Below are 54,158 nucleotides of genomic sequence, written 5' to 3'. Positions count from 1 at the left end.
AGCGCGACGCCCGCCCGCACGATCCGGTCGAGGCTCAGCCCCTGCCGGGGCCGCGCGCCGCCCTCCCGCCACAGCAGCTCCACCGCATGGTCGGGATCCCCTGCTCTTCCGCGTGCCATCAGTCGCCTCCTTGGTTTATGGTATACACCCTGTGTACGCCATAAACATGACAGGAGGTGGCACGCCCATGATCGAGTTGTTCGTCGCCCCCGACGGGGACGACTCCGCGCAGGGCACGTACGCGCATCCGTTCGCCACCCTCGACCGGGCCCGGCAGGCGGCCCGTACGCTCACCGGCGAGATCGCCATCCGGCTCAGAGCCGGGACGCACCTGCTGGCCGCACCTCTGGAACTCACCGAGGAGGACTCCGACGGCCGCAGCATCGTCTACCAGCCCCACGGATACGGCACCGCCGAACAGGAGGAAGCCGTCATCAGCGGAGGCCGCCCCGTCACCGGCTGGCGGCAGGAGGACGGCGTGTGGGCGGCCGACGTCGGCGACCTGGACACCCGCCAGCTGTACGTGGACGGCCGCCGGGCCGAGCGGGCGGGCATCGAGGGGCTTCCCGGCCGGGTCGCCATGACCGAGACCGGCTACACCACCGACAGCACGGCTCCGCTGACCTGGCACAGCCCGGGCGACGTGGAGTTCGTCCACCGGGGCGTCTACCCGTGGACGGAGGCGCGCTGCGGCGTCGCCGCGGTCGAGGCGGGCGGCGACGGCACCGTCATCACCATGGCGCAGCCCGCGTTCGCCCGCGCCCTCGACCTGTACAACTCCACCTGGGAGGGCCAGACCTCCCGAGGACCCGGCCTGCCGACCCGCATCGAGAACGACGCCGCCTTTCTCACCGAACCGGGCACGTTCGTCCTGGACCGCTCACACCCCGGCCACCACGTCCTGCGCTACCTGCCCCGCCCCGGCGAGCACCCCGACCGCACACGGGTCGTCGCACCGGTCCTGGAGACGCTGCTGCGCGCCACCGGCGTGCGCGGAGCGACGTTCCAGGGGCTGACGTTCGCCGACGCCACCTGGCTCCGACCCAGCGGACCCGAAGGCTTCCTGCACTACCACGGGAACGGTTTCTACACCGGCGGCCCCGTCCAGACGGTCTCCCTGGGCGAGGGCGTCGGCTCGGTGACCGTGCCCGGCGAATCGACCGCGATCCCCGCCTGCGTGGTGCTGGCGGACGCCTCCGACGTGCGGGTCGAGAACTGTCGCTTCACCCGGCTCGGCGCCGCAGGACTCGGCGTCTCCGGCGGCGCGGACATCACGGTGCGCGGGTGCGACTTCGACACGCTCTCCGCCGGAGCCCTCGTGGTCGACGGCAGCCGCTCCGCCCTTGTGGAGGACAACCGGATCCACCAGGTCGGCCTGGAGTTCTCCGGCTCGCCCGGCATCTCGCTGACCGGCACGACCGGATGCACCGTGGCCCACAACCACGTCGCCGACGTCCCCCACTGCGGCATCGTCGCCGGGCCCGGACAGGGCACCCGCATCCTGCACAACCTCACCACAGGCACCATGCAGGTCCTCGCCGACGGCGGAGGCATCTACCTGTCCGGCCCGCAGGGCGACTCCCACGACACCGGCGCGGTCGTCCGCGGCAACGTCATCGAGGACACCCGCACGCCGTACAACTTCGGCCTGTACACCGACTACGGCGCGGCGTGGGTGACGGTCGAGGAGAACGTGGTCGTCCGCGCCGACAACACGGCCGTCCTGCACGTGGCGCCGCCGCTGGACAACGTCGTCTACCGCGGCAACTTCTGGGACGCCGATCCGGTCGGAGCCGACGCGCCTCCCCCCGGCGTCACCTACGAAGGAAACACCACTTTCACCGGCGCGGACGAACCGGCGGCCGTGGCCGCCATCCGAGCCCGCGCCGGCCTCCTCCGCGAAGCCGTCGTCCCGTCCTGATCGGTCGTTCTCCGGCTCCGGGACGGCGGTCCCGGAGCCTTCCGCACGTCAGAGCGCGTACCGGAATCCGGTGTTGCCCGAGGAGCTGTCCGGGGAGTTGGCGGTGCGTGCCGCGACCCGGTAGCGGTTGCAGTAGGACTCATGGCACAGGTAGGAGCCGCCTCGCAGCACGCGGCCGTCTCCCCAGAGGTCTGCGCACCACTCCCAGACGTTCCCGGCCACGTTGTAGAGGCCGTATCCGTTGGGATCGAACGCGGTGACGGGAGCCGTTCCGGTATGCCCGTCCTCGGCCGTATTGCGGGTCGGGAAGCGGCCCTGCCAGATGTTGCACATGTGCCTCCCGTCCGGGGTGAGGTCATCGCCCCACGGGTAGCGCTTCCCGTCCAGGCCGCCGCGGGCGGCGTACTCCCACTCCGTCTCGACGGGCAGGCGGACGCCCGCCCAGCGGCAGAACGCCGTGGCGTCGTTCCAGGAGACGTGGACGACGGGATGGGCGCCGCGTCCGGCCAGGTCCGACCCCGGCCCTTCCGGGTGCCGCCAGTCCGCGCCCTGGACGGCGCACCACCACGGGGTGCGGTCGGCTCTCGGGGAGATCTTCCGGAGCGGTCCGGGCAGGAGACCCGCGAACACGTGCGACCAGCCGAACCGCTCGGCGTCGGTGCGGTAGCCCGTCGCGCCAGCGAACGCGGTGAACTCGTCGTTGGTCGCGGTGGTGGGCGAGATCGCGAAGGACGCGACCGCGACCTCCCGTACGGGTCCTTCGCCGTCCCCCGGGTTCGCGTCGCGGTCCTCGCTGCCCATGCGGAACGTGCCCGACGGGATCGTGACGAGCGAGGAGGCGGCTTCTCCCGCACCCACCGGAACATGTGCGCGGGGTTCGTCCGGTGCGGGAGCGCCCTGGCGGCGCGGTGGGCAGCAGGTCATAGCCCCGCCAGGTCGTCCGCGATGGCGTGGAGCGTCTCGCGGCTGATGAGGCCGGTCGCCAGCTCGGAGATCTCCAGGAGCGAGAACGGCATCGCCTCGGGCAGCATCGGGCTCTGCATGAGCGCGCCCAGATGGCGGCGCAGCACCGCCTCGGCCGCGGGTTCGGCGAGCAGGTCGCGGGTGGGGGTGAGCACACCGAGTCGCGAGGAGGGGAACGCGTCGGCGGTGAGCGGGGGACGTTCCGCCGCCTGCACCTGCTCCCACTGCTTCCGGACGAGCAGATGGTCGCCGGTCACGGGCCCGTTCTGCGGGAGTCCCAGCCGCTCGTACTGCTCGGGCGGGGCTTCCTCACTGCGCAGTAGATCGGTCAGCAGCTTGGCCATGCGCAGTTCGAGGTCGTCGTCGACCAGCGGAGACCGTTGTTCCGGGTCGTTTTCCAGGTCATAGAGGAGGGTCCCGAACGCGTACGGGTCGGTGTAGGAGTAGCCGGGTACGCGGAGCGTCACCACGCCCTTGGTGAAGGAGAACGGCTCGGCGAGGCCGGCCTGGCGCAGCGTCTCCACAGGGAACCGGCCTCGCATGTGCGTCGGCATCAGCGTGTACTCGGCGAGGGGCTGGTTGCCTTGGGCCGCGCACGCCCGCATGTAGACGTACCGGCCGTCGGTGACGCTCACGTGGCCGCCGAAGCAGCCGAACAGCCCCGCGTCACGTATCGGTACGTCTGCCGCCACGGTGTCGCGAAGCGGCACCCCCCTCATGTCGGGAGTGCGTGCGATGCCGAAGAACTCCAGCAGCGTCGGTCCGAAGTCGATCGTCTGGACCAGGCTCCTGCGCCGTTCTCCGCGGACGCGGCTGCGCGGATCCCAGACGAACAGCGGGGTGTGGATGGTCTCCCCCCAGAACGGCGGCGTGTTCTTGCCCCACCAGTCGTGTTCGCCGAGCAGGAGGCCGTGGTCGGTGCAGACGATGAGCAGCGTGTCCTCCCACAGGGACAGGTCGTCCATGAGGTCGAGGACCCGCCCGAGGGACCGGTCGCACATCGACAGCAGCGCCATGTACTGGTTGCGCAGATGGGCGACCTGTTCAGGGGTCTCGCTCACCCGTTTGTAGTCGGGCCAGTCGAAGTGAGGGCCGTCGTAGTCATCGGGATAGAGCTTCTTGTAGTCGTCGTAGCTGAAGAACGGTTCGTGCGGGTCGAACGTCTCGATCTGGAGGAACCAGCTGTCCTCGCGGTGGTTCGTGCGGATGAAGTGCAGGCCGGCGTCGAATGTCTGTGTCTGCGGATGGTCGGCCTCCTCCGTCAGGTAGAGGCGGTTGACCCAGTCCTGTCGGCGCAGCGGATTGGCGGTGTGCGGAACGCTCTCGGGGATGTCGGGGTCGGCGACGTGCCCTTTCCATTCGTCGCCTTCCTGCCCGCGGAAGAGCTCGAAGGTGTTGTAGCGCGGGTGGTAGGTGGCGCCGCCGTCGAGCCAGTAGTGCTGGTGGTCGGTCACCAGGTGCGTGTAGACGCCGTTCTCCTTGAGGATCTCCGGCACCGAATCGTCGAAGGGCTCCAGCGGCCCCCACCCGCGGTGCAGGAAGTTGTGGCGCCCGGTGTGCATCTCACGCCGCGCGGGCATGCACGGCATGCTCCCGCCGTAGCAGGTGTCGAAGGTGGCGGTCCGTTCGGCGAGGCGGGTGAAGTTGGGGGCGTGCACCCCCTGGGCTCCGTACGGCGGCAGGAAGCGCCGGTTGAGGCTGTCGAACATGACCATGATGGCTTTCAACGGACACTCCTGATCCGCATGACGGAGACGGACCCCAGCACCATGATGAGCGCCGCGGCCGCGTACAGGGCCTGGTAGTCGTCGAGGAGGGCGAGGACGGCCCAGCCGATCGCCGCGTAGAGGGGGACGTTCTGCGCGGCGTTGATGATGCCGAGGTCGCGGGCGCGGGTGCGCTGGTCGGGCAGGACGTCGGTGACCAGCGCCTGGTCCACCGACAGGAACGCGCCGAGGCCGACGCCCAGCAGCATCGCGCTCAGGATCGCGGTCGGCCAGCTCGGGACCACCGCCAGCAGCAGGGCGGCGGCGGCCTGGAGCGCGCCGGCGAGTGCCACCAGCTCTCTGCGGCGTCCCAGCCGGTCGGAGAGCCTTCCGCCGAGGAAGCCGGACACCGCGCAGAACACCAGGTAGACCAGGGTGAGGATCAGCAGCGACGTGTCGGGGTCCTTGCGGTGCAGGACGTCGTCGAGGAAGTACAGCAGGTAGGCGGTGCCGATGCCGTTGCCGGCGTTGATCAGGACGCGTGACGCCAGCGCCCAGTAGTAGTCGGGGTGTTTGCGCGGGCGCGGGAACGGCACCTTCTCCCCGGCCTTCACCCGTGCGCCGGGCTGCATGGCGGGGCCGGGGCGGCCGCGTCCGCCCAGCAGGAACGGCGCCGCGGCCACCGCGGCCAGGAACGCGATCACGGCCCAGCTCGCGCCGAGCGAGGTGACCAGCATCGTCACGATCACCATGCCGACGACGACGGCGACGACCTGCGGCACGCCCATCGCCGCCGACGCCGTCCCCCGCCGCCGCGGCGGCACCCGGTCGGCGATCACGGCGCTGAGCGCCACCAGGAACGCGGACGTGCCCATCGAGACCGGCACCATCAGCGCCGCGACGACCCGCCAGTCGTCCTGGGAGCCCACCAGCGCGAACGGGACGCCGGCGACCAGCAGGCCGCCCACCGCCCAGATCCGGCGGCGGCCGAACCGGCTGCGCGTCCGGTCGCACGCCATGCCCGCGAGCGGCACGCAGACCACCGCGACCGCCGCGTTCAGGATCAGCAGGAACGACAGGACGCCGACCTTCTGCTCCGGCTCGATGATCCCGATCAGGTGGGGGGTCATGAACTGCGGCGGCATCATGACCAGCAGCCAGTAGGCGAACCAGGCGAGCGCGTAGCCGAGGAACCAGTCGCGGCCCAGGTCTTCGGACGCGGAACGCGGGGGGACGTGTTCGGGGGTCATGTTCACCTCGGCGTGGGGGGCTGGGTAAGGAATACCACCGTTCCGGCCGAAAGTGAACAAGGCTCATGTTATTCCGGGGTGCGCGATCTCGCCGAAGTAGGCGCGCAGCAGGCGCGCGCCCAGCGCGATCACCGCGGCGTCGCCGTCCTCGTGCGTCTGGAAGGCGAGCCTGAGCACGCCGTCGGTGGAGGTGATGGCCACCAGCAGCACCCGTTCGGGGTCCGGCAGGGGCGGCAGGCCCGCCTCCCGGAGGCCGAGCGCGTACAGCTCCCCCGCCATCGCCGTGTCCGCGCGGCGCACGATGTCGGCGTCGTACGGGCTGCCGTCGCGGGGGTCGGCCACGAAGAAGCCGGGCAGGACGCGGCGCATCGCGAGGATCTCGTCGTAGACCAGGACCGCAGCCTCGCCCCAGTCGCCCACGGCCTCCCCCGCGAGCCGTTCGCGGACCCGGGCGAGCAGCAGCTCCAGGTTCCGCGCGGCCAGCGCCTGGAGCAGGCCGGTCTTGCCGTCGAAGAACTGGTACAGGGTGCCGATGGGGACGCCCGCCCGCTGGGCGACGCCCCGGGTGGTCAGCGCGTCGTGGCCGACCTCGGCGAGGAGCGCGGCGCAGGCGTCGAGCAGCCGCTCGAACCGCTCGACGCTGCGGCGCTGCACCGGCGCCCGCCGTACGCCTCCGGTCATGGACCCGCCCCTCCCTAGAAATATGACACTTGTTCATGTTCTAATGCGATCGCCACTCATGTTAGAACGGGAGTCACCCATGGACGCGCTTCCCCGCTTCCCCGCCGGGTTCCGGTGGGGCACCGCCACCGCCTCGTACCAGATCGAGGGCGCGGTCCGCGCCGACGGGCGGGGCGCCAGCGTCTGGGACTCCTTCTGCGCCGAGCCCGGCCGCGTCAAGAACGGCGACACCGGCGAGACCGCCTGCGACCACTACCACCGCTGGCCCGAGGACGTGGCGCTGATGGCCGGCCTCGGCGCCGACGCCTACCGGTTCTCCGTCGCGTGGCCGCGCGTCCAGCCCGACGGGCGCGGCCCCGCCAACGCCCAGGGCCTGGACTTCTACGACCGCCTCGTCGACGCCCTCCTCGACCGCGGCATCGCCCCCTACCTGACCCTCTACCACTGGGACCTGCCGCAGGCGCTCGAGGACGACGGAGGCTGGACGGCCCGCGACACCGCGCACCGCTTCGCCGACTACACGGCCCTCGTCGCCGACCGGCTCGGCGACCGCGTCGCCGCCTGGATCACGCTGAACGAGCCGTTCGTCCACATGTCGGAGGGCTACAGCCTCGGCACCCACGCGCCCGGCCGGATGCTGCTGCTGGACGCGCTCCCGGCCGCCCACCACCTGCTGCTCGGCCACGGCCTGGCGGTGCCGGTGCTGCGCGAGCGCGTCAGCGGCCAGGTCATGCTCACCAACAACTACAGCCCGGTCTGGCCGGCCGCCGACACCCCCGCCGACCGCGCCGCCGCGGACGCCTTCGACGCCCTCCAGAACCGCCTGTTCACCGACCCCGTCCTCCTGGGCCGCTACCCCGACCTGTCCGCCTACGGGGTGATGGAACTCCCGTTCGTCCAGGACGGTGACCTCGCCCTGATCTCCGCGCCGCTCGACGGCCTCGGCGTCAACTACTACAGCCCGACCCGGATCGCCTCGCCCGCCGGAGCCGCCCAGCACGAGGGCCCGACCGTGCTCGGCGAGGTGGGCGAGCGCATCCAGGAGGCGGGCCTGCCCTTCCAGGACACCCCGATCGAGGGCTACCCGGTGACCGCGTTCGGCTGGCCCGTCGTGCCCGACGCCCTGCACGAGCTCCTCACCGGCCTGCGCGCCGCCTACGGGACCGCGCTCCCCCCGATCACCATCACCGAGAACGGCTGCTCCTCCCACGACGAGCCCGGCAGCCCCGACGACGACCGCGTCACCTACCTGGACGGCCACCTCCGCGCCCTGCACCGCGCCATCACCGACGGCGTCGACGTGCGCGGCTACTTCGTCTGGTCCCTGCTGGACAACTTCGAGTGGGCCGAGGGCTACAGCCAGCGCTTCGGCCTCGTCCACGTCGACTTCGAGACCCAGAAGCGCACCCCGAAGGCGTCCTACCACTGGCTCCGCGCCCAGTTGGAGGCCCAGCACCGCCCGGACGACCAATGATCACGCAGTGATATATCAGGAGTATGGGAACATCGAACGGATCACAGGCCGTCACGGATCAGGACCGCGTCTTCCTCCGCCGCTGCGTCGACCTCGCACGTGAGGCGCTGGAGGACGGCGACGAGCCGTTCGGCTCCCTCCTGGTGGACGCGCGGGGCGCCGTCCGCTTCGAAGACCGCAACCGCGTCAAGGGCGGCGACAACACCCGCCACCCCGAGTTCGAGATAGCCCGCTGGGCGGCGGCCCACCTCACCCCCGAGGAACGGCGCACCAGCGTCGTCTACACCTCGGGCGAACACTGCCCGATGTGCAGCGCCGCCCACGCCTGGGTCGGTCTCGGCCGCATCGTCTACGCCTCCAGCAGCGAACAGCTCACCGCGTGGCTGAAGGCCTGGGGCGTCGAAGCGGGGCCCGTGGCCCCGCTTCCCATCACCACCGTCGCTCCGCACCTCCCGGTCGCGGGACCCGACTTCTCCTTCGAGGCCGAGATCCGCTCCCTGCAAGCCGCGCTGCGGGGCGTCGAGGAACCGGGCGGATCCCGGTCGTAGGGCGGCATCAGCCGATCGGTTGATGGCAGGAGGAGCGCTTCGGGCGATGTGGGCGGGTATCGCCTGAAGCGATCCTCGAAGCATGTCGATCATCGAAGTCAGCGGCCTGCGCAAGGCCTACGGCGGCCGTCCCGTGGTGGACGGCGTCGCGTTCGCCGTCGAGGAAGGGGAGATCTTCGGGATCCTCGGCCCCAACGGCGCCGGCAAGACCACGACCGTCGAATGCGTGGAAGGGCTGCGCGAACCCGACGCGGGCACCGTCCGCGTCGCCGGGATCGACCCGCGCGCCGACCGCGACGGCCTCACCCGGATCCTCGGCGTCCAGCTCCAGGAGAGCGAACTCCAGGAGAAGCTGACCGTGCGGGAGGCCCTGGAGCTCTACAGCGCCTTCTACCCGAACCCGGCCGAATGGCGCGGGCTCGCCGAACGCCTCGGCCTCACCGGCAAGCTCGCCACCCGCTTCGGGAGGCTGTCCGGCGGCCAGAAACAGCGCCTCTTCATCGCCCTCGCCCTCATCGGCCGGCCCAGGGTCGTCGTCCTGGACGAGCTGACGACCGGCCTCGACCCGCGCGCCCGCCGCGACACCTGGAAGCTGATCGAGGAGATCCGCGACTCCGGCGTCACCGTCCTCCTCGTCACGCACTTCATGGAGGAGGCCCAGCGGCTCTGCGACCGGATCGCGGTGTTCAAGCAGGGCCGCGTCGCCGCCCTCGACACCCCCACCGGGTTGATCCGCCGCAGCTCCGGCGGCACCGTCATCTCGTTCACCCCGTCCAGGCCTCTCGGCGACGGCGACCTGGCCGCTCTGCCCGAGGCCTCGTCCCTCGAGCGGCGGGACGGCCGCCTCACCATCCACGGCACCGAAACGACCGTCAACGCGGTCATCTCCCTGCTCGCCCGGCACCGGACCACGGCCCACCAACTGAGAGTCGCCGACTCCACGCTGGACGACGCCTTCCTCGAACTCACCGAAGACCTGGAGAACTGACGTGTCCGCGTCCACCGCCGTCCTCAGAGCAGAACTCCGGCTTTTCCTCCGCGAGCCGTTCAGCTTGTTCTGGATCGTCGCCTTCCCCACCGTCCTGCTGACGATCCTGGGCCTGGTCCCGCCGTTCCGGGAACCCGACCCCGAGCTCGGCGGGCTCCGGGTCATCGACCTGTACGTCCCGGTCAACGTGCTGGTCGCCATGCTCATGGCCGGGGTCCAGACCCTGCCGCCCGTCCTGTCGGGCTACCGCGAGCGCGGCATCCTGCGCCGCATGTCCACCACGCCCGTACGGCCCCTCTCGCTGCTGACCGCGCAAATCGCCCTGCATTTCGCGGCGGTTCTGGGCTCGGCGCTGCTGGTCGTGGCCGCCGGCCGGATCGTCTTCGACGTGGCGCTGCCCGGCCACCTTCCCGGCTACCTGGTGGCGCTCCTCCTCGGCGCTCTCAGCGCGCTCGCGATGGGCGCCGTGGTCACCGCGGTCTCTCCCACCATCAAGGCCACCATGGTGGTCGGTTCGGTCGTCTTCTTCCCGATGATGTTCTTCACGGGCGTCTGGATCCCCGTCCAGACCATGCCCGACCTGATGCGGACCATCGTCGAGTACTCCCCGTTCGGCGCCGCGTCCCAGGCCCTCCACCAGGCCGCCGGGGGCGCCTGGCCCGATGTGGTGCATCTCGGGGTCATCGCCGCCTGGGCCGCCGTCCTGATCGCCGCCGCCGTGCGCTGGTTCCGGTGGGAATAGGAGAAAATACCTCGATGGTGACTCTCCAAGAGCAGTGGGAGCGGTTCCACCGCTGGGGACCGTTCGGCCTGCTGCTCCTGGCCGCCTTGATGGCCCTTCTCATCCGGGAAGAGGTCATGTCGCCCGCGGAGGAGCGGACGGCAGTGCCGTTCTTCCTCGCCGCGCTGCTCCTCCAGATCCTGCACGCCTTCGGGAAGGTCCCCGGCCCCGTCTACTTCTGGATCCGCACCGCCGTCGCGTTCGTCCTCACCTGGCTGAACCCGTTCTTCTGCATCTACGTCGCCCTCGGGTACTTCGATTTCCAGTACTACCTGCCCGGCCGCTGGGCCCTGGCCGGATCGTTCGTCACGGTGTTCACCATGGCCGGCGCCCAGTCGGGCGGCCTCCCGCCGGAGGACTTCACCGGGGTGGCCGCGTTCATCGGTCTTTTCGTCCTGAACGCTGGACTCGTCTTCATCTTCACCGGCCTCGCCGAGAGGGAGCTCGAGCAGTCACGCGTCCAGGCGGAGACCATCGCCGAACTCGAGCGGACCAACGCCCGCCTGGAACAGGTCCTCGCCGAGAACGCCGGCCTCCAGGCCCAGCTCCTGGTCCAGGCCCGCGAGGCCGGCGTCAACGACGAACGCCGCCGCCTGGCCGCCGAGATCCACGACACCATCGCCCAGGGCCTGGTGGGCGTCATCGCCCAACTCCAGGCCACCGAGGAGAACGAACACGTCCGCCGCGCCACCGACCTCGCCCGCGAGAGCCTCCGCGAGGCCCGCCGTTCCGTGCAGGACCTCGCGCCCACCCACCTGGAGCACGACACGCTCCCCGACGCGCTGCAGAAGATCGCCGGCGGCCGTGCCCGCCTCACCATCACCGGGACGGCCGAACCCCTGCACGACGAGATCGAGGCGGCCCTCCTGCGCATCGCCCAGGAGGCGCTCGCCAACGCCGCCAGGCACGCCCACGCGGACCGCATCGGCGTGACCCTCTCCTACATGGACGACGAGGTGACACTCGACGTCCGCGACGACGGCCGCGGTTTCACCCGCCCTTCCCGCGGCTTCGGCCTGACCGCCATGCGCGAGCGCGCCGAACGCGTCGCCGGAACCCTGGAGGTCGAGTCGGAACCGGGCCGTGGCACGGCCGTCTCCGCCCGCGTACCGTTGATCCGCCATGACTGACATCACCCTGCTGGTCGTCGACGACCACCCCGTCGTCCGGAACGGGCTGCGCAGCATGTTCGCCGCGGCCCCCGGATTCGCGGTTTTGGCCGAGGCCGCCGACGGACGGGAGGCCGTCGCCCTCGCGGAGGAGCTCCGCCCCGACGTCGTCCTCATGGACCTGCGGATGCCCGGAGGGGGCGGCGTCGAGGCCATCACCGAGATCACCCGCCGGGGCCTGCCCTGCAAGGTCCTCGTCCTGACCACCTACGACACCGACACCGACACGATCCCCGCGATCGAGGCGGGCGCCACCGGCTACCTCCTCAAGGACGCGCCCCGCGAAGACCTCTTCAACGCCGTCCGCGCCGCCGCCGAAAGCCGCACCGTCCTGTCGCCGGACATCGCCGCCCGCCTGGTCACCCGCGTTCGCGAGCCCCGCAGCGGGACCTTGAGCGCCCGCGAACGGGAGGTCCTGCGCCTGGTCTCCCGCGGTACCGCCAACCGGGAGATCGCCGCTGAGCTCTTCATCAGCGAGGCCACGGTCAAGACCCACCTCACCCACATCTACGCGAAGCTGGGCGTCAAGGACCGCGCCGCGGCGGTCGCGACGGCCTATGACAGGCACCTTCTGCCCTGACGCGGCTCACGGTTCGCCGTCGACGCGGGCGAGGAAGAACTTCCGGACGTCCTCGGCGAACAGCTCCGGCACCTCCATCGCGGCGAAGTGGCCGCCGCGGTCGAACTCCGACCAGTGCCTGATGTCGTGCAGCCGCTCGGCCAGGGGGCGCACCGACTGGGTGATGTCGTGTGCGAAGACCGCGACGCCGAGCGGCACCGGGCACCGTCCGGTCCCGCGCGAAGCGTCGTGGTGCAGCCGCGCCGAGGAGGCCGCGGTGGCGGTCAGCCAGTACAGCGAGATGTCGGTGAGCATGCGGTCGTCGCTGATCTGCGAGCCGGGGTCGGTCCAGTGCGCGAAGCGCTCGGCGATCCAGACCAGCTGGCCGACGGGCGAGTCGGTCAGCGCGTAGCCGATGGTCTGCGGGGTGAGGGCCTGCAGCGCCTGGTACGGCGGACGGTCGCCCATCAGCCGCCTGACCTTGTCCAGCCGCGCCTCGTCCGTCGCGGAGAGTTCGAGGCCGGCGTCAGGGTCCGGGCGGGTCGGCAGGTAGTTGACGTGCACTCCGACGACGTGCTCGGGCGCCACGGTGCCGAGCGCGATGGAGATGCCCGAGCCGAAGTCGCCGCCCTGGGCGCCGTAGCGCTCGTACCCGAGGCGGCGCATGAGCTCGGCCCAGGCCCGCGCGATGCGGACGGTGTCCCAGCCGCGCTCGTGGGTCGGCCCGGAGAAGCCGTAGCCCGGGATCGACGGGATCACCAGGTGGAAGTCGCGCGACAGCGGCTCGATCACGTCGAGGAACTCCAGGAACGAGCCGGGCCAGCCGTGGGTGAGGACCAGCGCGAGCGCGTCCGGGTTCGCGGACCGGACGTGGACGAAGTGGATGTTCTGGCCCTCGATCTCGGTGGTGAAGTGCGGGAGCCCGTTGAGCTCGGCCTCGTGCGCGCGCCAGTCGTAGCCGGTGCGCCAGTACTCGGCCAGCTCCCTGAGCCGCGCCAGCGGGAAGCCGTAGTCCCATCCGGCGTCGGCGACCTCGTTGGGCCAGCGGGTGCGGGAGAGCCGGTCGTTCAGGTCGTCGAGGTCGGCCTGGGGGATGTCGATGCGGAACGGCACGATCATGGTCTCAGCTCCCGGAAATCCATAGGGATACCAAATATTTGGACGACAAACGTTTGCCTTCCAAACGATAACACGATCATTGGTGTCCCAAACGATTCGCTAGACTCCTCCCGTGGAGAACCCGTCCGAGAACAGACCCGCCGCCTGGCGGCGCCTGCCCAGCTGGCTGCTCACCCAGACCGCCGGCCACGCGCACCGCCTGGTGACCGAGGGGTTCTCGGCCGCCGGCGGCCGCGGCTACCACTACCGCCTGCTGGCGGTGCTGGCGGAGTCCGGCCCGGCCAGCCAGGCGGCACTGGGCCGCCGCAGCGGCATCCACGTCAGCGACATGGTCGCCACGGTCAACGAGCTCGCCGAACACGGACTGGTCGAGCGCGCCCCGGACCCCGCCGACCGGCGGCGCAACATCATCTCGCTGACCGCCGAGGGCGGGCGGCAGCTGCGCCGGCTGGAGAAGCGGCTGGCCGAAAGCCAGGACGAGCTGCTGGCGCCGCTGTCGCCCGAGGAGCGCCGGCGGCTGGTCGAGCTGCTGACCAGGCTGCTGGACCACCACGACCGGCAGGCCGGCTCCCCCGGGGAACCGCCGGGCTGACGGCCCGTCACCGGGTACGGGCGAAGCCCTGCCGGCCCGCGCGGACGATCACTCGGTGATCTTGTCCAGGAAGGCGTTCAGGTTGGCGTGCAGGCGGGCGACCTTCTCCTCCAGGGTGAGGGTCTCCTCCACGAGCCTGCCGCCCGCCGAGACCTTCCTGCCCCGCAGGTACAGCGAGCAGGCCAGGTCGCCGCACAGGTACTGGCCGACGGTGTTGCCCTGGCGGCCCGCCTCGCCGGTGCGGCGCGCGGTCATCAGCGCCACGCTGCCGCCGGTGCGGGTCGTCAGGCACAACGAGCACATGCTGCGCGCGGTGAAGCCGCGGCCGCCGCCGGAGGTCACCCGCAGCGCGACGCCGGCCCACCGGTCGCCGCGCTCGGTGACCAGGTAGGCGCGGCCGGGCGCGCCCTGGTCCTGCCAGCCGAGGAAGTCCAGTTCCGCCCAGGGCTGCTCGGCGAGGTCGCGGGGCAGGCCGAGCCGCTTGGCCTCCCCCTTCGAGCAGTTGATGAAGGAGGTGCGGATCTCACTCTCGGTGATCGCTCTCATGTGCGGCGAGGCTAGTTGAGCTAAACTCATTATGCAAATTGCTAAACCGTTTAGGTTCAGAGGAGGACGCCCCCATGGCACGTGCGGGAGTGACCGTCGAACGCCTGGTCCAGGCGGCGGCGGACCTCGCCGACGAGATCGGCTTCGACAACGTGACGGTCACGGCGCTGGCGCGCCGCTTCGGCGTCAAGGAGGGCAGCCTGTACTCCCACATCAAGAACATGCGGGAGCTGCGGGTGAAGGTGGCGCTGCTCGCGCTGGCCGAACTCGCCGACGCCGCCGGCGCCGCGCTCGCCGGACGTTCGGGCAAGGACGCCCTGGTGGCCTTCGCCGACGCCTACCGCGACTACGCCAGGAAGCACCCGGGCCGCTACGCCGCCACCCGCTTCCCCCTCGACCCGGAGACCGCGGCGGCCAGCGCGGGGGTGCGGCACGTGGAGATGACCCGGGCGATCCTGCACGGCTACCGCGTCCCCGAGTCCGACCAGGTCGACGCGATCCGCTTCCTGGGCAGCACCTTCCACGGTTTCGTGAGCCTGGAGACGGCGGGATCCTTCGGCCACTCCCGGGACGTCCGCCACGAGGACGCCTCCTGGTCCCGGATCCTCGACGCCCTCCACACCGCCCTCTCCCACTGGCCCCGGGAGTGATGTCCTTGTTCGTTCGGAGGGCGGGCGTTAGCGTTGCGGCGAGCCTCAAGGAAGGGGACCCGGTGGCCTCCTCGATCAGCCATCCGCTGTTCGCCCGCTACTACGCCCGCTACAGCCTCTCCCTGGAGCGGGGCATCGCCCGCCACCGCCGGACGCTGCTGGCCGGCCTGTCCGGAACGGTGGTCGAGATCGGCGCGGGCAACGGCCTGAACTTCGCCCACTATCCGCACACCGTCACCCAGGTGCTCGCCGTCGAGCCCGAGCCCTTCCTCCGGGAGATCGCCGAACGCAACGCCGCGAGCGCTCCCGTCCCCGTCAAGGTCGTCGACGGCCTGGCCGAGCGGCTTCCGGCCGCGGACGGCGAATGCGACGCCGCCGTCGCCTCCCTGGTGCTGTGCACCGTCCCGGACGTCGCGGCCGCCCTGGCCGAGATCATCCGCGTGCTCAAACCCGGCGGGAGCCTCCGCTTCCTGGAGCACGTCCGCTCCCCTCACCCGGCCCGCGCCCGCGTCCAGCGGTTCCTGGACGCCACGATCTGGCCGCGGCTGGCCGGGGGCTGCCACTGCGGGCGCGACACCGCCGCCGCGATCCGCGCCGCCGGCTTCACCGTCGAGGAGATGGCCGAGCTGACCGCCATGCCCTTCCCCGGATCCCCCCAGATCCTCGGCGCCGCCACCACTCCCGTGAAAAGTCCGTGACGGCTAGGGTCGTCCCATGAAACTGCGGTTCGGCCGCCCCGACATCTCCCGCTACGCCGACCGCTTCGACGTGCCCAAGGCCGGCGGCGGGCTCTCGGTCACCTTCCTGGGCGTCACCACCCTCCTCGTCCAGGACGGGACGTCGGCCGTCATGACCGACGGGTTCTTCTCCCGCCCCTCCCTCCCGTCGGTGGGGCTGCGGCGCCTCTCCCCGCACCCCGGACGCATCGACGCCGCCCTGACCCGCGCCGGAGTGAGCGCGCTCGACGCGCTCATCCCCGTGCACACCCACTTCGACCACGCCATGGACTCCGCTGTGGTCGCCGCCCGCACCGGCGCCCGGCTGATCGGAGGCCCGTCGGCGGTCAACATCGGACGCGGAGGCGGCCTCCCCGACGACCGGATCCACCAGGTCTCCTCCGGCGCCCAGGCCGCGGTCGGCTCCTTCACCCTCACTCCGGTGGCCTCGCACCACTGCCCGCCCGACCGGTATCCCGGAGACATCGAAGCCCCCCTCATCCCTCCGGCGAAAGCCGCCGCCTACCGCTGCGGCGAGTCCTGGTCCCTCCTCCTGGAGCACACCGGCGGCCGCACCGCGCTGATCCAGGGAAGCGCCGGGTTCGTCCCGGGCGCCCTGGCCGGCCGCTCGGCCGAGGTCGCCTACCTCGGCGTCGGCCAGCTGGGCGTCCAGGACGAGGACTACATCCGCGCCTACTGGCAGGAGACCGTCGAAACGGTGGGCGCGCGCCGCGTCGTCCTCATCCACTGGGACGACTTCTTCCGCCCGCTGGACAGGCCCCTGCGCGCCCTGCCCTACCTCGGCGACGACCTCGACGCCACCATGGCGGTCCTCGGTCCGCTGGCCGCCCGCCAGGGCATCCCCCTGCACTTCCCCACGCTGTGGAGGCGCGAAGACCCCTGGTCCGGCCTGCCCGGCGCGTCATGATCGCGGTCAGGCGGCCTTGAGGGTGCCGCCGTCGATGACGAAGTCGGCGCCGTGGACGTTGGCCGCGCGGTCGGAGAGCAGGAAGGCCACCAGGTCGGCGACCTCGCCGGTTTCGGAGAAGCGTCCCGAGACGACTCCGAGCCGCCCGGGGAGCGCGGCGAGCAGGTCGGCCTGGGGGACGCCGGCCGCGGCCGCGACCTTGCCGCCGTAACCGCCGGGTGCGGTCCAGAGCGGACTGGCCACCAGTCCGGGCGACACGGTGTTCACCCGGACGCCCCGCGGGCCGACCTCCTCGCTCAGCCGCTTGCCGAACACGGTCAGTGCAGCCTTGGCCTCGGCGTATCCGACCGGCGACCCGGTGGGGACGCGGGAGTTGACCGAGGAGATGTTCACGATCGCGCCCGAGCGCCGCAGGATGCCCGGCAGTGCCTCGGTGGTCGTCCACACCGCGCTGAACAGGTTGAGGTCGAAGGTGCTCCGCCACTGCGCCGGGTCCGCGTCGAGGACGCCGCCGACCGACACCGCGTCCGCGTCGCCTCCGCCGACGTTGTTGACCAGGAAGTCGAGGTCGCCGACCGCCTCGACCGCCTGCCGCACGGCGGTGACGGCGCCGTCGTGCGTCGACAGGTCGACCGCCACCGTGGCGAAGGCGACCTTCTCCAGCTCGGGGGTGATGGTCCGGGAGGCGCCCACCACGCGGACCCCCTCCGCCGCCAGGGCCTGCGCGACGGCCAGTCCGATGCCGCGGCCGGCTCCCGTGACCAGGGCCGTCCTGCCGTTGATGCCGAGTTCCATGATGTGCCTCTCGAATTCTTGTACTACAGGTCAAAAATCAGGGCGTGCGAAGCCCCGCGCCGCCGGGACCGCAAGGGTCAGAGCCCGGCCAGCGCGGAGTCGATGACTCCGTGGAGCATGGTCCGGTCGAAGGTCCTGGCCATGACGCGCAGGCCCATGAGGGTGTTCGCGATGAGCCGCGCCTGCGCCAGGGCGTCCACGCCGGCGGCGACGTCGCCGTCGAGCTGCCCCCTGGCGATCCGGTCGCGGAGCAGTTCGATCGTCTGCTCCGCGACCCGGCGGACCGCCCGTGTCGCCTCCTCGTCCCGCCCGCCGAGTTCCAGCGCGGTGTTGGCGGCCAGGCAGCCGCGCGGCACCGGCCCCTCCAGGTCCCTGTCGACGAGCATGACCAGGTACGCGCGGATGCGCTCCTTGGCGGTGCCCGGCCGGTCGAGGACCTCCGCGGTCAGCTCCGCCCCGGCGCGGCAGTACATCTGCAGCGCCCGGTCGAACAGCTCCCGCTTGGAGCCGAACGCGTGATACAGGCTCCCCTTGCCCACCCCGGTGGCCTCGGCGAGGTCGGCGGGCGAGGTGGCGCCGTAACCCTTGGTCCAGAACGTCTGCATCGCCTGTTCGACCGCGCGTTCCGGTTCGAACCCCTTCGGCCTTCCCATGCCGATCAGTCTGCCGATTTTTGACCCGTAGGTCAAATACGTACTTCGAAGACTCCGCGAGGACGCCCGGGACCCGCCTAGACGGTTTCCGGCAGGGGCGTCCAGCGCGCCGTTCCCGCCGCCCCGTCGGGGATGCCCCAGCTGCGGACGCGGCGGGGCCGGATGCGGATGACCTCGCCGCTGAGGAAGTCGCCCTCGGCGCGCGGCACCCCCGTGACGGCCTCGGCGATCCCCCGGATCTCGATGCCGCGGACGGTCCAGGGCTGGAAAGAGGCGATGTCGTCCACGACGAAGGAGACCTGGGGGTTGTGCCGGATGTTGGCGAACTTCCGGCTCTCCCCCATGCGCCACCCTCCGATGTCGATGTACCCGCCCTCCGCGTTCACCTCGAAGCTGACCGGATTGTTCTGAAGGGTCCCGTCGTGAGCGAGGGTGGCCAGCCGTCCGAGGGGCTGAGCCGCGAGGTAGGCGAGTTCTTCCGCTGTGAAGATCATGCCGCTCATCGTGCAACTTGAAGTGCGCTTCAGGTCAAGAGCCGCCGGTCAGGCGTCCCGCCGTTCCGCCAGGAGGAGGGACGGGGCCAGCGCGAGGGCGGCGTAGGCGGCCAGGACCAGAGAGGCGAGGAGCATTCCCGGCCGCGGATCCGGCTGGAGGGTCGTCAGCGACTCGGCGAGGCCGATGAAGGTGTACTGGACGGCCTCCTCCTGGAGGGGGGCGGGGAAGACGGCGGGCAGGGCGCTCATCACCACGAACGTCACCGTCATGAACACCGTGATCGCCGCTCCCGTTCCGCGGACCACCGCGCCGATCGCGAAACCGAACACCGCGATGAAGACCGTGTAGGCGACGCAGCCGAGCAGCGCCTTCCAGGCGCCGCCGTCGCCCAAGCCGATTCCGAGCCCGTCCGGGTAGAGGGACTGGGTCAGGAAGAACGTCCCGAACGTGAGCATTGAGGCGACCGCGGTGACCGTCGCGGCCAGTATCGCCAGTTTCGCCATCAGGAGCCGTCGCCGCTGGGGAACGGCCAGGAGGGAGCTGTGGATCTGGCCGGTCGAGTACTCCGACGTCACCGCCAGCACGCCCAGGACCCCGAACGCGAACTGCGCCAGGAGCACGGCGGCCAGCGGCTCGAGCGGGTCGAAGCCGTCCTCGGCCAGCCAGGCCCTGGGCTGCGCCGCCGCCTCGGCCGCGTCGACCGACGACGCCGTCAGGGCTCCGAACACCGGCACGAGCACCGCCGCCGCCCCCAGGCACCACCACGTCGACCGCACCGTCCGGAGCTTGAGCCACTCCGACCGCAGGATGTGTCGGATATCCGTCATGACCGTCCTTCCAGAGCGTGGTATTCGACCGCTTCGCCGGTGAGGTCCAGGTAGGCGGCCTCCAGGGAGGAGCGGCGTTCGGCGAGACGGACGATCGGGATGCCCGCGTCGAGGAGGAGTTCTCCGGCACGGGTCGCGTCGATGCCCCTGACGAGCAGGTCGCCGCCGTCGGCGGTGACGTCCCCGCCGGCCTGTGCGAGCAGCCCGACCGCCGTGCCCGTCCTGGCCTCGGGGACCCGGAGCTCGATGGACGCCGTCGCCGTCAGCTCGCCGATGGGCGCGTCGGCCAGGAGCCTGCCGCGGCCGATCACGATCAGGTGGTCGGCGGTGTTCTGCATCTCGGCCATCAGGTGGGACGAGACGAAGACCGTCCTGCCCTCGGCCGCCAGGTCCCGCATCAGGGTGCGGACCCACTGGACGCCCTGGGCGTCCAGGCCGTTGACCGGCTCGTCGAACAGCAGGACGCCGGGGTCGCCGAGCAGGGCCGCGGCGATGCCGAGCCGCTGGCGCATGCCCAGGCTGAACCCGCGGATCCGGCGTCCGGCCACCGCGGCCAGCCCGGCCAACTCCAGGCAGGCGTCCACCCGGTGGTCCCCGATGCCGTTGGCGGCCGCGACCACCCGCAGATGGTTCCTGGCCGTCCGCCCGGAATGCACCCTTGAGGCGTCCAGCAGCGCCCCGACCCGGGTGAGCGGCCGGTCGAGCTCGCGCAGCGGCCGCCCGCCGATCAGGACACGGCCCTCGTGCGCCCGGTCGAGCCCGAGGATGAGCCGCATCGTGGTGGACTTGCCCGCGCCGTTCGGCCCGAGGAACCCGGTGACGCGGCCCGGACGGACCGCGAAGGTGAGCCCGTCGACGGCCGCGGCCCCGCCGTAGCGTTTGACCAGACCGGTGACTTCGATCATCTTGTACCTCCCGGGCTCCACGATCACCGGTCGGGCGGGCGCGCCGCTTCCGCCCACGGTGCCGATCATGCTTCGGACCGTGGGGGGAGGCCGCGGGACGGACCCTGTCGATACGGTCGTGCCGTGAACGCGTTGCGCCCGTGGCACTGGACCGCTCTGGACGCCGTCGCCATCCTGCTGCTGGCCGGTCTCGCCGCGGACGGCGGCGACGAGCCCGTCCTGTTCCTGCCGCTGCTCCTGGTCACGGCCCCGGTGCTGCTGCGCCGCAGGTACCCGGTGCCCGTCCTGGTCTGGACGACCGCCATCACCTACCTGTTCGTCCTGGAGCTGGACGCCACCGTGCAGCCCGCCGCCTGGATGCTCGCCTCCTACTCGGCGGCCGTCCGGTCCAGGCGCGCGGCCGTGCTCACCGCGACCGGCACCTGGCTGCTGGCCCAGGCGATCGTCCTCACCCAGGACGGCATGACCCCGCTCCAGCTCGTCGTGGTCCCGCTGATCGTCGCGCTGCCGCCGTGCGTGCTGGCCGACGCCGTCCGCCAGCGCCGCGACTGGACCGCCGCCTTCGCCGACCAGCAGCGCCGCCGCGCCGACGCCGAGGCCGAGGCCCGGATCGCCGCGGAACGCCTGACGATCGCCCGCGAACTGCACGACGTCGTCGCCCACGGGGTGACCTTGATGACCGTCCAGGCCGGCATCGCGCGCCTGCGCTCGGCCCCCGACGACCCGCTCCACGAGGTCGTCGGGACGATCGAGCAGACCGGCCGCTCCTCCCTCGCGGAGATGCGCCGCCTGATGAGCCTGCTCCGCGGCGACGACGCCGACGGCCTCGCCCCCCAGCCCGGACTGGCCGACCTGGGCGACCTGGTCGCGGCGGCGTCCGCGGCGGGCCTGCGCACCGAACTGGCGATCCACGGCGCCCCGCGTCCGCTGGCCGCCGGCGCCGATGTGGCCGCCTACCGGATCGTCCAGGAGGCCCTGACCAACGCGGTGAAGCACGCCGTCACCCGAACGGCGACCATCGAGGTCACCCACGAGGCCGACGGCGTCCGCCTGCAGGTGCGCAACCCCGGCCCGGTCACCGCGTGCGGAGAGGGGCAGGGCATCCCCGGCATGAAGGAACGGGCCCGCCTCTACGGCGGCACGGTGCGCGCCGAACCCGCGTCCCCCGACGGCTGGCGGGTGGAAGCACGACTCCCCTACAGCCCCGCACCCGACGAGGTATCCCGATGATCCGCATCATGCTCGCCGACGACCAGGCACTCCTGCGCGCCTCCCTTTCGGCCCTCCTGAACACGGAACCGGGCATGCGGGTCGTGGGAACCGCGGAGAACGGCGCCGAGGCGGTGGAGCGGGCCGCGTCCCTCCGCCCCGACGTGGTGCTGATGGACGTGCGCATGCCCGGAACGAACGGCATAGACGCCACCCGGAAGATCACCGAAGATCCGGCGGTCCGCGTCATCATCCTGACCTCGTTCGACCTGGACGAGTACGTCTTCGCCGGTCTGCGCGCGGGCGCCGGCGGCTTCCTCCTGAAGGACTCGCCCCCGGAGGACCTCCTGACGGCGATCCGCGTGGTCGCGGCCGGCGAGGCGCTGCTGACCCCGGCGGCGACCCGCCGCCTGATCGAGCGCTTCACCGCCACGCCCCCGGTCCCCGCCGACCGCCTCTCCCCGTCCCGCAAGGTCCTCGCCGCCCTCACCGACCGGGAACGGGACGTCCTGGCCCGGGTGGCGCGGGGCATGTCCAACGCCGAGATCGCCGCCGACCTGGTCCTGGCCACCAGCACGATCAAGACCCACCTGACCAACCTGCTCGCCAAGACCGAGGCCAGGGACCGGGCCCAGCTGGTCATCTTCGCCTACGAATCCGGCCTGGCCGCCGCGTCCTAGCACCGCGCGGGCGGCAGAAGAAAGGCCGAAAAAAGAAAGGCAAGGAGATCACGCACTCCTCGCCACTCTCAACTTATAGCGCACCCCGGGGCTTGCGGCAAGACCCCTGTCATGCCGCAGAATCATCGGCCGTGACCGAAGACCAGGGGGGAACCATGTTCGATGTGATCGTCGTCGGCGGCGGACCGGTGGGGCTGATGCTGGCGAGCGAGCTGCGGCTGCACGACGTGCGCGTGCTCGTACTGGAGAAGCTGACGGAGCCGACCGGCCAGTCCCGCGGGCAGGGCCTGCACACGCGCAGCGTCGAGATGATGGACCAGCGCGGCCTGCTCGGCCGGTTCCTGGCCGTCAGTGAGAAGTTCCAGGTGGGCGGCCTTTTCGGCGGCGTCGTGAAGCCCTGGCCGGACCGGCTGGACACCGCGCACCCGTACGGGCTCGCCACCCCGCAGCCGGTCACCGAGCGGCTGCTCGACGAGCGCGCCCGCGAACTCGGCGCCGAGATCCGGCGCGGCCGCGAAGTGGCGGGGCTGAGCCAGGACGAGGACGGGGTGACCGTCGAGCTGGCCGACGGCGCGCATCTGCGCTCGCGCTACCTCGTCGGATGCGACGGCGGCCGCAGCACGGTGCGCGGGCTGCTCGGCGTCGGCTTCCCCGGCGAGCCCGCCACGGTCGAGACGCTGCTGGGCGAGATGGAGGTGGCCGAGGACCCGGCGGCGATCGCCGCCGTCGTGGAGGAGGTCCGCAAGACCCAGCTGCGGTTCGGCGCCTCCCCCACCGGGGACGGGGTGTACCGCATCGTCGTGCCCGCCGGGGAGGTGGCCGAGGACCGTACGGCTCCCACGACCCTCGAAGAGTTCCAGCGGCAACTGCGTGCCACCGCGGGCACCGACTTCGGCGTGCACTCGCCGCGCTGGCTCTCCCGGTTCGGCGACGCCACCCGGCTGGCCGAACGCTACCGGGTCGGCCGGGTGCTGCTGGCCGGCGACGCGGCGCACGTCCACCCGCCGACCGGCGGCCAGGGTCTCAACCTCGGCGTCCAGGACGCGTTCAACCTCGGCTGGAAGCTCGCCGCCCAGGTGAACGGCTGGGCGCCGGAGGGGCTGCTGGACAGCTACCACGCCGAACGCCGCCCGGTGGCCGCCGCCGTGCTGGACAACACCCGCGCGCAGATCACCCTGCTGGGCACCGAACCGGGCCCGACCGCGCTGCGGGAGCTGTTCTCCAAGCTGATGGACTTCGAGGAGGTGAACCGGTACGTGACCGGTTTGATCACCGCGGTCGGGGTCCGCTACGACCTCGGCGAGGGCCACGAGCTGCTCGGCCGACGGCTGCGGGACATGCCGCTGAAGCAGGGCCGCCTCTACGAGCTGATGCACCGCGGCCGCGGCCTGCTGCTCGACCGGACCGGCAGGCTCTCGATCGAGGGCTGGGCGGACCGGGTCGACCACGTCGTCGACCACGGCGAGGAGCTGGACGTGCCCGCGGTGCTGCTGCGGCCGGACGGCCACGTGGCATGGGCCGGCGAGGACCGCCAGGACCTGCTCGGCCCGCTGACCCGGTGGTTCGGCGCCCCCCTCGACTGAGGAACGGCCCGCCCACCTCGCCGGACCTGCGGCGGCTCCTGCGCGGAGCGGGGGTTTCGGGCCGGACATCGGGGAAACGTGCCGGAACGCAGGCCGAGCGTGCCGTCTCCCTCGTGGTCGATCGCCTGACCGGTGCCACACCTGATTCCGGAGGAGCCGCCATGCGCGTCGACGTGCACGCCCACTACTACCCGGCCGACTACCTGGACACGTTGCGAGACCACGGGGCCGACGCCACCGACACCGCGCGGATGCCCTGCGCCGGCTCGACCGGTGACGACATCGACGCCCGGCTCCGCATGATGGACGAGGCGGGGGTGGACATGCAGATCCTGTCCGCCGCCCCTCAGCTTCCCTTCTTCGAGAACCGCGAGCACGCCGTCGGTGCGGCCCGCATGGCCAACGACATGTACGCCGAGATCGTCCGAGCCCGCCCTGACCGGTTCGCCGCCCTCGCCGCCCCTCCGCTGCCGCACGGGGAGGCGGCCGCGGCCGAGGTCGCCCGCGCCATGGACGAACTGGGCTTCCTCGGCGCCGCCGTCTCCACCGTCGTACTGGACCGAACCCTCGGCGACCCCGCCTTCGAACCCTTCTGGACCGAGCTGAACCGACGCGGAGCAGCGGTGTTCATCCACGCGGCCGGCAAGGACCTGGACTCACCGCTGATCTCCGAACACGGCCTCACCTGGATCGTCGGCGCCCCGTTCGAAGACGCCGTGGGCGTCCTGCACCTCCTGCGCGCCGGGGTCACCGCCCGGCATCCTGACATCCGCTTCATCGTCGCGCACCTGGGCGGCCCCCTTCCCTTCCTGCTGCAACGCATCGACGACAACTACGAACACTGGAACGAGGCGTTCCCGGACCGTCCCAGCACCCTGCTGCGCCGCATGTGGTTCGACACCGCCAACTTCCACGCCCCCTCACTGCGCTGCGCCGTCGACGGCTTCGGCGCCGACAGGATCATGCTGGGCAGCGACTTCCCCTTCTTCCGCGACGACCTGTACACCCGCGCGGTCCGCTACGTCGAACAGGCCGGTCTCCCACCGGAGCAGACCCGCCTCATCCTCGAGGACAACGCCACGCGGCTGTTCGACCTGCCCTGAGGCCGCCGCTCCCCAACCGCCGTGCGGCGGTTTCTGAGCCGTCCCGAAGGCCTCAGAGGTGACCGGGGAGGTCGGTGAGGCGTTCGATGCGAAGGACCGTCTCGTCCGCCGCCGGGGAAGGGCCTCCGGTGACGAAGTCGATGCCGCGGTCCAGCCAGATGCCGGTGAGCCCGGCGAGGGCGGCGGCGTTCACGTCGCTTTCCAGCATGTCGCCCACGTTGACCGCCCGGACGGGGTCCGTTCGCATCCATCGGCAGGCGTCGGCGTAGGCGACGGGCTTGGCCGCGCCGAGCTCGGCAGGGGTCAGGACGGCTTCGAAGTAGTCCAGGAGGCCGAAGCGGGCGAGCTTGGCACGCTGCTGTCCGGGATCACCGTTGGTCAGGACGGCGAGACGCGGGCCTCGGGGAAGCCGTTTCAGTGCCTCCAGGCAGGGCCGGACATCGGGATAGCACCGCCAGGAATCCTCGAACACGGGGAGGTAGCGCTCGGCGATCCAGGCGTCCAGAAGGTCGGGACGCTCCGGTACCGGCTCGCCGAGCGCGGGCAGGAAGGAACGCGCCCTGCGCCGGTGGTGTTCGGCGAAGGAGCACTGACCGGCCAGGTACTCCCGCATGTGGCGCGCTTCCAGCGCCCACCACAGCGCCACCAGCTCCTCCGAGGAAATCGTCGCGTCCGGCGCTGCCCGGACGATCCGCCCGATTGCCTCCCAGACCGCACCTCGATGATCGACCAGGGTGCCGTCCAGATCGAAGAAGACCACATCCGCCACAGGCCGATGGTCTCGTGGCACATACCGCTGCCGCCAGTGGGTTTTCTGGCCCGCCGGCTCGGCGGCCTGCGCCCCGACGGCTTTCAGGTGGCGTCCTGCTGTTTCAGCCATTTTGAGATCACTTGGTTGGTGTCTTCGGGCTTTTCCTGCTGGATCCAGTGGCCGCAGTCCAGGCCGACCACTTCCACGTTGGGCACGAACTCTGTCAGGTTCTCGGACCTCGAGACCGCGTCCCGGTCACCGTAGATCATGAGGGTGGGCTGTTGGATGACCGGGTTCACGTCCGCCAGCAGGCGCCAGTTGCGGTCGAGGTTCCTGTACCAGTTGATGGTGCCCGTGAATCCCGATGATGCGAAGGCGGAGACGAAGACGGCCAGTTCGCTGTCGCTCATGACGGGCTCGCCGAGTGGTGTTTCCGCTCTGGCGAGATCGATCAGCGCCATGCCCGGCTGAGGCTCCGCGGGGGGCCCGTTCTTCCGGTACATGTTGCGAAGGAACTGGAAGGTGTTCTCTTCGAATACGGCGTCAGCGACGCCTGGCCGTCGATTGAAGTGGACGAAATAGAAGTCGCCGCCGAGCGCGTCTTCCATGGACTCGATCCAGGGCTTTTCTCCGCGCTCCTGGTACGGCAGGCTCAAGTTGATCACCTTGTTCACGCGGTTCGGATGCAGCAGGGCCAGTCCCCAGACGACGAACGCGCCCCAGTCGTGGCCGACGAAGGCGGCGTCTTCGTATCCGTAGTGGTCGAGGAGCGCGACGAGGTCACCCGACAGGTGCTCGATGTCGTAGTCCGTCACTTCGGCCGGGCGGGACGAGTTGCCGTAACCCCGCTGGTTCGGTGCGATGACGTGGTAGCCCGCTGCGGCGAGGGCGGGCATCTGATGGCGCCAGGAGAAGGCGTGCTCCGGCCAGCCGTGGCAGAGCACGATGGGCTTTCCCGCGTTCTCCCGGCCCGCTTCGAAGACTTCGAGTTCCACACCGTTGACCGGAACGAGGGTGGGCTTGGGAAAATCGGTGGGATTGAAGATTGAGGTCATGTCGCCATCCTGACGCCTGAAACCGGTCATCTCATGACCGGTTTCGTGTGAGAGTTTGTCGGCGTGCGAACCGATCGGCTGGTGGCCGTCCTCCTCTTGCTGCAGCGGCGCGAGCAGGTGACGGCGGCAGAGGTCGCCCGAGAGTTGGAGGTCTCCGAGCGCACCGCCCGCCGCGACCTCGACGCCCTGGCCATGGCCGGGGTGCCCGTGTACTCCGTGCAGGGCCGAGGCGGCGGCTGGCGCCTGGTGGGCGGCGCCCGCACCGACCTGTCCGGGTTGACCGCGAGTGAGGCCCGCGCCCTGTTCCTGGTCGCAGGCCCCGCCTCGGCTGCGGCGCCGGCCGTGAAAACGGCTCTGCGCAAGCTCGTCCATGCCCTGCCGGAGCCCTTCCGGGCGCAGGCCGAGGCGGCGGCGTCGTCGTTGGTCCTGGACCCGCGGCGATGGGGGTCGAGCCGGGTCGAGCGCCGACCGCCTCGCTTCCTCGACGAACTCCAAGACGCGGTGATCCGCGGCGTCCAGGTGCGGCTCGGCTACGTCGACAGCAAAGGCGCCGAAACCGAGAGAACCGTTCACCCGCTGGGCATCGTCGCCAAAGGTCCGTCGTGGTACCTCATCTCCAACACCGAGGAGGGCCGGCGGACCTTCCGGATCGACCGCGTGTCGTCCGCCGAACCGACCGACGATCCCGTGCACCGGCCCGAGGACTTCGACCTCGCCGAGAGCTGGCGCGAGATCGCCGACGAGGTCGACCGCAGGCGAATGCCGCTGGAGGTCCAGGCGGTATGCACGCCCCACGGGATAGGCCTGCTCCGGATGGGGTTCGGCGCTCGGCTCGAGGTGGGAGGCCCCACGACCGACGGCCGCGTCGAGGTCGTGATCCGCGGCTACGACGAGTACACGCTCGCCGGCGAGCTCGCCGGGTTGGTCGAATGGCTCGAGGTGACCGGCCCCCCGGGCGTGCGAGACCACCTGGCCTCGATCGGCGACGCGCTCGTCGAACGCTATCGCTGAGACCGTCCCATGGCGCCGAAGCGCACATCGTGGAGGTGCCCCCGCGTCAGGGCCGGACGGCGCTCACCAGCCATACGGAGCCGCGGATGCGGACTCCGTCCGGCTTCTCGTAAGCCGCGAGCGCGGACCGGAGCTCCTGGCGGGTGCGGGTGATGGCGGGCTGGTCCACGTCCTGGAGGTTGAAGCGGACCGGTCCCTGGCCGAGGATGAAATCCGCGGCGTCGGCGGCGTCGCGGCCGTAGTCCATCAGCGCCTCGACCGGCCGCACGGCCACCTCCGCCAGGCCCGCCTCGCCGAGCACCCGGTGGATCCGGTCGGGGTCCGACAGCGACCCCATGCCCTGGGCCGCGGGTGAGGGACGACGCATCAGCGGTGCCAGTGCCGCGGTGGCCCGGGCGTACTCGCTGTCCGGGCGGCCCGCCTGCGGGACGATGAAAACCATCCGGCCGCCGGGCCGCAGCGCGCGGGCGATGTTGGCGAACGCGGCCGGGGCGTCGGAGAAGAACATGACGCCGCCACGGCTGACGACGATGTCGAAGCCGCTCTCCTGGAAGGGATGGACCTCGGCGTCGGCCTGGTCGAACCGCACGTTGGCGATGCCCTGCTCGGCCGCGTCGGCGCGGGCTCGGGTCACCATGGGTGCGGAGATGTCGACGCCGACCGCCCGCGCGCGTGCCGCCAGGCGAGCGGCCAGCAGGGTGAGCTGCCCGGTGCCGCATCCGATGTCCAGGACGTCGTCGGTGTCGCCGATCGCGGTGAGCTCCAGGAGCGGCTGGTGGAAACCGTCCATCATCGCGTCGTATCGGGGGGCGTTGTCGGCCCAGGCCGCCCCCTCCCACCCGTTCCACGCCTCGGCCTGCTGGATGTTGACGACTGTGTGCATCAGATCTCCTTCGTCGGGTGGTGTGGCTGAGCCACGAACGGGACGGCAGGTGCGGACTCGGACCGGACGAAATCCGCCGTGTGGGACATCGGCCGGTTCATGCTTCTCCAGCGGTGCGACGCAGCGTGAACCAGAAGGTGGGCACCGGGTTCGTGCCGGGTGTGGTGTCGACCAGCTCCCAACCGGTGAACCTGGCGCGCAGTTCGTCGGCGGTGACGCCGGAGATCGGGTCGTCGAACGCCTCGGGGCCGTACCCGAACATCAGCAGCCGTGCGCCGGGAGCGGCGCGGCGGGTGAGTCCGGCGGCGTAGGCGTCGCGGCGGTGCGGCGGAATGCCGCAGTAGCAGCTCAGGTCGAAGAACAGGTCGTAGGGACCGGGTGCGTCCAGGTCATCGAGCCGGGTGGCGTCCCCGTGCAGCAGCCGTACGGCCGCCCCCGCCGCGTCGGCCTTCTCTCGGGCCTGCCCGATCGCCCGGTCGATCAGATCGACGGCCACGACCTCCCAGCCCTGCCGGGCCAGGTAGATCGCGTTGGTCCCGGTGCCGCAGCCGAGTTCCAGGGCGCGTCCGGGCGGCGGCGCGTCGTGCCCCTCCACCAGGGCGACCAGCTCCGGCGGTGTCACGCCGGTGTCCCACGGCGGCTTGCCGGCCCGGTAGTAGTCCTCCAGCTCGCGGTGGACCGCCACCTCCTGGTCCCGTTCGGCGCTGGTCCGGTCCGCACCCGTGGCCTGGGCGGTGTTCGGCTGATCCATGGCCCCTCCAAGTTTCTAGAGTTGAACTCTAGTGTTCGACTCTAGAGATATACTCGCATCATGGACACCGTCAAGCGGCAGGACAAACGGGCCGAACGCTCACGCCGCACTCGCGAGAAGGTCATCCAGGCGGCGCGGGAGCTGTTCATCGCGCAGGGCTACGGGGCGACGAGCCTGCAGGAGGTCGCCGCTCGGGCGGGCGTGGCCGTGCAGACCGTCTACTTCGTCTTCGGCAACAAGCGCACGCTGTTCAAGGACGTCGTCGACACGTCCATCGCCGGTGACGCCGAGCCGGTGGCCACCATGGACCGCGCGTGGTTCCGTGCCGCCTGCGCCGCGCCCACCGCGGCCGACCAGCTGCGCGCGCACGTCCGAGGCACCTGCGAGATCCTGGGCCGCATCGCCCCGATCATGCCGCTGATCGCGGCCGCCGCGGCCACCGACCCGCAGATCGCCGCGCAATGGCCTGATGGCCCCGACCCGCGGTACACCGTGCAGCACGCCGCGGCCCAAGCGCTGGCCGGCAAGCCCGACGCCCGTCCCGGCGTCTCCGTCGCGATGGCCGCCGACCTGCTGTTCGCCCTGCTCAGCCCGCAGCTGTACCTGCTCTTCGTCCAGGACCGCGGCTGGTCGCCGGACGCCTGGGAGGAATGGGCGTGCTCCACTCTGACCGCCCAGCTGTGCACCGGTTCCGCGGCCGCGGAGACGCCCCGCACGCCGGACTGAGCCCCACTCGCCCCGTCCAGCAACTCCCCCTTCACCAACGCCTGACCGAGGCGTGGCTCGTTGAGCTCCCTACTCCTCCAGACGGTTCAGCGCCTGCATGGCCTCGCGCTCGATGCGTGACAGGTCGGCGAGGATCGCGCCGGCCTGGACCAGGCACCGCGCGTCGGCCGATTCACCCGCCTTCTTGATCAGCGCGGCCGTTTCCGTCCACAGGTGCGCCGCTTCGGCGTACAGCGCGTGGCCGGTGCGCAGGTGGTCGCTGTCGATGAGTTCCATGCCTTCGGCGAGGAAGTCGCGGTAGAGGTTGCGGAACAGGGCACCGCCGGTGCCGGCCTGCTCCATCAGGAGGGCGGCCTGGGGCAGGTCCCGCTGCGGGTCGTCGGCGCGCTGGAGCCAGGTGCGCACCAGTTTGCCCGCTTTCTCGATGCCCCGGTGGCCCAGGTTGGCGATGGGCGGATGGAGGAAGGCGGCGGCGCAGGCGGTGATGGCCGGGACGATCCGGGTCCGCGGAGAAGGCGCGGGCTCGGGGACCGTGAGGGTGAAGGACCGGTGCCTGGCGGTCATCGGGCCGCGCGCGGCCCTGGCCCGGGCGAGACCGGTCAGGCCGGTGGACACCGCTCCGCCCTGCTGCTCGGTGTCCACCAGGTAGGCGGCATGCTCGTCGTAGCCGTACATGGCCACGATGTGGCCGCCGAAGTTCACCTTCGACGTGAAGTAGTCCAGGTGGTAGCTGTCGAGCTGCAGCCCGACCGGATGTCCGGCGTCGATGGGGGCCGCCACGTTCTCCCACGCCCTGCGGGGCGAGGCCGTCTCCCGGGTCAGCAGTTCCAGCCCGAGCGCGGAGGCCAGGTTTCTGGTGAGTTCGAAGGGTTTGACCCGTCCGGCGAGGAAGGGGAAGTCCATGCTCTTGCCGTCCCAGTAGAGGAAGGACAGACCGGAGCCCAGCCCGAAGAGCATGGGCTCGGACAGGTCGAGCCCTTCGTGCCGCAGCAGCACTCCCAGCGCCGTGGTCTCGCAGTGCCGCCCGCCGCGGGCGTCGACGCCCTCCACCGTGGTCATGCCGCGTTCTCCTCCATAGGGGCGATCAACCTGATCGCCGACTCCCCTGCACGACCGCCATGGTGGACCCTCCCACGGTGGGAGAGTCCAAGCCGTCCGTTCCGGACGGCTCCTCACCAGGTGACGAGGAGCTTCTTCGCGCGGCGCACGAAGCGTTCGGTGTCCCAGGGGACCTGGTCCGGGGGGTCGGTCAGGCGGAGGCCGGGAAGCCTCGTCGTGAGCGTGGACAGGGCGACCTGGAGCTCCATGCGGGCCAGGGCCGCGCCGACGCACCGGTGCAGGCCGTGCCCGAAGGCGATGTGCGGGTTGTTCCTTCGGCCGATGTCGAGGGTCTCGCCGTCGGGGAACGTCTCCGTGTCCCGGTTGGCTGCGGCCAGCTCGACCAGGACCTGCTCTCCCCGGCGCAGGAGGACCCCGCCCACCTCGACCTCCTCCAGCACGAAACGCGTCATCGACCCCTGCGTGATCAGCGGCACGTACCGCAGCAGCTCCTCCACCGCCGTGGGGACCAGGCCGGGGTCGGCGACCAGCCGCGCGTAGTCGCCGCTGCGCAGCAGCAGGAAGACGAAGTTGGGGATCTGCGAGGCGGTGGTCTCGTGTCCGGCGCTGAGCAGGGCGCGCAGCAGGTTGTTCACCTCGTCGTCGGTGAGGCGGTCGCCTTCGATCCGCTCGCGCACCAGGGCTCCGGTGAGGTCGCCGGTCGGCTCGTGCACGCGGCGGGCGGCCAGGTCCGCCAGATAGGCGTTCATCTCCGTGATGCTGGTCTGCATCTCCTCCATGGTCAGCCCGCTGGTGCTGAGCAGGGCGTCCAGCCAGGCGACGAAGCGCGCCCTGTCGGTCGCGGGGACGCCGAGCAGGTCGCAGATGACCTCGATCGGCAGGTCGAGTCCGAATCCCTGCACCAGGTCCGCGGGGGGACCCGCCTCGATCATGGCGTCGATGAGCCGGTCAGCGATCCGCTGCGTTCCCGCGCGCAGCTGCTCCACGCGGCGCGGGGTGAAGGTGCGGTACACGAAGCGGCGCAGCCGGGTGTGGTCGGGCGGATCCACGGTGAGGAGGGTCTGGCTGGCGGGATCCATGGGCGTCACTCCCGCGACGCGGCCGGCCGGGATGCCGGCGCGTTCGGGGTCGCGTCCGAAGGCGGGACTGCTCAGGACGAACCGGGCGTCATCGTAGGAGGTGACGAGCCAGGCGGGGTCGCCGTGGCCGAGCTGGACGCGTATGGGCACGCGGCCGGCCCGCGCCTCGCCCAGCAGAGGAGACAGGTGAAGAGGGTGGTCGGCGGTGAAGGGGAAGGCCGGAAGCGTGCTCATGGCGGCTCCGATCGTGGTCTCCGAGACGGCGGGGAAATCTTCCATGCCGATGAAACGCCGCGGAGTCCGCACCGCAATATCCCCTGAGTACCAGGATGACCTAGCCGATATGTCAGCTTTGTATTGACTTCGAATGGTGACGTAGTGATCGCGGGCGGTTCCGCGCCGTCCGGAAGGAACGGCGCGGAACCGCCCGCGGAAGGGTCAGCCGAACTGGCCGGGCCGGTAGTCGCCGGCGGGCTGGCGGACGATGACGTTCATCCGGTTGAACGCGTTGATGACGGCGATCAGGCCCACCAGGGCGGCGAGCTGCTCCTCGTCATAGTGTTCGGCGGCGTTCGCCCAGGCCTCGTCGGTCACTCCGCCCGCCGCGTCGGCGATGCGGGTGCCCTGTTCGGCCAGCTCCAGCGCGGCGCGCTCGGCGTCCGTGAAGACGGTGGCCTCCCGCCACGCGGCGACCAGGTGGAGACGCAGGGGCGTCTCACCGGCGGCCAGGGCGTCCTTGGTGTGCATGTCGGTGCAGAAACCGCATCCGTTGATCTGGCTCGCACGGATCTTGACCAGCTCCTGCGTCGCCTCCGGCAGTCCCGAGCCGGAGACCGCCCGATCCGCCGAGATCAGGGCCTTCAGCACCTTGCCGGAGGCCGGGCTGCCGAAGAGGTTCAAACGGGCGTCCATGGAGTACTCCTCTGCTGTTGTTCTCAGATCGCATGGATAGGACCGAACAGCCCGCCCGGATGTGACACACACGCCAGAGCCGCAGGTCAGACGGGACGGTTGCCGGGCCTGACGAGGAGCCAGAGGAGGTAGGGCGCACCGACGACACCGGTGACGACGCCGGCGGGAAGGACGACGCCTGGAACGGCGAACTGGGCGATGAGGTCGGAGGCGAGCAGGAGGGCGGCGCCGATGAGGGCCGAGGGGAGCAGGGCGAGGGAGCCCGTCCCGGTGACGCGGCGGGCGATCGGGGCGCTGACCAGGGCGATGAACGGCAGGGGGCCGACGACGGCGACGGCGGCGGCCGCCAAGGCCGCGGCGAGGCCGATGAGGACCGTGCGGGTGCGGTCGACCTTCACGCCGAGGGCGGCAGCGGGGTCGTCGCCGAGTTCGAGCACCGCCAGGCGGCGCCCGTAGGAGAGCGCGGCGGGCAGCAGCACGGCGGCGCAGACCGCGAGGGTCAGCGCGGTGTCCCATCCGGCCCGGCCGAGGCTGCCGTTGATCCAGACCAGGGCGTCCTGGGCGTCGCGGATGTCGCTGCGGGTGAAGACGTAGGACACGACGCAGGTGCATAGGGCGGAGATGCCGATGCCGACGATGACGAGCTGGTGTGCGGCACGCCGCCAGGACAGCAGGTAGAGGGCCGCGGTCGCGGCGAGGGTGCCGACGAGCACGACGCCGGTGAGGGTGAGGCCGCTGAACCCGAAGACGATGAGGCCGACGACGCCCGCCGCGCTCGCGCTGTTGGTGACGCCGATGATGTCCGGGCTGGCCAGCGGGTTGCGCAGGACCGACTGGAGGAGGGCTCCCGACAGGCCCAGGCACGCCCCGGCCAGGAGCGCGGTGATCATGCGCGGCATGCGCAGTTCCAGGATGACGAACCGGGTCATCGCGTCCGCGCGGCCGGTCACCGCGGAGAAGACCTCCGACGGGCTGACCGACGCCTTGCCGATCGCCAGCCCGAGGACCGCGAGGACGGCGATCACCAGCACGAGGACCGCGGTGACACCCGCCTCGCGCAGCCGTGCCCGCTGGAGAAGGCGGCCCATCGGGGTGGAGGATGCGGTCATCGGCGTCCCTTCCCGCGCATCCGGATCAGGACCACGAGCAGAGGCGCGCCGACCGCGGCGACCACGACGCCGACCTGGAGCTCTCCCGGGCGGACGACGACCCGGCCGAGCACGTCGCAGCCGATGAGCAGCACCGGCCCGGCGAGGGCCGCGTACGGGACGCTCCAGCGGTGGTCGGGTCCGGCGATCCGCGCCGCGAGATGCGCGACGATGAGGCCCGCGAACGAGATCGGCCCGGCCGCCGCGGTGGCCGAGCCGCACAGCAGCACCACCGACAGCGCGGCGAGCGCCCGGACGAACCCGACTTTCTGGCCGAGGCTGCGGGCCACCTCCTCCCCCATGGCCAGGCCGTTGAGCCCGCGGCTCACCGCGAACGCGAGCACGAGCCCGGCGGTGATGCCGGGCAGCGTCTGCCAGAAGACGGTGAAGTCGCGGGCGGTGAGCGCGCCGACCTGCCAGAAGCGCATCTGGTCGAGAGCGGCCTGGTCGGTGAGGAGGATCGCGGTGACCACCGAGGTGAGCGCCGCGGTGACCGCGGCGCCCGCCAGCACCAGCGTGACCGGGGTGGCGCCGCCGCGCCCGGCGGCGCCGGCCACCGCGTACACGGCGACGGTCACCAGAGCGGCGCCGGCGAAGGCGAACCAGAGGTAGGCGTTGCCCTGGACGCCGAAGACGCTCAGGGCGACGACGACGGAGAGGGACGCGCCCGCGTTCACTCCCAGAAGGCCCGGATCGGCCAGCGGATTGCGGGTCAGGCCCTGCATGACGACTCCGGCGACGGCGAGGCCGATGCCCACCGTGACGCCGACGAGCGTGCGGGGCAGCCGCTTCTCGACGACGACCAGGTGGTGGGGGTTCGCCGGGTCGTAATGCGTGAGCGCCTGCCACACCGTGCCGAACGGCAGCGCGTTCGCGCCGACGGCGAGGCTGAGCACGCACACCGCGACGAGAGCGGCGGCCAGCGCGAGCAGGCCGACGGCCAGAGGGCCGATCCGGCGGCGCCGAAGCACCGTGTCGGAGGTGGCTCCCTGGGCCGCCGGTTCCGGCGTGCCCCGGGTGACGGGGAGGACTGGCACGAGGAGTTCTTCCGGTGGGGCGTATCGGCTGACTAAGAGGCGGCCTTCTCAGCGGCCTTGGCGAGCTGCGGGACGTACTGGTCGAGCATCCACGGGATGGACAGCACGGTCGGCGCACTGGTGGCCATGACGAAGGACTCGCCGACGATGGGCGCGAAACGCCCCTCCTTGATGGCGGGCATGGCGGCGATGACCGGGTCGGCGACGAACTTGTCGACGGCCTTCTGGTCGGCGAAGTACATCACCAGCACGTCGGTCTCGATCTTCTCGACGTTCTCGTAGCTCAGCTGGTAGAAGAAGTCGCCCTCCTCCGGCTTCGCGTCGAGCGCGGCGACGCTCGGGCTCAGGGTCATGCCGAGGTCGACGAGCATGCCCACGCGGGGGTCGTTGTCGCGGTAGACGTTGAGCAGGTCGGCCTCGTTGGCCGCGGCGTAGAAGAAGTTCCTGCCCTTCACGACCGGGTGCTCGTCGGCGAGCGCCTTCACCGCGGAGGTGGTCTGCTCCAGCAGCTCGGCGGCCTGATCGCTCTTGCCGAGGGCCTTGCCGATGGTCTCGATCTGGTCCTGCCAGGGCATCGACCAGGGCTTGTCCGGGTAGGCGACGACCGGGGCGATCTTGCTGAGCTTGTCGAAGTCCTCCTGGACGATGCCCGAGTAGGGGGCCAGGATGACGTCGGGCTCGGCCTCGACGATCTCCTCGAACGGGACGTCGGTGCCCTCGGTCAGCAGGGCCGGGGCCGTCCCGCCCAGCTCCTTGATCTTGTCGGCGACCCACGGGAGGACGCCGTCGGCGTTGCCGCCGTAGGTGTACCTGGGCATCGCGACCGGCACCACGCCCAGGGCGAGGGCGGCGTCCTGGCTGGACCATCCCCAGGTGACGACCCGCTCGGGCGCCTCGGTGATGACGGCGTCGCCGAGCTTGCTGGAGACGGTGACCGGGAACGCGTCGGAGGATCCCGCGGAGGGGCCCGCCCCGGTCTCCGGCTCGGCCGAGGAGCATCCGGTGAGCGCGAGGGCGGCCGCCGCTGTCAGAGCGGCCAGCGCGGCCCTGGGACGAGACCGTACGACGGCGAACATGGCGGTACTCCAAAACATCGGGGTTGTTAGGCGAGGCTTACCTTACATTGATTTGTACGGAGTGTTCCGCCCAGCCCCGTTCGTCACCGACACCGTTCGTACCGTCCGGTCGCGACGGCAGGCTTCAGGGCGGATCCGATGTCGCCGCCATCCTCTTTGCGGCAGTTCCAGCTGGGGCGCTGCGCCTTCTCCAGCTGCACGCCGCCCTGGTCGCGGACGGCGTTCGCCGACCCGCTGCCCGAGCAGTCAGCCTCCACAGCGCCGTTCGCCTGAGCGGCGGCTCGCCGTAACTGAACCCATCAGGGCCCGACCACCGTCCGCTGACCGGGAGGTTCCATCGCCGCGAATTGAAACCTGTTCTAGTTTGGCGGGCATGGATGTGACATACGAGGGGACCAGGCGGGAAATCGCCACCGACAAGGGTGTGCTGCGCTACCACGAGGCGGGCCAGGGGCCGCCGCTCCTGCTGCTACACGGCTCGGGCATCGGAGTCAGCGGCTGGCGGAACTACCGGGAGAACCTAGGAGTCTTCGCCGAGCACTTCCACTGCTACATCCTCGAATTCCCCGGCTTCGGAGTGAGCGACCCCGTCGGCGGGCACCCCGTGGCGACGGCCGCGTCGTCGGTGATCCGCTTCATGGACGCCCTCGGCATCGAATCGGCCGCGATGATCGGCAACTCGATGGGCGGTGTCGTCGGCGTCAACGTGGCCATCAGGCATCCCGATCGGGTGAGCGGGCTCGTCACCATCGGCGGCGTGGGACCGAACATCTTCAGCCAGCATCCGAGCGAGGGCACACGCCTGCTGCAGGAGTTCGCGGACGGTCCCAGCCGCGACAAGCTGGTCCGCTGGCTGGAGTGCATGGTCTACGACCGCGACCTGGTCACCGAGGAGCGGATCGAGGAACGCTGGCAGGCGGCCAACGACCCCGAGTCGCGCAAGACCCTGGCCGCCATGTACGGCTCCGCGGCGTTCGCGGCCCAGCAGCAGGCCATGGCCGCTTCCGGTGCGCCGCCGTACTGGTCGATGCTGGACAAGGTGCGGTGCCCGACCCTGCTGACGTGGGGCCGCGACGACCGGCAGTGCCCGCCGGACATGCCGCTGCTCCCGATGCGGCTGATCCCCCAGGCCGAGCTGCACATCTTCCCCAACTGCGGCCACTGGGTGATGATCGAGGCCAAGCAGGCGTTCGAGCGGGTCACGCTCGACTTCCTGCTCCGATGAACTGACGACCCGGCATCATGCAGATACCGGTGCAGGGCGGCCCTCCGCTCCCGAAGGCGGCCCCAGCCCGAAGCGGACGGGTGCGTGATCTTGATTGCAGGTCGGGGACGTCACGGAGAGGTGAATGCGGCTGGAGGGATGCAACAGTCGGTGGCAGGGCGAGAGCCGCGAGGGCTTCCGGCAGCAGGCGATCGGCACCTCCGCCTGCGCTGCGGTCTGTGCCGGACGGCCTGGCGGGACACCGGTCCCTGGCCGGCCGGACGCCGCGCTCCTACCGTCGGCCGCATGGACAGAGCGCTGCTGAACGTCGTGGACGTCGAGGCCACCTGCTGGCCGGACAGGATCGCGCCGCCGGACGAGGTGGCCGAGATCATCGAGATTGGCGTCTGCGTGGTGGACCTCGCCTCCGGCACGCGAGTGGCCCGTGACCGCCTCCTGGTCCGCCCTTCCCGTTCCCGGGTGTCGCCGTTCTGCACCGCGCTGACCGGCCTCACCGAAGACGAGGTAGCCGGTGCCCCCACGTTCGAGCAGGCATGCGACCGGCTCCGGCAGGTCCACGGCTCGGACTCCACGCCTTGGGCGAGCTGGGGCACCTTCGACCTCGAACTCTTCACGGCCCAGTGCGCCCGCGACGGTGTCGCCTACCCGTTCTCGGACGACCATACCGACGCCAAAGCCGTGTTCGCCGCCGCCTACGGCCTCGCCCACCGCCCGTCGAGAACCGAGGCCCTTCACCTCGCCGGCCTTCCCGGTGAGGGCACAGAGCACAGGGGCGCCGACGACGCCTGGAACGGCGCGGCCCTGGTCCTCCACTTGACCGCGCTCGGCCGCTGGCCCGACTGAGCCGCAGCCCACAAGGTCAGGACCGAGGTGTCGGGGTGCGGGGAGTGCGCCTTGATGATGACGGTGCAGGCAGCGGCCAGCGATGCACCGGGCCCATGAGCAGATCACCGAGGTCTGTCGGGACGCCCCGCACGGTTGCACGGGTCTGTTCTTCGACGCACCGCACTGCTTCGACGTCCCCATGCGGGAGGCGGCGTTCGCCTGGCTCACCGGAATTCCGATGCGAGCCGGGCGGGACGGGTGAGGATGTTCAGGAGCCGACCGTTCCGGCGTTGATCGTGCGGCCCCAGGTGATCTCGATGACGATGGAGAATCCGTCGGGGACGACGCCTTCGAGGCGGGTGAGCAGGTCGGCGGCGGGTGGCGGCTCGGTGGGGGTGCGGATGGAGACGTGGAAGGACGTCGACTCCGTGCGGACGCCGGTGACGGTGGCGCCCGGCCGACCCGCCAGCCACTCGGTCGCGACGTGTTCGACCCGGTTCTGCCAGGTGGCCAGGAGGTAGTTGGCCGCCGTGCTCAGGACCAAGGGGATCGAGACGAGCAGGCCGAGCCCGCCGAGCGCGAGTACGGTCCAGGAGCGCGGGGCCCCGGCGGCCGGGACGGCGGTGGCGTAGCCGAGGGCGGTGAAGACGAACGTCCCGGCCAGCACGAGGGAGAGCATGTTGGACAGGAAGAGCACCAGCGCGCCGAGCGCGAGCACGAACGCGCCGTCGCCGAGGCAGACGCCCGCCACGACCAGCGGGGGCACGAGCGAGATCGCGATCGCCACTCCAGGCAGGACCGCGGCCACGTCGCGGCGGGCCAGCGCGACGGCTCCCGCCAGACCGGTCGCCAGCGCCGCGAGCAGGTCGGCCAGGCCCGGCGACGTCCTCCCGGAGATCTGGCCGTTGGACAGCAGGTCGTAGGAGCGGGGAACGGCCAGGGACGCCAGCAGGCCGACGGCGACGACCACGGCCACGCCACCGAGGACGAACCGTCCCGCACCCGTGCCGGAGCGTTGCACCAGCCCCAGCGCCATTCCCATGATCGGCGTCGACAGCGGTGCGATGATCATGGCTCCGATGATTGTGGCGGTCGAGTCGGCCAGTACACCGGCGGCGGCGATCACCGCCGACAGGACGAGCATCGTCCAGAACGCCGAATACCGGGACGCGCGGTCGCCCGAGCGCAGATCGAGATCGCCGGTGAGCTCCTCCGGCGTCCGCCGCTGCGCAGCGGGGATGAGCAGGCCGCGTGCCTCCGCCAGCAGCATGGTGTGCCTCTGACCTCTCTCCGGGCCGCTCAGAGGTAGGCCTGGAAATTCCAGACGGTCCGGTCTTCCAGCGGCGGCAGAATGTGCACGGTGTCTCCTGGAAATGCGTGGGGTCCTTTGTCTACCCCCTCGCTGCCCCTGTCGGCCTCTGGCCCAACCTCCGGGGAGGGCAAAGAAGACATGGCGTGTCATCTTCGGAGGCCGATTGCGAGTGGACGGCCTACACCCAGCGCACGCCGCGAGCGCGGGTCGGCCGATGACCGTGGGGGGCGGTCGATCAGAACGGACATGCCTGATCGTCGTCCCGGCTCCACACGCTGATGGCCGCACGAGGGTGAGCGCGCGAGCCTGCAGTTCGGCCAGGCCGTCGAGGCCGCCGGGCGGCGCTGCCCGGCGGCCTCGTCGTCCGGGGCGGATCAACGGGTGAGCAGGTTGTTCCGTAGCTCCGTGCGGGTCCGGACGTCCACGCCGAGCCCCACTCGCAGGTAGCGGTCGAGCGACCCGTAGGAACGCCGTACCTGATCGAGCGCGGCGTCGAGATAACTCGGGCGGACCTCCTGGACGGGGATCAGCAGATCGGGGTTCTGCATGTACCCGCCGGCCTTCAGGCCCGCCCTCACCTTGGCGTCGGCGGCCGCCCGGTACTGGTTGGACAGCAGGAAGTCGCTCCGGGCCGTGCTGCCCGGGACGCCCAGCGAACGCAGCAGCAGGTAACCGAGCCAGCCCGTCCGGTCCTTGCCGCTCGTGCAGTGGAAGACCATGGGCGTGCCGGACCGGTCGGCCGTCTCTCGCAGCGTGCGGCCGAACGCCTCCCGCGACCGGGGGTCGGTGACGAAGCTGCGGTACAGCTTCCGCATGATCTCCTCACCGCGCCCGCCGCCGAAGACGGCCTCCTGCCGGGCCGGGTCCTTGGAGCCGATGGCCGCGGTCACGATGGCGAACATCCCGGTGTCGTCGACCGGACGGGGGGTGACCGCGAGTCCGGCGGGCAGCCGGTCCGGGCCGTCCTGGGCGACCTCCGCGGGGGTGCGGAGATCGACGACCCGCTTGACGCCCAGTCCGTCCAGCGTCTGGAGGCCGGCGTCGGTGACGTGGTTGAGGGCTTCTGCCCGGTACACCCGGCCGGTTTTCACGTGAAGGCCGAAGGACGTCCGGTAGCCGCCGAAGTCACGGAAGTTGACCGTGCCCTCGACGTCGATCCGGCCGACCGGACGGTCCGCCCTGTCCGGGTGCCCGTACCCGTGGTGAGCGTGGTGGTTCGGTGCCGACGCGGCGGGGGGCGCGCTGCGCGGCGCGGCGTGCGCCTCCGGGGCGACGAGCAGGGCGACGGCCGTGGCCAGCGCGGCGGCGCTGATGGGGGGACGGGATCGCATGGGCGGCTCCAAGAAGCTGGGATGGGGCCCACAGCGTAAGAAGCAGCACATCCCGGACAGAGGCTCTTCCCTATGAGCGGGAGACTATTTCGGATGTGACCGGTAACGGCTCCACGTCGGGTTCTCCGTCACCCATGGCCCATGGATCGGTTGCGGTGTCGGCGCAGGAGGAGGCGGGGAGACGGACCGTTGTCGGTAGGGGTGCATATGGTGCCGTCAACGACACGTCCTGCCGGTTCCGCCGGTTTCGTCAAGGAGTACTGATCATGATTCCCGCGACGGCACCGGAGACTCTCCCCAGCGGGTGGGACGACGCGCTGAGCAGTGCCTTCGAGATACTGCTCAGCGGAAAGCCGGCCGGCGACCCGACTGCTCGATACGGGGTGTACCACGCCTCGGAAACTTTCGACGAGTTCCTGTTCCCCAATCTGTGGGCGACCCCCGACACTCTGGCAGACCGGAAGCCGAGGCCGCTGCCGGATGCGGAGGAGTACCCTTTCTCGCCTTTCGCCTGGCGGTTCGACCTGAGCAAGTCGTTGTTCTGTTTCGACCCCGAACTCCTGGCCGGAAGGGGTCCGTGGGGCGACGGCGGGCACAAGGGCCCCCGACCGTTCGATGACGCCTTCGTTGCTGGTCTGCGGGCCGTTTCCTCGTTGGGTGAAGACGGTGAAGCACTGGTGTACGGGGCGGAGTTGGGACCGCTGCTGGGCCGTCACGGGATCGACCTGACGAACAAGAGGTCCAAGAAGCTGAACGGGTGGCTGGCGGTGCTGCTGCGCGTGGCCACGGATGGAACTCTCACTGATGCGATGCGGGCCGCGACGTTCACCGAGCGCGGGCCCGACCACCTGGTCTCGGTACGCGAGGTCCCGCGGCCCCGCTCCGCCGACGAGCGCTGGGAGGAGAAGCTGAGCACGGTCACATATCCCGGTCTTCGCGACCATCTCCGCATGCTGTGCCGCACGCAGGACGATGCGCGGAGCGAGGGCGGCTTCTACTGCGGAACCGACTACTGGCCGTCGACCGATGTTCTGGAAGCGGTCGGTTGCTCGCTCGTCGCGGGCTGGGAGTTCGGCGAGTCCCAGGCCGGTACCGCCGTCGTGCCCCTCCCGGACGAGCCGGGAGCGCACTGAGCACGCCGCTCCGGGAGCCGAGAACCGGGAGAGCCCGGCCGCCTCGTCCCCGGCGCGGGTCAGGATGCGGGTGGTCGAGGTGGTGGGAGGGTGCGGCCGTGCATGGCTTCGCGCAGGGTGTCGGGTCCGCGGCGGTCGTAGCCGGTGGTGGTGGCGGGGTTGGCGTGGCCGGCCAGGCGTTGGACGGTGGACACGTCGCCGGTGGCGGCGAGGCGGTCGCTGATGAAGGCGTGGCGGCAGTCGTGGGGGTTGAGGTTGGTGTAGCCGGGGCGTGCGGCCAGGTCGGTGCGGGCGATGAGCTTGTCGAGGATCTTCTCGATGGTGTCGGGTTTGAGGTGGGCCAGGTCGGCGGCCTGCACGGTGCCGGCGCGCACCGAGGGGGCTTGGCGGGCGGAGAAGAACAGCGGGCCGCGCTTGTGGCCGGTGTAGGAGAGCCAGGCGTCGAGGTGGTGGCGGACGTCGGGGCCCAGCGGCAGGGTGCGGATGCGGCCGCGTTTGCCGTACACGGTGACCTGTTGCCCGTCGTAGTCGGTGCGCTGCAGGGCGGTGGCCTCGGCGCGGCGTAGTCCGGCTCCGTACAGCAGGGCCAGGATGGCGGCGTCCCGCAGGGCGAAGGCCTCCTTGGGGTCGGCGGCCGCGGCGCCGAGCAGGAGGGCGATCTCCTCGTCGGGCACGTCCCGCCCGGCTCGGGCGTCGGAGGGGTCGACGTCGCGGATGGCGCTGGCGCGCTCCTGCTCCTCCTTGGTCATCAGCCCCAGGAGCATGGCGGTGCGCAGGACGCCGCGCAGTGCGGCCAGGTGCTTGTTGATGGTGGCCGGCGCCCACCGCTGGTCCTTCAGGGTCTGGGCCAGGAGCAGGGTGTGCTCGTAGCGCAGCTGGTGCCAGGGGAAGAACCGTCCGTACTCCTCCCCCAGGGCGGTCAGCTGCCGGCGGGGCAGGCCGCGGGCGGCGGCGTGCAGCTCGACGATGCGGTTGAGGGCGCGGCGGATGGTGTCGGCCGAGGGCCCTTCCCGCAGCGAGGTCAGGTAGGCCAGGTAGGGGTTGCGCAGGTCGGTGAGCGTCACCGCGCCGTGCACGTCCAGTTCGGCGGAGGCCGCCGGGACCGCGGTGGAGGGCTCTCTCCGGACGGGCCTTCCGACGACTACGGGCATCACCTCACCCGGGGTGCTCATGCGATCACCTTCCATGCCATCGGTTGCCTACCGGACGGCCCATCGCCATCGGTCGCCGTGCCGTCACCGCGTACGCGCACCCCGGTCTCCTTTTCGCTCGAGCGGCGCCCCTCCCACGAACAGCCCTCCGCCAAAGGGCTCCTGAGGGAGGCCGACCGGATCGATCATAGCGCCCCCAAGATCAATGTAGGAGAACTCCACTTCTCCGCCACACATTCTTAGCCTCACTATTTCGTCTCTGTTTTGTGTTTCGTTTCGTTCCGTCTCAAGAAGACGAAACAATGCTACGCTGCCGATCTCAACACCGTCCTCAGGCGACCGCGCCGGGGACGCCGCGGAGGCGGTCCTCCCTCAGGGGCCGTCGCCGGAGCATCGGACGGTGTGACGAAAGGGCCGCATCCCGTTGCGGCCCGTGATGTTGCAGGAGGAGATGCGCGTGGACGACCAGGCTCCGCAGTCCGAGGCCCCCGCCGAGGAGATCGGGCAGGAGGCACCGCATGGGAGGTGCCTGCACTGCCACAGCCCGTTGCCGACGCCGAAGGCGACCGGGCGCCGCCCGCGGTACTGCCCTGACCCGGCCAAGGGCTGTCGGCGCAAGCACCACCGGGCGCGCCAGGCCTCCGGGCGCTCCGCCTACCAGGCCGTCCTGGCTCCCGTGCGGGAAGGGCAGGAGGAGCTGGCGCCGCTGCTGGCGGCCGCGCTGCCCGCCTTGAGCTCATTGGCCGAGCGGATCGCCGACCTGGACGCCGCCACCGCCGAACGCGTCGCCGACCTGGAGGAGATGCTCGAGGGCGCCCAAGCCGCCGCCGACACCGCCGAATCCCGCGCCGAGACCGCCGAGCGCGCCGCCGCCCAGGCCCGCCGCGAGGCCGAGGCCCGCATCAAGCAGGCCGACAAGGACATCGCCCAGGCCCGCGCGGCCCAGCAGCACGCCGAGGAGTCCAGGAAAGCCGCGTGGGAAGAGGCCGGCCGCCACCAGCACGCCGCCGGAGCCGCCGAAGCCCGCGCCACCGCCGCCGAGACCGCCCGCGACCTGGCCGCCCGGCTCTTCGAGCAGCAGAGCGCGGCCGCCGCCGCCCAGATCACCGACCTGACCCGCGCCCGGGAAGAGGCCCTGGACAACCTCAACCAGGCCATCACCGGCGAACGCCAGGCCCGCACCGCTCTGACCGAAGCCGCCCACGCCCACCGGCAGCTCGCCGACGAACTCGCCGCGGCCCGCCGTGACCTGGACACCGCACACCACGACCTGCAAGAAGCCCGCGGCCTCACCGAGACCGCGATGCGCGAACGCGACGACGCCCTTCGCCAGAGCGAGGAGTCCCTCCGCGAGAGCCAGGCCGCCCGCGATGCCGCCCGGGCCGCCGAGACCGCATGCCAGGAAGCCCTCCACGCCCACGCGGGCATCGCCGGAGCCCTGGAGGCGATGCGCGAACAGCTCACCGCCGCCCACCAGCGCGCCGAACACGCCATCGGCCGAGCAGCGGCGTTCTCCCCCGACGCCCTGCCCGCCATCACCGACATCAACGGCACCCCCGGCGTTTCCCTCGGCGACGCCCAAGCCGTCCTCATCGAGAACGGGCAGGTCCTCCCAGTGCGTTTGCCCGACAGGGTCCCCCTGACCGCCGACCAGGCCATCCGCATCGGCCGGGCGCTCCTGGCCGCCGCCACCCATACCCGCAGCGATCCGCCTACTCCCCACTGACCGCCAGGACCCGCAACCGGCTACCGGAGCTTGTCCCCGGATCGAGCAGCCAGGCTCGCGCACAGGAGAGCAACGAACCGGCGTCCGAACTCTCGCGCGTCGTCGTCGGTGGCCATCGGGACGTCGACCTTGCGGACGTCCCTGGGGAAGGACGGCTTGAGGACCTCGTGATGCGTCCACGCGTCGGCCGGCTTGGCGGCTGCCGAAGAGGCGGGCGAGATGGCGAGCGAGCAGAATGCCCGTACGCAGGCGAGCACAAGGCCGCCGGGTCTTCTCATGTTCCTTGCCCCTGGGCGCATGTGCCGTCGCGCCCCCCGAGCGGCGGAATTCCGCTGAGTGTCGAGGCCCAGTCGGTGAGGGTGGTGGCCGGATCACTCGAGACCGAGTGGGCCACGATCAACGCGGTGGCGACCAGGCTCGGCATCGGCACCACGAAGACACTGCGTACCTGGATCCGCCAGGTCCAGGAGGGCACCGGTCGGCGGCCCGGAGAATTCTGCGAAGAAGTCCGGGAGGCGGTGTCGGATCTGGGTGGTGCTGTTCGTAGCAAGGGTGAGGCCGCCCGCAAGGGGCAGCGCGAAGGAAGGGAACCACGATCATGAAGCTGACGACCATGACTCAGGTCACCGTCGATGGGGTGATGCAGGGGAACGGTGCGGCGACGGATGACCGCGGGAACGGATTCGAGCGCGGCGGATGGGCCCGGGGGAAGGGCGACGACGAGACCAGGACGTTCATCACGCAGACCTACCAGCGCGCGGAGGCGTTCCTGTTCGGTCGGCGCACCTACGAGCTGTTCGCCGGCTCCTGGGGATCGATCGGCCAGATGCGCGCGCATCCCATCGGCGTGGCCTTGAACGAGGCACCCAAGTACGTTGCCTCGACCACGCTCACCGCGCCGCGTTGGGCGGACACGACCGTTCTCCGCGGCGACCTCGCGGCGGCCATCAGCGAGCTGAAGGCCAAGCCCGGGGGCGAGCTGCAGGTGCACGGCAGCGGTGTCCTGACCCGGTGGCTGCTGGAGAACGACCTGGTCGACGAGATGACTCTGATCGTGATCCCGGTGATCGTCGGCCAGGGCGCGAGACTGTTCCCGGAGAACGGTCCGGATCTCGCGCTCGACCTGGTCGAGTCCCGAGTGGACTCGAAGGGCGTGGCGGTCCAGGTCTACCGGCCGGCCGGGCGCCCGCGGTATACAGCGGCCTGAAGTCCCCGACCGGGAAGCACACCGTCCTGAACACCAGAGGAGATGATCTTCAAATGCAATATCTGGTTTCCGTGATCGATGACAAGAGCAATCCCGGCAGCACGGACAGGCAGCCCGCCATCAGCGCGTTCAACGAACGACTGATCGCCGGGGGCTACTGGGTTTTCGCGGGCGGACTCGCGGACACCGACGCGGCCACGGTCATCGACAACCGGGGCGAGCAGACGGTCTTCAGCGACGGGCCTTTCGTGGAGTCGAAGGAGTATCTCGCCGGCATCTGGGTGTGGGAGGCCCCCGATCTGGATGTGGCGCTCGAGCTCGCGGCCGAGGCGTCGAAGGTCTGCGATCGGAAGATCGAGGTACGGCCGTTCCTGTGAGCGACGTCGAGGAGGCGATCACCCGGGCCCACCACGACGAGTGGGCGCGGGTGGTGGCCGCCCTGACCAGGAGCTTCGGCGACCTCGACATCGCGGAGGAGGCGGCTGCCGAGGCGTTCGCGACCGCCGTGGAGCGGTGGCGGGCCGACGGCGTACCGCCCAATCCCGGCGCGTGGCTGACCACGACCGCCAACCGCAAGGCCATCGACCGGATCCGGCGTGAGAACAAGCGCGACGACAAGCACAGGGAGGCTCATATGACGTACGACGACTCGTCTGAGTCCGTCGGCGCCATCGATGACGACAGACTCCGGCTGATCTTCACCTGCTGCCACCCGGCACTGGCGATGGAAGCGCGCGTGGCGTTGACGCTGCGCATGGTCGGCGGTCTGACCGTGCCCGAGATCGCCCGTGCCTTCCTGGTGCAGAGGACCACCATGGAGCGGCGCATCACCCGCGCGAAGGCCAAGATCAATGCCGCTCGCATCCCCTATCGGATGCCGTCCGCCGATGATCTTCCGGCTCGTGTCTCCGGCGTCCTGGCCGTCCTTTTCCTCGTCTTCAACGAGGGCTACCTGGCCAGCGGCCCCGACACCGATCCCGTACGCCACGACCTGACCACCGAGGCGATCCGGCTCACCGGCCTGATCCGCGCGCTCCTGCCGCAGGACGGAGAAGTGACCGGGCTGCTGGCGCTGATGCTGCTCATCGAGGCCCGCCGCCCCGCCCGGGTCTCGGCCGGCGGCGAACTGGTCCCCCTGGCCGAGCAGGACCGCAGCGCCTGGGACGCGGAACTGATCGCGGAAGGCCATCGGCTGGTGCGCGAGCGCCTGGCCGCTGCCGCTGCCGGGGCGGCTCCGGGCCGCTACCAGATTCTCGCCGCGATCAACGCGGTGCACACCTCCGCCCGCACCGCCCGCGACACCGACTGGTCGCAGGTCCTCGCCCTCTACGACCGGCTCGTCCGCCTCGACCCCTCGCCGATCATCGCCCTCAACCGGGCCATCGCCGTGGCCGAGACCGACGGGCCGGAGACGGCCCTGGCCATCGTCGACCGCCTCGCCGAGGTGTTGGCCGGCTATCACGCCTACCACGCCACCCGCGCCGACCTGCTGCGCCGGCTGGGGCGAAGCCGGCAGTCACGCGCGGCCTACGACCGGGCCATCGAGCTGGCCGGCAACACCGGCGAGACCGCTTACCTCACCCGCCGCCGCGCCCAACTGCAGTAGCGCCCGCGCCTGAAGAGCGCACTTGATACAGCGGGGAAAGGCGACGCGGAACGCTGCACCATTGACATGCTGAACTGCCCCGGCCTGGGTGAAGCCCGGCCTACCTGGCGACTGGTGTGTGGAGTGAACGGTAGCGGTCGGCCCTCGGATTGGCGACGAGGACGGGGATCGTTGCGTGCTTGACGAGATATGCGGGGACGTTGCCCAGCAGGCGAGCCGACATGCCGCGCCCGTGTCGGCCGACCACCAGCAGATCCACGTCTTCGGCCTCGGCGAAACGCAGCAGTGCCTCACCGGGAGGGCCGAAGAGCACCTGGTAGCTCACCGAACCGGCACCGGCGGTTTCGGCCACCGCTGCGGCAAGGCGCCGGGCGGCGTTCTCGACGGCCTCCCCCGTGGGGTCATCGGCATCGTCGTAGGTGACGGCTTCGGCGATCACCAGTTCGCCGCACCGGGGTCCCAGGAGCGCCACCGTATCTCGTATCGCCTGGCACGACTGCGATGATCCATCAAAACCGGTCAGCACCCGCAACCCTTGCGGCTCCGCCACCGAACGCTCTCCAAGCCTGTCGGTCGCCTGCCTTTTGAACGTCGCGACGCCGGGAGAACGTTCGACACGGTCGAGCGCGATGGGCACGTACCACGGGCCGAGCACGACGGCGACCACGGTCCATCCCAGCGAATGCCCGCGCCGGGCCAACCAGAGGCCGGTCACCAGACCCGTGATGATCCACGCAGCGGCGAAGGCCAGGATTACAGCGGTCATCTGGTCCATGACCTCAACTCTGCGATCCCGTTCATCAGCGGAGATAGAGTCCCATGGTCCTGCCGCTGGCCCATAGGGCCTCTCCAGCGGCGCCGCTGTTTCTTCCCCCCATCGCGTCCTCCGAGCCGCCGAGTGCCAAAAAGGCGGAATTTGGATGGAAATTTCTGTCAAGTTCATGCCGGGAATCTGCCGCGCGGCCTCCCGCCGCAGATGGTCGCCCGATCTCCCTTGGGGCTGCTTTAGCCGTCCCGTGGCGAGGCAGCGGGTATCCACCGTTCACCGAGATCGCCGGGAAACGGGAAGAGGACCAGATGGGTGGTGAGACGGCCGGAGCGCCACCGCCGGCGACCCCTCGGGGAAGCCGGGATCATGGCCGCGACCGGTGCCCGCGCCATGCTGCTCGGCAGGGATGCGGGAGGCCCGGTTGACCGGCGGGAGGGTACCGCCCTGGGTCGCCGGGGGGCTGCGCGGCGTCACGCGTGCGGAGCTGCCGCGCGAGGTCATGGCCGGGGTCACGCTGGCGGCCCTGGCCATCCCGTTGAACATCGGATACGCGCAGATCGCCGGGCTGCCGCCGGTGGCGGGCCTGTACGCGGCGATCCTGCCGATCGCGCTGTTCGCGTTGCTGTGCTCCTCCCGGCAGCTCGTGGCGAGCCCCGACGCGCCGATCGCGGCGCTGATCGGGTCGCTGCTGGTGGCGATCGTCGCCGAGCCGGGCAGCCCGCGCTATGTGGAGCTCGCCTACGCCCAGGCGCTGGTGTGCGCGGTGGTCTTCCTGCTGTTCGCCGTGCTCAGGCTGGGGTTCCTCGCCGACTTCCTGTCCGAGCCGGTGCTCGTGGGGTTCATCGCGGGGCTGGCGATCGAGATCCTCACCAGCCAGGTGGAGAAGATCCTCGGCATCCGGGTCACCGCGGAGGCGTTCTTCTCGGAGCTGTGGGAGATCGTCACGAAGATCCCGGACGCCCGGATCTGGAGTGTCGCCGTCGGGGTCGCGACCATGGTGATGATCGTGGTGCTGCGCCGGACGGCGCCCGCGCTGCCCGGCCCGCTGATCGCGCTGGTGCTCGTGACGGCGGTGGTCGCCGCGGCCTCCCTGGACGAGCGCGGAGCGGCGATCCTGGGGCCGGTGCCCTCCGGGCTGCCCGTGCCGCACTGGCCGGAGGTCTCGCTGGGCCAGTGGGCGGCGCTGGTGCCGGGAGCGATCGCCATCTGCGCGGTGACCCTGGCCGACGGGCTGCTCACCGCCCGCCGCTACGCCGAGCAGCACGGCTACCGGCTGGACGCCGACCAGGAGCTGCGCGCCTTCGGGATCGCCAACATCGGAGGCGGCCTCACCCAGTCGATCACGCTCGGGTCGAGCGCCTCGCGCACCGCGGCGATGGACGCCACCGGGTCCCGCAGCCAGATCCCCAGCCTCGTCTGCGCGGCGGTCGTGGCGGTCCTGCTCGCGTTCTTCTCCGGACTGCTGAAGTACCTGCCGAACGCGGCGCTGGCCGGGATCGTCGCCGTCGCCGTCGTCAAACTCATCGACGTCCACGCGCTGCGGCGGCTGTGGCGGCTGCGGCGATCGGAGTTCTGGATCGCCGCGGTGTGCATGCTCGGGGTGCCGGTGCTCGGGTCGCTGAGCGCGGTGGTCATCGCCTTCCTGCTGTCGGCGGTGGAGGTGGTACGACGCGCCTCCCGTCCCGGAACGGCGACGCTCCAGCCCGGCCCTCACGGCCGGTTCGTCCGAGGACAGGCCCAGGAGGCGGCCCCCGGCCTGGTGGTCTACCGGTTCGAGGCGGAGCTGTTCTTCGCCAACTGCAACACGTTCGCCACCCGCGTCGAGGAGCTGGCGACCGACCGCGTGCGGTGGCTCGTCCTGGACGCCGAGGCCGTCACCGACATCGACACCACCGGCGCACAAACACTCGCCGAGACCACCGGCAAGCTCGCCGACCGGGGGATCACCTTCGCGATCACCCGCGCCACCCGGCCCTTGCGAGACCTGCTCGACCACTACGGCCTCGGCGGACTGAGGCACTTCGACTCCAACGAGGCCGCCTTGAGCGCCTACCTGGCGGCCGAGGCCCACCGGTGATCGAGGCGTTCGCCGACATGCCGCCCTATGTGGTGGGCCTTCTCGTTCACGCAGGCGGCCAACGAAGCGGTGCTGAACGAGCTGGACTTCGACGACGAGCGGGACTTCGCCGACGTGGCTCGCGGCCTCATTGCGCCGCTGCCCGACAACGGCGTCATCCGCAACTCCGCCGGCCAGATCGTGTGGGATCTGCCCGCTTTCTCCCTGGTGCGGGGCGACGCTCCCGCAACGGCGAACCCCTCGCTGTGGCGCCAGTCCAAGCTGATGAAGCACGCCGGGCTCTTCCAGGTGACCGACCGCCTCTTCCAGGTCCGCAACCACGACCTGGCCAACGTGACGATCGTCGAAGGCGACGACGCGCTCGTGGTGATCGACACCGGCACCAATACCGACTGCGCCCGCGCCGCGATGGACCTGTACTTCCAGCACCGGCCTCGCAAACCGGTCACCGCAGTGATCTACACCCACACCCACATCGACCACTACGGCGGCGTCCTGGGCATCGTGTCGCCCGAGGACGTCGCCGCCGGCAAGGTCTCGATCATCGCACCGGGCGACGACTTCGACCGGCTGGCCCTGGGCGAGAACGTGATCTGCGGCAACGTCATGGCCCGCCGCTCCACCCACCCCTTCGGAGAGCTCCTGGCCGACTGCGCCACCGGCATGATCGGCGACGGGATCGGCCTCGCCACCGCCTCGCACGTCACGATCGGCTACCTCCCGCCGACCGACATCGTCCACCGCACCGGCGAGCAGCGCACCCTGGCCGGGCTGACGTTCGTGTTCCAGATGGCGCCCGACACCGAGGCGCCGGAGGAGTTCCACATCTTCATCCCCGAACTCAAGGCACTGACCTGCGCGGAGAACGCCAACCACACCCTGCACAACATCCAGACGCTGCGCGGCGCCCGCACCCGCGATGCAGCCGGCTTCGCCCGCTACCTCGACGAGGCGATCGAACTGTTCGGCACCGCCGCCGAGGTCTACTACGGTCCGCACACCTGGCCTGTCTGGGGGAACGCCGACGTCGTGGCGTTCCTGGAATCCCAGCGCGACACCTACAAGTACCTGCACGACCAGACGCTCCGTCTGGCCAACCACGGCCTCACCCCCGTCGAGATCGCCGAGCAGCTGCGCCTGCCCGACTCCCTGGGCCGGGCTTGGTGGAACCGCGGCTACCACGGCACCGTCAATCACAACGTCAAGGCCGTCTACGCCAAGGAACTCGGCTGGTACGACGGCAACCCCGCCCACCTGCACCCTCTGCCCCCCGCCGAGTCCGCCTGCCGCTACGTCGAACTCGCCGGCGGCGCCGACAAGCTCCTCGCCCATGGCCGCAAGGCGATGGAGGCTGGTGACTACCGGTGGGTCGCCGAGCTCGCAGGGCACGCGGTCTTCGCCGACCCGGCCGACCAGAAGGCCCGCGACCTGCAGGCCGACGCGTTCGAGCAGCTTGGCTACCAGGCCGAAGGCCCCCAATGGCGCAACATCTACCTGTCGGCGGCACGCGAACTCCGCTACGGCGTCGACCGCTCCGCCGGAGAGCAGACCGCGTCCACAGAAACGATCAAGGCCATGCCGCTCGAGGTGTTCCTGGACTACCTCGCCGTCCGCCTCAACGGCCCTGACGCCATCGGCCACGACCTGGCCATCAACCTCACCCTCACCGACCTGCCCGACCCCTACAGCATCACGATCGGCAACGGCGTCCTGCACGCCCGCAAACGCCATACCAAGAACGCCGACCTCGAACTCACCCTCACCCGCCCTCAGCTCATAGCCGGAGTACTGAGCCCCGGCACCCTCGACACCGCCATCAACGACGCGTCCATCACCGCCCACGGCGACATCGGCGCCCTGCACACCCTCATCGGCCTCCTGGACACCTTCGACCCGTACTTCGAGCTCCTCAGCTCCAACGCCGCCGCGACCTCCCACGGCTCGCCAAGGTCCTGAGTGCGGGAACCGGCACGGGACCGGCCCCCGACTCTCGAAGGTGTCTCAGCACAGGTCCGCGAGAGGGTCCGGGGCTCCCGGCGGGATCTGCTCGACGACCTCCCAGCGTTCGGCGATCAGGCCGTCCTGGAGCCGGAAGATGTCGGAGACCGCGATGTCGAGTCCGGGTAGGGACCTGCGCGAGAGCATCGTGACAAGGTCGCCTTCGGCGATGAGGGCGCGGATGTCGACCCGCATCTCGGCGAGCGGCAGTGTGCGGGCCTTGGCGATCCAGTCGGCCTTCGTCGTGGTCTGGAACGGCAGTCCGTGGTCGACGTAGTCGTCGCGCAGGAGCGGCGCGACCGCGTCGAAGTCGCTCGCGCCGTACGCCTTCAGGCAGGCCAGGACCTGTTCCTTGTGTTCTGTGGTCATGTCGGAAGTGTCGGACGCGGTCCGGTGGGTTGTCGATGAACTCGGATGTCATGGCCCCTCTCCGGCCCTCCGGCTAAGGTCGACGCCGTGGAGTCGGTGGGAGCCCTGCTGCGCGGGTGGCGGCACAGCAGGCGGCTGAGCCAGCTCGACCTCGCGCTGGCGGCGGACGTGTCGCAGCGGTATGTCAGCCTGGTCGAGACGGGCCGGTCCCGGCCGAGCGCCGCCATGGTGATCCGTCTCGCCACCCACCTCGACGTGCCGCTGCGGCACCGGAACCGGCTGCTGGTGGCGGCCGGGTTCGCGCCGCGGTACCGCGCACGGCCGCTCGACGACCCGGAGATGGCGCCCGTCCGCGACGCCGTGGCCCGGGTGCTGCGCGCGCACGAGCCCTATCCCGCTCTGGCCGTGGACCGCCGGTGGAACATCGTGATGGCCAACGCGCCGGTCGCCCACTTCCTCAAGGCCGCCGACCCCGTCCTTCTCACCGACCCGGTCAACATGGTCCGGTTGGGTCTGGACCCCCGCGGCCTGGCCTCCCTGATCGTCAACCTGCCCGAGGTCCGCACGTTCTTCCACACCCGCCTGTCCCGCCAGCTCGCCCGGACCGGCGACCCCGCGATCAGCGCGCTCCTCGAGGAGTTCTTCGCCTCCGACGCGCCCGCCGATCCGGTCCTCCGGCAGGAGCCTGAGGTCGCCGTCCCCATGGTCTTCGATCTGGGCGGCCGGGAGGTCCGGCTCTTCTCGACCATCACCACCTTCGGAACCCCCGATGACATCACCGTCGAAGAGCTCTCCATCGAGTCCTACTATCCGTCCGACCCCGAAAGCGCCGCCTTCCTCCACTCCCTGGCAGGCCCGCCCCCCTGACGCCCCGGGAGTCGCGCAGAGGCCGTCCGCCCAGCCGTTCGTGCGCGCTCAGTTCGGCTGTGCGGGGGTGTTCTCCGGTTCGCGGACGGCTCCGCCGCCGAGCTCGTCCAACGCTGATACTCCGTGACCGGCCGGGCGGGACCGGCCGGAGGGCGGGTCAGAAGCGGAACGTCTGAACGAACCGGTGGAGGAGCGCAGGATCGCCCTCGACCCGCACGCTGCCGTCGGCGAGT

Annotated in this window: 57 protein-coding genes (2 of these 57 cut by a window edge); 28 read left to right on the top strand and 29 right to left on the bottom strand. The window is 71.0% G+C overall.

From position 1 onward, the window contains the following. Positions 1-119, bottom strand: partial view of a TetR/AcrR family transcriptional regulator gene (locus ABD140_RS07710; protein WP_344238266.1) — the start only. 736 nt of this gene lie to the left of the window's left edge; only the first 119 of its 855 coding nucleotides appear in the window; it begins with the start codon at positions 117-119; its stop codon lies beyond the left edge, outside the window. 68 nt (positions 120-187) lie between these two features. On the opposite strand from ABD140_RS07710, the gene ABD140_RS07705 reads away from it, so the two are divergent. After that, positions 188-1,921 carry a right-handed parallel beta-helix repeat-containing protein gene (locus ABD140_RS07705; protein WP_344238264.1) on the top strand — a complete coding sequence of 578 codons (1,734 nt, stop codon included), beginning with the start codon at positions 188-190 and terminating at the stop codon, positions 1,919-1,921. Between the two features lie 48 nt (positions 1,922-1,969). On the opposite strand, the gene ABD140_RS07700 is transcribed toward ABD140_RS07705, so the two are convergent. From ABD140_RS07700 to ABD140_RS07685, 4 genes are all read right to left on the bottom strand, one after another. Then, positions 1,970-2,845: a formylglycine-generating enzyme family protein gene (locus ABD140_RS07700; protein WP_486303341.1), complete on the bottom strand. Its 876-nt coding sequence runs from the start codon at positions 2,843-2,845 to the stop codon at positions 1,970-1,972. After that, complete coding sequence (locus ABD140_RS07695) at positions 2,842-4,611, bottom strand: sulfatase (RefSeq protein ID WP_344238260.1); 1,770 nt, start codon at positions 4,609-4,611, stop codon at positions 2,842-2,844. The genes ABD140_RS07700 and ABD140_RS07695 overlap by 4 nt, the downstream gene beginning before the upstream one ends. Next, complete coding sequence (locus ABD140_RS07690; protein ID WP_344238258.1) at positions 4,608-5,840, bottom strand: MFS transporter; 1,233 nt, start codon at positions 5,838-5,840, stop codon at positions 4,608-4,610. Before ABD140_RS07690 ends, ABD140_RS07695 begins: the two co-directional genes overlap by 4 nt. Before the next feature lie 63 nt (positions 5,841-5,903). Beyond that, the gene (locus tag ABD140_RS07685) at positions 5,904-6,521 is read right to left on the bottom strand and encodes a TetR/AcrR family transcriptional regulator (protein ID WP_344238256.1); all 618 of its coding nucleotides are present in this window, start codon (positions 6,519-6,521) and stop codon (positions 5,904-5,906) included. A gap of 79 nt (positions 6,522-6,600) precedes the next feature. Between ABD140_RS07685 and ABD140_RS07680 the strand changes: the two genes are divergently transcribed. From ABD140_RS07680 to ABD140_RS07655, 6 genes are all read left to right on the top strand, one after another. Then, a complete protein-coding gene (locus tag ABD140_RS07680) occupies positions 6,601-7,995 on the top strand; it encodes a GH1 family beta-glucosidase (protein ID WP_344238254.1) in 1,395 nt (464 codons plus the stop codon). 23 nt (positions 7,996-8,018) lie between these two features. Beyond that, positions 8,019-8,543, top strand: a complete 525-nt coding sequence (locus ABD140_RS07675) for a nucleoside deaminase (protein ID WP_344238252.1) — start codon at positions 8,019-8,021, stop codon at positions 8,541-8,543. Between the two features lie 82 nt (positions 8,544-8,625). Continuing rightward, positions 8,626-9,531: an ABC transporter ATP-binding protein gene (locus ABD140_RS07670; RefSeq protein WP_344238250.1), complete on the top strand. Its 906-nt coding sequence runs from the start codon at positions 8,626-8,628 to the stop codon at positions 9,529-9,531. Position 9,532: 1 nt separating this feature from the next. After that, positions 9,533-10,273 carry an ABC transporter permease gene (locus tag ABD140_RS07665; RefSeq protein WP_344238248.1) on the top strand — a complete coding sequence of 247 codons (741 nt, stop codon included), beginning with the start codon at positions 9,533-9,535 and terminating at the stop codon, positions 10,271-10,273. A gap of 14 nt (positions 10,274-10,287) precedes the next feature. Continuing rightward, positions 10,288-11,442, top strand: coding sequence for a sensor histidine kinase (locus ABD140_RS07660; RefSeq protein ID WP_344238246.1), 1,155 nt, complete (start codon positions 10,288-10,290; stop codon positions 11,440-11,442). Next, positions 11,435-12,061, top strand: coding sequence for a response regulator (locus ABD140_RS07655; protein ID WP_344238244.1), 627 nt, complete (start codon positions 11,435-11,437; stop codon positions 12,059-12,061). Before ABD140_RS07660 ends, ABD140_RS07655 begins: the two co-directional genes overlap by 8 nt. A gap of 6 nt (positions 12,062-12,067) precedes the next feature. Here the strand turns inward: ABD140_RS07655 and ABD140_RS07650 are convergent, their stop codons facing one another. Next, positions 12,068-13,159, bottom strand: a complete 1,092-nt coding sequence (locus ABD140_RS07650) for an epoxide hydrolase family protein (protein ID WP_344238242.1) — start codon at positions 13,157-13,159, stop codon at positions 12,068-12,070. A gap of 112 nt (positions 13,160-13,271) precedes the next feature. On the opposite strand from ABD140_RS07650, the gene ABD140_RS07645 reads away from it, so the two are divergent. Beyond that, complete coding sequence (locus ABD140_RS07645; protein WP_344238240.1) at positions 13,272-13,751, top strand: MarR family winged helix-turn-helix transcriptional regulator; 480 nt, start codon at positions 13,272-13,274, stop codon at positions 13,749-13,751. A 48-nt stretch (positions 13,752-13,799) separates the two neighbouring features. Here the strand turns inward: ABD140_RS07645 and ABD140_RS07640 are convergent, their stop codons facing one another. Further along, positions 13,800-14,297, bottom strand: a complete 498-nt coding sequence (locus ABD140_RS07640; protein WP_344238238.1) for an FBP domain-containing protein — start codon at positions 14,295-14,297, stop codon at positions 13,800-13,802. A 74-nt stretch (positions 14,298-14,371) separates the two neighbouring features. On the opposite strand from ABD140_RS07640, the gene ABD140_RS07635 reads away from it, so the two are divergent. The 3 genes from ABD140_RS07635 to ABD140_RS07625 all read left to right on the top strand — a co-directional run bounded on the left by ABD140_RS07635 (position 14,372) and on the right by ABD140_RS07625 (position 16,591). Next, positions 14,372-14,947 (top strand): TetR/AcrR family transcriptional regulator, encoded by a 576-nt coding sequence (locus ABD140_RS07635; RefSeq protein WP_344238236.1) that lies wholly within the window; start codon positions 14,372-14,374, stop codon positions 14,945-14,947. A gap of 62 nt (positions 14,948-15,009) precedes the next feature. Next, positions 15,010-15,645: a class I SAM-dependent methyltransferase gene (locus tag ABD140_RS07630; protein WP_344238234.1), complete on the top strand. Its 636-nt coding sequence runs from the start codon at positions 15,010-15,012 to the stop codon at positions 15,643-15,645. A gap of 16 nt (positions 15,646-15,661) precedes the next feature. Further along, positions 15,662-16,591 (top strand): MBL fold metallo-hydrolase, encoded by a 930-nt coding sequence (locus ABD140_RS07625; protein WP_344238232.1) that lies wholly within the window; start codon positions 15,662-15,664, stop codon positions 16,589-16,591. Positions 16,592-16,597: 6 nt separating this feature from the next. Here ABD140_RS07625 and ABD140_RS07620 read toward each other — a convergent pair whose 3' ends face one another. The 5 genes from ABD140_RS07620 to ABD140_RS07600 form a co-directional block, all read right to left on the bottom strand. After that, a complete protein-coding gene (locus ABD140_RS07620; RefSeq protein ID WP_344238230.1) occupies positions 16,598-17,386 on the bottom strand; it encodes an SDR family oxidoreductase in 789 nt (262 codons plus the stop codon). A gap of 77 nt (positions 17,387-17,463) precedes the next feature. Next, positions 17,464-18,039 (bottom strand): TetR/AcrR family transcriptional regulator, encoded by a 576-nt coding sequence (locus ABD140_RS07615; RefSeq protein ID WP_344238228.1) that lies wholly within the window; start codon positions 18,037-18,039, stop codon positions 17,464-17,466. A 77-nt stretch (positions 18,040-18,116) separates the two neighbouring features. Continuing rightward, complete coding sequence (locus ABD140_RS07610) at positions 18,117-18,533, bottom strand: PPOX class F420-dependent oxidoreductase (protein WP_344238226.1); 417 nt, start codon at positions 18,531-18,533, stop codon at positions 18,117-18,119. Positions 18,534-18,581: 48 nt separating this feature from the next. Next, positions 18,582-19,361 carry an ABC transporter permease gene (locus ABD140_RS07605; protein ID WP_344238224.1) on the bottom strand — a complete coding sequence of 260 codons (780 nt, stop codon included), beginning with the start codon at positions 19,359-19,361 and terminating at the stop codon, positions 18,582-18,584. Beyond that, positions 19,358-20,266 (bottom strand): ABC transporter ATP-binding protein, encoded by a 909-nt coding sequence (locus tag ABD140_RS07600; RefSeq protein WP_344238540.1) that lies wholly within the window; start codon positions 20,264-20,266, stop codon positions 19,358-19,360. The genes ABD140_RS07605 and ABD140_RS07600 overlap by 4 nt, the downstream gene beginning before the upstream one ends. A gap of 123 nt (positions 20,267-20,389) precedes the next feature. On the opposite strand from ABD140_RS07600, the gene ABD140_RS07595 reads away from it, so the two are divergent. From ABD140_RS07595 to ABD140_RS07580, 4 genes are all read left to right on the top strand, one after another. Continuing rightward, positions 20,390-21,496: a sensor histidine kinase gene (locus ABD140_RS07595; protein ID WP_344238222.1), complete on the top strand. Its 1,107-nt coding sequence runs from the start codon at positions 20,390-20,392 to the stop codon at positions 21,494-21,496. Further along, positions 21,493-22,155 carry a response regulator gene (locus tag ABD140_RS07590; RefSeq protein ID WP_344238220.1) on the top strand — a complete coding sequence of 221 codons (663 nt, stop codon included), beginning with the start codon at positions 21,493-21,495 and terminating at the stop codon, positions 22,153-22,155. Before ABD140_RS07595 ends, ABD140_RS07590 begins: the two co-directional genes overlap by 4 nt. A 155-nt stretch (positions 22,156-22,310) precedes the next feature. Then, the gene (rox, locus tag ABD140_RS07585; protein WP_344238218.1) at positions 22,311-23,738 is read left to right on the top strand and encodes a rifampin monooxygenase; all 1,428 of its coding nucleotides are present in this window, start codon (positions 22,311-22,313) and stop codon (positions 23,736-23,738) included. Positions 23,739-23,899: 161 nt separating this feature from the next. Then, positions 23,900-24,841, top strand: coding sequence for an amidohydrolase family protein (locus ABD140_RS07580; protein ID WP_344238217.1), 942 nt, complete (start codon positions 23,900-23,902; stop codon positions 24,839-24,841). 52 nt (positions 24,842-24,893) lie between these two features. On the opposite strand, the gene ABD140_RS07575 is transcribed toward ABD140_RS07580, so the two are convergent. After that, entirely contained in the window at positions 24,894-25,610 is a 717-nt protein-coding gene (locus ABD140_RS07575) for an HAD family hydrolase (RefSeq protein WP_344238215.1), read from the bottom strand. Positions 25,611-25,693: 83 nt separating this feature from the next. Beyond that, a complete protein-coding gene (locus ABD140_RS07570; protein ID WP_344238213.1) occupies positions 25,694-26,647 on the bottom strand; it encodes an alpha/beta fold hydrolase in 954 nt (317 codons plus the stop codon). Between the two features lie 63 nt (positions 26,648-26,710). Here ABD140_RS07570 and ABD140_RS07565 point away from each other — a divergent pair, with 63 nt between their 5' ends. Further along, entirely contained in the window at positions 26,711-27,658 is a 948-nt protein-coding gene (locus tag ABD140_RS07565) for a helix-turn-helix transcriptional regulator (RefSeq protein ID WP_344238211.1), read from the top strand. A 46-nt stretch (positions 27,659-27,704) separates the two neighbouring features. Here the strand turns inward: ABD140_RS07565 and ABD140_RS07560 are convergent, their stop codons facing one another. Together ABD140_RS07560 and ABD140_RS07555 are read right to left on the bottom strand one after the other, a co-directional pair. Further along, the gene (locus ABD140_RS07560; protein WP_344238209.1) at positions 27,705-28,541 is read right to left on the bottom strand and encodes a class I SAM-dependent methyltransferase; all 837 of its coding nucleotides are present in this window, start codon (positions 28,539-28,541) and stop codon (positions 27,705-27,707) included. Positions 28,542-28,638: 97 nt separating this feature from the next. Beyond that, positions 28,639-29,292 (bottom strand): class I SAM-dependent methyltransferase, encoded by a 654-nt coding sequence (locus ABD140_RS07555; RefSeq protein WP_344238207.1) that lies wholly within the window; start codon positions 29,290-29,292, stop codon positions 28,639-28,641. A gap of 60 nt (positions 29,293-29,352) precedes the next feature. Here ABD140_RS07555 and ABD140_RS07550 point away from each other — a divergent pair, with 60 nt between their 5' ends. Further along, positions 29,353-30,018, top strand: coding sequence for a TetR/AcrR family transcriptional regulator (locus ABD140_RS07550; RefSeq protein WP_344238205.1), 666 nt, complete (start codon positions 29,353-29,355; stop codon positions 30,016-30,018). Positions 30,019-30,087: 69 nt separating this feature from the next. On the opposite strand, the gene ABD140_RS07545 is transcribed toward ABD140_RS07550, so the two are convergent. From ABD140_RS07545 to ABD140_RS07520, 6 genes are all read right to left on the bottom strand, one after another. Then, positions 30,088-31,077, bottom strand: a complete 990-nt coding sequence (locus ABD140_RS07545) for a BtrH N-terminal domain-containing protein (RefSeq protein WP_344238203.1) — start codon at positions 31,075-31,077, stop codon at positions 30,088-30,090. A gap of 113 nt (positions 31,078-31,190) precedes the next feature. After that, the gene (locus tag ABD140_RS07540) at positions 31,191-32,390 is read right to left on the bottom strand and encodes a cytochrome P450 (RefSeq protein WP_344238201.1); all 1,200 of its coding nucleotides are present in this window, start codon (positions 32,388-32,390) and stop codon (positions 31,191-31,193) included. A gap of 204 nt (positions 32,391-32,594) precedes the next feature. Then, positions 32,595-33,068, bottom strand: coding sequence for a carboxymuconolactone decarboxylase family protein (locus ABD140_RS07535; protein WP_344238198.1), 474 nt, complete (start codon positions 33,066-33,068; stop codon positions 32,595-32,597). An 86-nt stretch (positions 33,069-33,154) separates the two neighbouring features. Continuing rightward, positions 33,155-34,177, bottom strand: a complete 1,023-nt coding sequence (locus ABD140_RS07530) for a FecCD family ABC transporter permease (protein ID WP_344238196.1) — start codon at positions 34,175-34,177, stop codon at positions 33,155-33,157. Beyond that, the gene (locus tag ABD140_RS07525) at positions 34,174-35,253 is read right to left on the bottom strand and encodes a FecCD family ABC transporter permease (protein ID WP_344238194.1); all 1,080 of its coding nucleotides are present in this window, start codon (positions 35,251-35,253) and stop codon (positions 34,174-34,176) included. Before ABD140_RS07525 ends, ABD140_RS07530 begins: the two co-directional genes overlap by 4 nt. Positions 35,254-35,285: 32 nt before the next feature. Continuing rightward, positions 35,286-36,329 (bottom strand): iron-siderophore ABC transporter substrate-binding protein, encoded by a 1,044-nt coding sequence (locus ABD140_RS07520; protein WP_344238192.1) that lies wholly within the window; start codon positions 36,327-36,329, stop codon positions 35,286-35,288. Positions 36,330-36,467: 138 nt separating this feature from the next. Between ABD140_RS07520 and ABD140_RS07515 the strand changes: the two genes are divergently transcribed. From ABD140_RS07515 to ABD140_RS07505, 3 genes are all read left to right on the top strand, one after another. Beyond that, complete coding sequence (locus ABD140_RS07515) at positions 36,468-36,602, top strand: hypothetical protein (RefSeq protein WP_344238190.1); 135 nt, start codon at positions 36,468-36,470, stop codon at positions 36,600-36,602. A gap of 100 nt (positions 36,603-36,702) precedes the next feature. Further along, the gene (locus ABD140_RS07510; RefSeq protein ID WP_344238188.1) at positions 36,703-37,554 is read left to right on the top strand and encodes an alpha/beta fold hydrolase; all 852 of its coding nucleotides are present in this window, start codon (positions 36,703-36,705) and stop codon (positions 37,552-37,554) included. Positions 37,555-37,839: 285 nt separating this feature from the next. Continuing rightward, positions 37,840-38,397, top strand: a complete 558-nt coding sequence (locus tag ABD140_RS07505; RefSeq protein WP_344238186.1) for a 3'-5' exonuclease — start codon at positions 37,840-37,842, stop codon at positions 38,395-38,397. A 250-nt stretch (positions 38,398-38,647) separates the two neighbouring features. Here the strand turns inward: ABD140_RS07505 and ABD140_RS07500 are convergent, their stop codons facing one another. After that, on the bottom strand, positions 38,648-39,649 hold the full coding sequence (locus tag ABD140_RS07500) for a DUF389 domain-containing protein (RefSeq protein WP_344238184.1): 1,002 nt from the start codon (positions 39,647-39,649) through the stop codon (positions 38,648-38,650). 416 nt (positions 39,650-40,065) lie between these two features. Then, on the bottom strand, positions 40,066-41,022 hold the full coding sequence (locus tag ABD140_RS07495) for a tyrosine-protein phosphatase (RefSeq protein ID WP_344238182.1): 957 nt from the start codon (positions 41,020-41,022) through the stop codon (positions 40,066-40,068). Positions 41,023-41,288: 266 nt separating this feature from the next. Here ABD140_RS07495 and ABD140_RS07490 point away from each other — a divergent pair, with 266 nt between their 5' ends. Continuing rightward, positions 41,289-42,155 (top strand): hypothetical protein, encoded by an 867-nt coding sequence (locus tag ABD140_RS07490; RefSeq protein WP_344238180.1) that lies wholly within the window; start codon positions 41,289-41,291, stop codon positions 42,153-42,155. A 59-nt stretch (positions 42,156-42,214) separates the two neighbouring features. Here ABD140_RS07490 and ABD140_RS07485 read toward each other — a convergent pair whose 3' ends face one another. Beyond that, complete coding sequence (locus ABD140_RS07485; RefSeq protein ID WP_344238178.1) at positions 42,215-43,327, bottom strand: tyrosine-type recombinase/integrase; 1,113 nt, start codon at positions 43,325-43,327, stop codon at positions 42,215-42,217. A 436-nt stretch (positions 43,328-43,763) separates the two neighbouring features. Between ABD140_RS07485 and ABD140_RS07480 the strand changes: the two genes are divergently transcribed. Further along, positions 43,764-45,032 carry a coiled-coil domain-containing protein gene (locus ABD140_RS07480; RefSeq protein WP_344238176.1) on the top strand — a complete coding sequence of 423 codons (1,269 nt, stop codon included), beginning with the start codon at positions 43,764-43,766 and terminating at the stop codon, positions 45,030-45,032. A 20-nt stretch (positions 45,033-45,052) separates the two neighbouring features. On the opposite strand, the gene ABD140_RS07475 is transcribed toward ABD140_RS07480, so the two are convergent. Continuing rightward, complete coding sequence (locus tag ABD140_RS07475; protein ID WP_344238174.1) at positions 45,053-45,310, bottom strand: hypothetical protein; 258 nt, start codon at positions 45,308-45,310, stop codon at positions 45,053-45,055. A 320-nt stretch (positions 45,311-45,630) separates the two neighbouring features. Here ABD140_RS07475 and ABD140_RS07470 point away from each other — a divergent pair, with 320 nt between their 5' ends. Genes ABD140_RS07470 through ABD140_RS07460 form a run of 3 tightly spaced genes read left to right on the top strand, consistent with a single transcriptional unit; the run spans position 45,631 to position 47,845 of the window. After that, positions 45,631-46,239 carry a dihydrofolate reductase family protein gene (locus tag ABD140_RS07470; protein WP_344238172.1) on the top strand — a complete coding sequence of 203 codons (609 nt, stop codon included), beginning with the start codon at positions 45,631-45,633 and terminating at the stop codon, positions 46,237-46,239. Between the two features lie 53 nt (positions 46,240-46,292). Next, positions 46,293-46,616 (top strand): YciI family protein, encoded by a 324-nt coding sequence (locus ABD140_RS07465; protein ID WP_344238170.1) that lies wholly within the window; start codon positions 46,293-46,295, stop codon positions 46,614-46,616. Continuing rightward, a complete protein-coding gene (locus tag ABD140_RS07460; RefSeq protein WP_344238168.1) occupies positions 46,613-47,845 on the top strand; it encodes an RNA polymerase sigma factor in 1,233 nt (410 codons plus the stop codon). The genes ABD140_RS07465 and ABD140_RS07460 overlap by 4 nt, the downstream gene beginning before the upstream one ends. Positions 47,846-47,945: 100 nt before the next feature. On the opposite strand, the gene ABD140_RS07455 is transcribed toward ABD140_RS07460, so the two are convergent. Beyond that, positions 47,946-48,620 (bottom strand): universal stress protein, encoded by a 675-nt coding sequence (locus ABD140_RS07455; RefSeq protein ID WP_344238166.1) that lies wholly within the window; start codon positions 48,618-48,620, stop codon positions 47,946-47,948. Positions 48,621-49,035: 415 nt separating this feature from the next. Here ABD140_RS07455 and ABD140_RS07450 point away from each other — a divergent pair, with 415 nt between their 5' ends. Then, entirely contained in the window at positions 49,036-50,691 is a 1,656-nt protein-coding gene (locus ABD140_RS07450) for a SulP family inorganic anion transporter (RefSeq protein WP_344238164.1), read from the top strand. Positions 50,692-50,718: 27 nt separating this feature from the next. After that, positions 50,719-52,647, top strand: coding sequence for an alkyl/aryl-sulfatase (locus tag ABD140_RS07445; protein WP_344238162.1), 1,929 nt, complete (start codon positions 50,719-50,721; stop codon positions 52,645-52,647). 45 nt (positions 52,648-52,692) lie between these two features. On the opposite strand, the gene ABD140_RS07440 is transcribed toward ABD140_RS07445, so the two are convergent. Then, positions 52,693-53,058 (bottom strand): nuclear transport factor 2 family protein, encoded by a 366-nt coding sequence (locus ABD140_RS07440; RefSeq protein WP_344238160.1) that lies wholly within the window; start codon positions 53,056-53,058, stop codon positions 52,693-52,695. An 87-nt stretch (positions 53,059-53,145) separates the two neighbouring features. Here ABD140_RS07440 and ABD140_RS07435 point away from each other — a divergent pair, with 87 nt between their 5' ends. After that, positions 53,146-53,925: a helix-turn-helix domain-containing protein gene (locus ABD140_RS07435; protein WP_344238158.1), complete on the top strand. Its 780-nt coding sequence runs from the start codon at positions 53,146-53,148 to the stop codon at positions 53,923-53,925. Between the two features lie 157 nt (positions 53,926-54,082). Here ABD140_RS07435 and ABD140_RS07430 read toward each other — a convergent pair whose 3' ends face one another. Further along, positions 54,083-54,158, bottom strand: the final stretch of a protein-coding gene (locus ABD140_RS07430; protein ID WP_344238156.1) for a winged helix-turn-helix transcriptional regulator. The gene runs 572 nt beyond the window's last position; 76 of the gene's 648 nt are visible here — the last part of the coding sequence; the start codon falls outside the window, past its right edge; it ends in the stop codon at positions 54,083-54,085.

It is taken from the genome of Actinocorallia libanotica (genome assembly GCF_039525175.1).
In the GTDB taxonomy this organism is placed as follows: Bacteria; Actinomycetota; Actinomycetes; order Streptosporangiales; family Streptosporangiaceae; genus Actinocorallia; species Actinocorallia libanotica.
Note: the sequence above shows the minus strand (reverse complement) of the source record. Positions and strands in the feature narration are given on the sequence as shown.

Coding starts and splice junctions, on each gene's coding strand:
- ABD140_RS07455 (WP_344238166.1), bottom strand. CDS start 48,620: ATGGACCAGATGACCGCTGTAATCCTGGCCTTCGCCGCTGCGTGGATC.
- ABD140_RS07700 (WP_486303341.1), bottom strand. CDS start 2,845: ATGACCTGCTGCCCACCGCGCCGCCAGGGCGCTCCCGCACCGGACGAA.
- ABD140_RS07640 (WP_344238238.1), bottom strand. CDS start 14,297: ATGAGAGCGATCACCGAGAGTGAGATCCGCACCTCCTTCATCAACTGC.
- ABD140_RS07500 (WP_344238184.1), bottom strand. CDS start 39,649: ATGCTGCTGGCGGAGGCACGCGGCCTGCTCATCCCCGCTGCGCAGCGG.
- ABD140_RS07485 (WP_344238178.1), bottom strand. CDS start 43,327: ATGAGCACCCCGGGTGAGGTGATGCCCGTAGTCGTCGGAAGGCCCGTC.
- ABD140_RS07490 (WP_344238180.1), top strand. CDS start 41,289: ATGATTCCCGCGACGGCACCGGAGACTCTCCCCAGCGGGTGGGACGAC.
- ABD140_RS07615 (WP_344238228.1), bottom strand. CDS start 18,039: ATGGGAAGGCCGAAGGGGTTCGAACCGGAACGCGCGGTCGAACAGGCG.
- ABD140_RS07535 (WP_344238198.1), bottom strand. CDS start 33,068: ATGGACGCCCGTTTGAACCTCTTCGGCAGCCCGGCCTCCGGCAAGGTG.
- ABD140_RS07570 (WP_344238213.1), bottom strand. CDS start 26,647: ATGACCTCAATCTTCAATCCCACCGATTTTCCCAAGCCCACCCTCGTT.
- ABD140_RS07690 (WP_344238258.1), bottom strand. CDS start 5,840: ATGACCCCCGAACACGTCCCCCCGCGTTCCGCGTCCGAAGACCTGGGC.
- ABD140_RS07520 (WP_344238192.1), bottom strand. CDS start 36,329: ATGTTCGCCGTCGTACGGTCTCGTCCCAGGGCCGCGCTGGCCGCTCTG.
- ABD140_RS07440 (WP_344238160.1), bottom strand. CDS start 53,058: ATGACCACAGAACACAAGGAACAGGTCCTGGCCTGCCTGAAGGCGTAC.
- ABD140_RS07555 (WP_344238207.1), bottom strand. CDS start 29,292: ATGGATCAGCCGAACACCGCCCAGGCCACGGGTGCGGACCGGACCAGC.
- ABD140_RS07470 (WP_344238172.1), top strand. CDS start 45,631: ATGAAGCTGACGACCATGACTCAGGTCACCGTCGATGGGGTGATGCAG.
- ABD140_RS07505 (WP_344238186.1), top strand. CDS start 37,840: ATGGACAGAGCGCTGCTGAACGTCGTGGACGTCGAGGCCACCTGCTGG.
- ABD140_RS07675 (WP_344238252.1), top strand. CDS start 8,019: ATGGGAACATCGAACGGATCACAGGCCGTCACGGATCAGGACCGCGTC.
- ABD140_RS07510 (WP_344238188.1), top strand. CDS start 36,703: ATGGATGTGACATACGAGGGGACCAGGCGGGAAATCGCCACCGACAAG.
- ABD140_RS07670 (WP_344238250.1), top strand. CDS start 8,626: ATGTCGATCATCGAAGTCAGCGGCCTGCGCAAGGCCTACGGCGGCCGT.
- ABD140_RS07600 (WP_344238540.1), bottom strand. CDS start 20,266: ATGATCGAAGTCACCGGTCTGGTCAAACGCTACGGCGGGGCCGCGGCC.
- ABD140_RS07610 (WP_344238226.1), bottom strand. CDS start 18,533: ATGATCTTCACAGCGGAAGAACTCGCCTACCTCGCGGCTCAGCCCCTC.
- ABD140_RS07465 (WP_344238170.1), top strand. CDS start 46,293: ATGCAATATCTGGTTTCCGTGATCGATGACAAGAGCAATCCCGGCAGC.
- ABD140_RS07445 (WP_344238162.1), top strand. CDS start 50,719: ATGTGGTGGGCCTTCTCGTTCACGCAGGCGGCCAACGAAGCGGTGCTG.
- ABD140_RS07635 (WP_344238236.1), top strand. CDS start 14,372: ATGGCACGTGCGGGAGTGACCGTCGAACGCCTGGTCCAGGCGGCGGCG.
- ABD140_RS07560 (WP_344238209.1), bottom strand. CDS start 28,541: ATGCACACAGTCGTCAACATCCAGCAGGCCGAGGCGTGGAACGGGTGG.
- ABD140_RS07655 (WP_344238244.1), top strand. CDS start 11,435: ATGACTGACATCACCCTGCTGGTCGTCGACGACCACCCCGTCGTCCGG.
- ABD140_RS07495 (WP_344238182.1), bottom strand. CDS start 41,022: ATGCGATCCCGTCCCCCCATCAGCGCCGCCGCGCTGGCCACGGCCGTC.
- ABD140_RS07545 (WP_344238203.1), bottom strand. CDS start 31,077: ATGACCACGGTGGAGGGCGTCGACGCCCGCGGCGGGCGGCACTGCGAG.
- ABD140_RS07580 (WP_344238217.1), top strand. CDS start 23,900: ATGCGCGTCGACGTGCACGCCCACTACTACCCGGCCGACTACCTGGAC.
- ABD140_RS07685 (WP_344238256.1), bottom strand. CDS start 6,521: ATGACCGGAGGCGTACGGCGGGCGCCGGTGCAGCGCCGCAGCGTCGAG.
- ABD140_RS07530 (WP_344238196.1), bottom strand. CDS start 34,177: ATGACCGCATCCTCCACCCCGATGGGCCGCCTTCTCCAGCGGGCACGG.
- ABD140_RS07515 (WP_344238190.1), top strand. CDS start 36,468: ATGTCGCCGCCATCCTCTTTGCGGCAGTTCCAGCTGGGGCGCTGCGCC.
- rox (WP_344238218.1), top strand. CDS start 22,311: ATGTTCGATGTGATCGTCGTCGGCGGCGGACCGGTGGGGCTGATGCTG.
- ABD140_RS07660 (WP_344238246.1), top strand. CDS start 10,288: ATGGTGACTCTCCAAGAGCAGTGGGAGCGGTTCCACCGCTGGGGACCG.
- ABD140_RS07590 (WP_344238220.1), top strand. CDS start 21,493: ATGATCCGCATCATGCTCGCCGACGACCAGGCACTCCTGCGCGCCTCC.
- ABD140_RS07550 (WP_344238205.1), top strand. CDS start 29,353: ATGGACACCGTCAAGCGGCAGGACAAACGGGCCGAACGCTCACGCCGC.
- ABD140_RS07650 (WP_344238242.1), bottom strand. CDS start 13,159: ATGATCGTGCCGTTCCGCATCGACATCCCCCAGGCCGACCTCGACGAC.
- ABD140_RS07620 (WP_344238230.1), bottom strand. CDS start 17,386: ATGGAACTCGGCATCAACGGCAGGACGGCCCTGGTCACGGGAGCCGGC.
- ABD140_RS07475 (WP_344238174.1), bottom strand. CDS start 45,310: ATGAGAAGACCCGGCGGCCTTGTGCTCGCCTGCGTACGGGCATTCTGC.
- ABD140_RS07540 (WP_344238201.1), bottom strand. CDS start 32,390: ATGAGCACGCTTCCGGCCTTCCCCTTCACCGCCGACCACCCTCTTCAC.
- ABD140_RS07705 (WP_344238264.1), top strand. CDS start 188: ATGATCGAGTTGTTCGTCGCCCCCGACGGGGACGACTCCGCGCAGGGC.
- ABD140_RS07680 (WP_344238254.1), top strand. CDS start 6,601: ATGGACGCGCTTCCCCGCTTCCCCGCCGGGTTCCGGTGGGGCACCGCC.
- ABD140_RS07605 (WP_344238224.1), bottom strand. CDS start 19,361: ATGACGGATATCCGACACATCCTGCGGTCGGAGTGGCTCAAGCTCCGG.
- ABD140_RS07625 (WP_344238232.1), top strand. CDS start 15,662: ATGAAACTGCGGTTCGGCCGCCCCGACATCTCCCGCTACGCCGACCGC.